The following is a 54725-nucleotide window of genomic DNA, read 5'->3' on the forward strand; positions in this document are numbered from 1 at the left end:
TTTCACCCACACGGTCGGGCCCAGGATCATCAGGGTCACTGCGCTCACCAGCCCCAGCCAGCCACCATAGACGGCGCCACGGGTGGTCAGGCGTGACCAGAACATGGAGAGGAACAGCACCGGGAAGTTGCAGCTGGCGGCGATGGAGAAGGCCAGACCGACCATGAAGGCGATGTTCTGCTTCTCGAACAGGATCCCCAGACCAATGGCAACCACACCCAGCACCAGAGTCGTCATCTTGGAGACACGCAGTTCATCGCTCTCGTTGGCCTTGCCCTTCTTCAGCACACTGGCATAGAGGTCATGGGAGACCGCAGAGGCTCCGGCCAGGGTCAATCCGGCAACTACCGCCAGAATGGTGGCAAATGCCACGGCGGAGATGAAGCCGAGGAACAGGCTGCCACCGACCGCATTGGCCAGATGGACTGCCGCCATGTTGGTGCCGCCCAGCAGGGCGCCGGTGGCGTCCTTGAAGGCCGGGTTGGTGCTCACCAGCAAGATGGCGCCAAAGCCGATGATAAAAGTGAGGATGTAGAAGTAGCCGATAAAGCCGGTGGCGTAGAACACAGATTTACGCGCTTCCTTGGCATCGCTCACGGTGAAGAAACGCATCAGGATATGTGGCAGACCGGCGGTACCGAACATCAATGCCAGCCCGAGCGAGATGGCGGAGATGGGGTCAGCAACCAGGCCACCCGGGCTCATGATGGCGATCCCTTTCTCGTGCACCTTGACCGCTTCGCTAAACAGGGCACCGATATCGAAGTTGACCGATTTCATGACCATGATGGCCATGAAGCTGGCACCGGAGAGCAGCATCACTGCCTTGATGATCTGCACCCAGGTAGTGGCCAGCATGCCGCCAAACAGCACGTAGAGCACCATCAGGATACCGACCAGCACCACGGCCACATGGTATTGCAGGCCAAACAGCAGCTCGATCAGCTTGCCGGCTCCGACCATCTGGGCGATCAGGTAGAGGGCGACCACCACCAGCGAACCACAGGCTGAGAGGGTACGCACTTCAGTCTGCTTGAGACGATAGGAGGCGACATCGGCAAAGGTATATTTGCCGAGGTTGCGCAGCCGCTCGGCGATCAGGAACAGAATGATGGGCCAGCCCACCAGAAAGCCGATGGAGTAGATGAGGCCGTCATAGCCGGAGGTGTAGACCAGCGCGGAGATCCCGAGGAAGGAGGCGGCGGACATATAGTCACCGGCGATGGCCAGACCGTTCTGGAAGCCGGTGATACGGCCACCGGCCGCATAGTAGTCGGAAGCCGAGCGGTTGCGCTTGGAGGCCCAGTAGGTGATGAACAGGGTCGCGGCCACAAAGACCACGAACATCACGATGGCCGACACATTGAGGGGTTGGCGTTGTACTTCGCCGGTCAGCGCATCCGCTGCCAGCAGGGGGGAGGAGGCCAGTGAGGCCAACAGCAGCCACTTGCCTTTCATGCTTTTTGCGCTCATGACTGCACTCCCTTGAGGATTTTCTGATTCAGCTCGTCAAACTCGCCGTTGGCCCGAAACACATAGATGCCGGTCAACACGAAGGAGGAGAGGATCAGTCCCACCCCGACCGGAATGCCACGGGTGACGGTGGTGCTGTCGCTGAGCGGGGTGCCGAGCCAACCGGGGGCAAAGGCGATGAGCAGAATAAACGCCAGGTAGAGTCCCAGCATCAGAGCCGAGAGGGCCCAGGCAAAACGCTGGCGCTTGGCGACCAGCTCCTGGAAGTTGGGATCTTGCTGGATCCTCAGATAGCTTTGCTGTTCCATTGCAGTTCTCCATGACATGAGTGTCAGCGGTGGATGGGGTAACCCCGACGAGCAGGCAATCTGCTCATGTAAGCAAAATGTGAATTAAATGTTATTTCTCGACAATTAGACTTTGGGATAAGTGAGCGGCGAGCCGCAGGTCAGGCGCAGGTAGATAAGCGCGGCCGTGGTGGCATCGGCAAGGGCATCGTGGGCGGGCAGGGGGGGCAGCGCCAAGTGACGGCAGATGGCACTCAAGTGGAGGTCAATCGCAGCATCGGGGTAGCGGCGATAGAGGTGGTCATGATAAAGCTGGCTCACCTCGATCCCTCGCTGGGGCAGGGTCAATCCCCACAATTTTTGGCAGGCGAGATTGAGAATACGCAGATCGTAGGCGAGGTGATAGCCCACCAGTTCGCGCGGGCCGATATAGTCGAGCAGCAGGCGCAGCGCGGCTTCCAGCTCCATTCCCTGTTGCAGATCCTGATGGCGCAGACCGTGGATCACCACAGATTGGCTGGTCAGGCTGGCCGGTGGCTGTACCTTGATGGCGAGGGCCTCACCGGTCAGCAGCCGGTTGCCCTGAATGCGCACCGCCCCGATGGAGACGATCTCGGCCTGCTCGGGATCGAGACTGGTGGTCTCGAAATCGAGGGCGATCCGTTCATCTTCCGGTGGGGTGGCAAAGAGCGGCGCGAACTCGCCAGTTCGGAACGCACGGCCATACCAGTATCGTCGAGCGCGGCTCAACATGGCTATTGTCTCAGACGAAAGTGCAAGGTGAGCCACTGCTGGAATTTCTTCACCTGATGCAGCGCCTGACGCAACAGATCCCGCTCGCTGTGGCTAAGCTCGCTTGTCTGCACCCGACTATTGCCCCCCTTGAGCTGGCTGCGCAGCCTCAGCCGAATAAAGAGCCGGAACGCCTCCGCCAGATTGCTGCCATAGTCGGCACTGAGCCGCTCGGCGGCCACTAGCGCGTCGATGCGCCCCAGGGTCGAGGTTTCCAGTATGCCCTCCTCAAGGGCCAGCATGCGGATGCCGTGTACCAGTGGAAACAGGCCGCCTCGCTTCAGATCCAGCCCTTCAGGTGGCTGCTCCAGCCTGCCAAACAGGGTGAGGGGGGCATGGAAGGCCACCGCCGGTCGCACCATCTCCGCCAGCAGATTCCGCCTGTCCGCCAACTGCTCGCGCAGCGCTCTGGCAACAGGCAGATGCAGCTGTCGATCCCCCGCGATGGGGTGAGCATCGGCCAGGGTGGCGAGCCAGAGCAGCTCCTCCTCACTGGCCGTGGTGCAGGCGCTGGCAATGGCGCTTTGCCACTCATCGCCTGTTTTTACCCAGGCCGGATTGTTCACCATTACCTGCCCGGGGCACAGCGGGTAGCCGAGTCGCTCCAGCAGGCCGCTGAATTCGGCCAGATCGGCTGTCTGGGTGGGCCATGTCAGCCCCTCTGGCAGGATCAGGGCGTTGTCCTGATCGGTTTTGAGGATCTGCTCGCCGCGCCCCTCCGAGCCCAGCATCAGCAGGCAGACCTTATCCTGCACCTCGGGGGGGATCACCAGCGCAAAGGCTTTGGCGATCAGCTGTTCATTGATGGTGGCGATCAGTTTCATCAAAAAGGCGGTGTGGATCCCTTGGGCAAACAGCGAGCGGGTCAATTGTTGCTGCTCGCGGGCGACCGCCTCCAGCGCCGGCAGGCTGTCGGCGCGGGCAATGCGCAGGGTCAGCACGTGGGAGTGGGTAGAGAAGAGCCCCAGCACCTGGGTCAGTTGCAGGATCCCCGCCACTTCGTTGCCGCGCCACACCACCAGTCGCTTGATGCGATGGCGGGTCATCAGCAGCAGGGCATCAAACAGATAGCTCTCCAGCGGCAGACCGATGAGCGGCGTGGGGGTCAGCACCGAGAGGGGGGCCGTCAGCGGCAATCCCTTGAGGGTCAGGGCATGGAGCAAGGTCTTGCGGGTTGCCAGCGTGAGGGAGCCGTCGTGGGCTGGGTAGAGCAGGCAATCGGTCCCCTTGCTCACCATGGCTTCGGTCGCCGCCAGCAGTGACAACTTGCTGTCGACGATAAGCGGTGCCTGCAGGTGGCCCGGTTCGATGCGTGTCAGGATAAACTCCGCCAGATTCTTCTGCCCCAGTTGTTCGCGTTGTTCCTGCTGGCGTTGGCGCTCGGCCAGATTGGCGGTGAAGTAGCTGGCAAACTGCGGATCCTGCTCACAGAGCGTCAGAAATGTGTGGCGAGGAATGAGTTGGCAGAGGCTATCTTCCAGCGCGGTGAAGCGGTGGCGGCAGCGGCCGTCAAACTGGGCGCGCACATCGAACAGGTCATCGACCCCGTAATCACCAAACTGGTGGTGAGGGGCCGACTCTTCCACCGCCCCCTTGATAATGAGATAGAGGCCGGGAGGCTCGTCCCCCTCCTTGAGCAGCAGATCCCCGGCCCGAAAATAGCAGAGCGAGAGGTGGCGGGAGAGCCGCTCGCGCGCCTCCTCATCCAGTCGGTCGAACGGTGGTCTGGCAAAATTGAACAGGGTTGACATGACAGCGTCCTCTGCTGGCTTGCGGCACTCATGCAGCTCCCAGTGTGACAAAGGGAGGGGGAGGCGACCAGCCGACTTTAGTCTCAGCTGTACCGCCTGTTCACACTCTGATAACGTGGTGGTATGACCAGTGAGTCAGTTTCAGGGATCAAGGGGAGGACAAGGGAGATGGAAAAACCAAGGATCAAGTGCGAGATCCACGACGGGATTGCCGAAGTGATGCTGACGCGGGGGGACAAACTCAATGCGCTGGACCGCGCCATGTTCAGCGCCATCGATGAGACATTGACGCAGCTCGCCCGGCACAAGGGGCTGCGGGCGGTGATCCTGCATGGCGAGGGGCGAGCCTTCTGCGCCGGGCTGGATGTGAAATCCATGCTGAGACAGCCGGTAGCGGCGCTCGATATTCTCAAGCGTGAAGCAGACGAGGCGACCAATCTGGCCCAGCGGGTTGCCTATGGCTGGCACCAGCTGCCGGTGCCGGTGATTGCGGTGACCCAGGGAGTCTGTTTTGGCGGTGGCTTGCAGATTGCGCTCGGCGCCGATTTTCGCTTCAGCACCCCCGATTGCCGCTTCTCGGTGATGGAGATCAAGTGGGGCATCATTCCCGATATGAGCGGTAGCGTCACCATGCGCAACCTGATGGGAGTGGATACCGCCATGGAGCTGGCCATGAGCGGGCGCGAGCTGGATGCCATCGAGGCCAAATCCCTCGGGCTGGTGAGTCGGGTCTGCGCCGATCCGCTGGTGGAGGCGCGGGAGTTTGCCCGCACTCTTATCACCAAGTCGCCGGATGCACTGGCGGGGATCAAGCAGCTCTACAGTCAGGCCTGGGCCCGCAGCGATGAGGCGATGCTGAAGGAAGAGACCCGCTTGCAAAAGCAGATCCTGGGGCGACCCAATCAGTGGCGGGCCACCCTTAACAGCCTGTTTCGCTGGCGCCTGCCCTTCGGGCCGCGCCGCAATCCGCTCTGAGATGAGGTGACAGGAAAAAGAAATGGCAGCCGAGGCTGCCATTTATGCATTTATAATGCATTGTTTTATAAATATTTTAATTTTATCGCGTCCACAAATTGCCCACAGCTAAGACAAACTGACCACGCTTAGAGGGCCAATCACATCTCACAGGCTGCAATTTTCCGTGAGATAAGCCAACAAGTACATCTGGGTCACATTCCCCTTCAAAATTTCAGTTCTCAAAGAACTACTTCTTGCATCTAACCATCTGAAAAAAAAAGACTTCGCGCTGTTTCCCTACAGCAAACCGGATCCTTTTCTATAGGTCCGATCCGCACGAAAAATACGACCACCCTAATTTATTCAATTACTTACGCTTTCATTGGGGCAATCCACACCGCCCTCAAACTGTAAAACCCTGCAAAAAAGATCCTTCTTTGCAGATCCTCAAAGTTCTGCGGATCCTTTATCTGGCGCGGTCTGGGCATATGGTTTTGCGGTAATTCACTTTTGCAAAAAATTTTCCTGGTGAAGCCCGCAGGCGGGAGCGGATGAGCGCGGATTCCGTGGCGCAGACGCCGCCGTGGGCTTCTCCGTTGCGCTCTGGCTGCTGTGCTTGGCTCTGAGCCTCGCGTATGATGTGTGCCTGCCTGATGGTGCTCATACATGCGGCGCCTTTCCCTGGCCATGCTTTGGTGCCGTCAGTCAGATAGAAGAAAGCCCCATTTGATGGGGCTTTCTTCATTTTCTTGTGTACTAGTTCTCTGCGGCTATCTTCCTGCATTGTTCAGTGGTCACCGCATAGGTTTTGCTTGTAAATCTAGAGGTTACCTTGCTCAAGGTATCACATTGCACATAATCGTTTATTCGATGTAATGTTAATTCTTTCAAAGAAAATGAAATTAGTGGTGAGATGAGCAAGCAACTTATTATTATTCCATTTTTTAGAAATACTGATAGAGATTTCCCAGTGACAATTTCCACAGAGCAATACAATATTATTATTAGGCTAGATGCCATACAGGAAAAAATAGCCCAGTAATTTAATATTCCAGCTATGACGTAGACGTCATGCTGTTCACCAAAAGCTTTCTGGAGTACGTCCCAACCGAAAAAGGTACTCCCGAACGCGATTGCCCCAAAGAAAAGTATTCTAACGTAATTCACTCAAGTACCTCCTTGATTTGTTTTTGAATGCTTTTCAGTGTGGTTTTACAGCCTAAAAAAGCCAGCATTACGCTGGCTTTGTTCATTTTGCGTTCATTTTTTTATTTATTAATTGGCATTCATTATCTGATATGGCATAAATTTGATAAGAATTCCAACGAGAAACCCGTTTTAGCTCCTGGCACTCCACGTAATTTTCAGACTTTATACTTAATATAATCTTGGTTCCAAAGGTTAAGATTGGTGAAATTACGAAGATGACAATTAGAGCTCCTCGTTGAAAAAATTTGTCTGAATTACCATTTCTTGCCAATGACATTAACACATGAACAATCAATACAATACCAATTAATGGCGCGCAGTAAGACGCCCAAATGTTGGCAATGCCACTAACTCTAAATGACAGAGCACCATTGGATAACGTTGCGTACAAATCCTCTGATACTTGTTCAAGTCCGAACCAGATAAATGCAACCGCAATAATGGCTCTAATGATATGAATCATTCAACCAACCTTTTAAGCGAGTTGCCGATCTCATCTGAGAATCCATAACGCTCATCTAATGCATCAAGCTCACGTCCCATAAAGAAGGAACCGAATGCAAAGAGTGCACCAGTTACTAAAATCCCTGATACTGGTAATGTCGCAACGACTAGAGACATGGTAACAAGTGTCGTCATGCCTTTGATTATGTCGCTAGAGCTGTTACCAATGAACTCAGCTAAAGTTGCTTCATCACGTAAGACGTAATCAGCAGCATTGACCCCGACAGCAAAGGCAATTTCCACCCCTGCATTTATTTTGATCCATCGAGCGGCACCTTTTACATCATTCAAGCCGATACCGATTTGAACAACTCGTGGATTACTTGCTTTCCATTTGTTCCCTTTCATTAAGGTTTGGGCATGGCGTCGATAGTTCTTGATTATTACATAATCAATGCCCTTGATGTTCTTGGTATAAGATATTACGCCAAATCCACCTAATCCTTTGGCTGTCTGCGCGGCAGTCTTAACACCATCGATTAAGTCATGATAACTTTTTGTTGTACCAACAGTGTCCTTACCACCGGATTCAGAATAAAGCGTTTGAAGAAGTTCTTTGGCCTCTTCAAAGGAGAGTACTGCAATATCAGTTGGTGCTGTTGTGTACACAACCTCTAGAGTTTTACCTTGAGCGAAGTCATATGGAGGCCAATAAGCATTCTGTGCTTGGATCTCTACCGGTTGTACCGGTTGCTGCACTGGGGCCGCTCTTGCAGAACGTGCAGCAGGTGCTTGGTCTCCGATGACGACGGTGCCTGAGCCAATGATCACCCCACCACAGTCAACTGCTCCGCCAGTGAGTGCGGCAGGCATTCCATTTATAAAAACAGTGGAAGAACCTGACGCGATCTTCCTGGGATGGGGTGGGTTATTTGGCTTGTCATGGGGAGCCAGCGGATCACCAACACGTGCAGCGGGAATTCCATCTATGAATACATCAGGAGAGCCAGCAGTAATGGCTGTTGGATGGAAGCCGTCATGATCTGTTCCAATATCCCCAACTTTTGCAGCGTTTTTTGCCATCTGAATTCCTCATCGACACGAATAAAATCCATTCAACATAACATGGCTGCAAATGCCTCCCTAGACCGATGTGTCTGATTTTTGTCAGAATGTGACATCTATCGTCGCTGATAAGTCTACCGGTAATAGGTTTGATTCAGTCTTGGTTAAAGGGCTGTGTTTTTAGACTGCAAGCGATTAAGGCGAAGTTCGAATGACGGTAAAGGTTTCATGGCAAATGCGGGCCAGTGGTTTGGTTGTGTTCCTCTTTGGGTGTGCAAGTCTCTGGATGGCCATGGTATTTGGTGCTGAATTCACTGCGCTGTTAGCACAGACACCAGATGACCCATTCAGAATGAATGATTGGCGAGGATGGTTTGCAATCTTCATTGGCTTGCTTGCCGCTCCCTTCATGCTGTATGCGGGGGGAAAGCTGATGTTATCTAAGAGTATCCCCGAGCCCAATCTCTCCTCTAAAGCTGGCAAGCAGCGACTGGTGATTGTCATGTCGCTAGTCGTTCTCGCTGGTTTTTTCGGCTATCTGACACAGAAAGTCAGTATGTCGAGCATTGAGCGGTTAGGTTGGGAGCAGTGCTATGTCAAACAGACTAGCTGGCGTTTTGGAAAAGAACTCTATTCACAAAATTGTGCGGCCCATGGCCTCATGAAACTGGATCAGGCTCTGGACAAACTGTCTTTTGAGGAGCTGAAAGATAAGCTAAACAGTGAAATGTTTGAGCAAAAGAAAGGGCCTTAATGGCCCTTTCTTTTTATTCGATCATAGGTGATAGGACATCAGCCAACTGGCCGGCTTGCTTGCTCTGGCCATTGAACGTCTCGGCATTGGTGGGGGCTGGCCCGCCGTGTGTATGGCTCGCGGTGGTTGCGGCCAGTTGCTCCACCAGGTTCATCAGCTGGAGCAGCAGCCCGAAGATGTTTACCTCCTCGCTGCCCATCCACGAACGTGGCGCCTCAAAGTGCTGCAGCTCTCCGGCCACACTGCGGCGCAGTTGCCCGATCACCTCCACCAGGTCCCCCGCTGCGGTCTGGTTCATGTTACCCAGGCACCCCGCCACCAAGTCATCACCGGCCAGCAGCTCGATGGCCCCGAGCGCCTCGATGCGCTTCATCGCCCCTATCTGCTCCACGCTGTGCTGCATGGTTGTTAGCCGGTGTTGGCCGAACTCGCCCTGGTAGTCGTCCGCCTCGCGGTGCATCCGCATCGCCTTGTCATGTTGGCGGCGGTTGGTGTGGCGACTCTGGTTGCCCACGGTATCGGTGCGGCTGAACACCTCGGCCCGCAGCTGCCGGAGCTGTTCGCCCGGGGCAATGTCCGGCAGCGGCCAGCCCGAGCCCAGCACGGTGCGAATAAATGGCCGGTCAGCTCGCCCGAAGGCAAACCCCAGCTCGACGATGGTTCCCTCAATGGGGAATTGCAGCAGCCCCTGCTCGGGCCCGCCGAACATCACCGGCAGCGGCACGGCGCGATAGAGTGGGGCGGCCTTGTCCGGCTGGCCATCTTCCCCCAACAGTTGCACGTCCACCGCATAGCGTGGGCGAAACGGATCATTGAGCTGGCCAGCGGTCGCGCTGTCGCTGATGGCCTCGACCCGTCCGAACTTGGGAAGGTGCATCTGGTCGGCCAGCTCCGGGAACTCGCCCTCCATCTTGCGCCGCTCCGGAGACTTCACCGGTTTGCCGGGGGTTGCCGTGGTGAGGGTCATCTCATCACCCTTGAGGCGTACCCGCACCACCCGTTTGCCGTTGACGATAGCGCCCGGGCGCATGGCCGGGATCGGCGCCGTGGTGAGGGTGTTGCCCGCCTGGCGGCCGGAGAAGGCCGGATCCAGTTCTACCGCCCGTTCAGCCCAGCGGCTGTGGGCGTGACTGCCCACAAAGATGGCGCCATCCGGTTGTTGATGCCAGATGAAGTCCGGAACTGCAAAGGCGCGGCCGGCGTTGTTCAGCAGCTGATAGCCGGTACCGGCACTGGTGAAGTTTGGGATAGGCCGATCGGTATAGTCGGTCCCGTCAGGCAGCAAAAAGGTGAGCTGGGTCTGATCGCTTAACCAGGCCAGTAGGCCGCGCAGGGTTGCGTGCTGAAGGCTGACCGGAAATGCACTCCCCAGTATCCCAGCCAGTTCTCGGCACAGAAGCTTGCTGGCGTCATTGCTGGCGGGTTGCACGTCATAGACGTATCCGGTAAACCAGCGGCGCAGCTCGCTGTTGTAGCCCAGATCCACGGTCAGGGTTTGTCCCTTCTCCGCGTTCCCCTCGATGATGAGGGCGGCGCGGCCGCCTGCGCAGAGATCCAGCACGATATCGTGGTCGATGAGGTTGGCCGGTTGCCCGCCCAGGGTGAGGTTGGTCGAGAGTTTCATGCCATCAGGTCTCCCAGTTTGTTATCCAGCCCCTTGATTGCCTGTTCCCACGAGCTCAGCTGTTCCTGTTCGGAGGCGGGCGCTCCCTCTGACGGCTTGGCCGGTTTGGTGTTGGTGTTGCCCTGGCCCACGGTGGCGGGCGCCTTGGGCATCCGCTGTTCCCGCTTCTCGGGTACCGAGTTGTGTTCGCGCAGGGTGAACTGCACTTGCCACGCCAGCAGTCCCTCCTGCTCGCTGGCGGTGATGCGCCCGGCAAACTTGGCCTGGCGTACCTTTACCGACTTGGCCAGCAACGACCCGACCCGGTAGATATGGCGTTTGCCGCCATCCCCTTTGGCATCGGCCAGCTCAAACAAGCGGCTCAGGGTCTGCTCATCCTTGAAGGGGACGAGGCCCGAGATATCGAGCTCCTTGGCTTTGGCTCCTTGCTCAGAGCTGCTGGTCGAGCTGGTCTGGCCGCTGTTGTCCTTGTCCTGAAACTGCATCGATGCGGTGATCCGCATCGACTTCATCACAATCGGCTCACCGTCCAGGGTGAGCATGGCCGTTTTGCTCATCGGGTTAACTCCTGCCAGAAGGTGAGCGGGGAGGAGGAGAGCAGCAGGGCGCCGACCGTCATGCTATGGCTATGATCTGGCGGGCTGCTCTGGCCCAGTTGGGAGGCCAGGCTTGCCGCATCGCCTTGTCCCTGCCAGTGCCACAACTGACCACTGATGTCCGCCAGCTTGGCCAGAGCCTGTTCGAGCTCGGTCAGTCTGGCAGAGCGGCGTTCTGCCAGGGTGGCTAGCTGGGCGATCGGGGTGGTGGCCCCCTGTGCCAGGCTCTCCAGTTGGGCTAGCTCAGTTCCGAGCAGTGAACGAGCCGAGCGCAGCGGATCCCATATCAACGGTTCATCTGTTTTCCAGCGTGGCACCTTGGCGGCGGTGGGCTTGCTCATGGCATCGTTGTTGGCTGTGAGGCGGCGCAGGGTGGCGCACCACTCCGGCAGCGGCAGGATGGCGCAAAGCGGCGTCAAGGCATCGGCCAGCGCGGTCTCGCTGTTCCCGGTGACCAGCCAGGCGATGGCGTGCAACTGGCCAGTCGGTAGCAGGGGATCGGCCCCGTCCTGCAGCTTGGCCACTAGGGTCGCCACCGCGTTGGGGGCGGCGAGGCTGTACTGGTTGCCCGGGTGTTGGCCTACCCCATGCTGATAGGGCGTCACGGCCAAGCAGCGGCCGGTGGCTAATAGCCGGTCGAGCTCACCGCGCAGACCTGCCAGCGCGGCAGCGGCCTGGCTGATGGGCGTGGGGCGGTATTGTGCCATGGGCGCCAGTGCTTGCAAGCGGGCCACGGCGCCAGCCTGGTTTTCTGGGAGTTGGCCAAGTACCCCGCTGGCGCGGGTATGTATCGTCCCGGTGCTGGCTGGCCAGTGCAGTCCCCCTTGCATCCAGCTCAATGCGGTTTCTCCGGCCACGCTATTGGGGTTTCAGTCAAGTCGAGGCGGGTCAGCTCTACCCTATATCGGCGCCACGCAGTATATGCAGCCTGTTCATCATCGGTTGCCATACCTAACTCAATAGCATCTCCCAATACATCTATTTTTTGTGATGCTTCTGCTATTAATATTCCATATTTTTCCTTCGCCCTTACATCACATCCAACTCTTATAAATTTGCCATTTTCATACACATCACCTATCAATACAGATTTAGATGCTTCAACCCATACAATTGACTCGTGAAATCTTCCATTAGGAGATACATCTATTAACTCCTCAACTACACCTTTATCATTTAATCTTGCCCACATCATATTCACCACTCAATAATAACCGCACCATCAGAACCACCGCTACTAGGCACTACCTGATTGCCCGAAGTTGTTGCTGCTCCTTCTCCCCCAGCTCCATATCCATAACCCCCCATTATGGATTCCCCTCCGTGTCCGGCCCCCACTGTAGCGCCAATAATCGTTGGCATATTCGCCATCCCGGCGACACCACTACCACCTCTTCCATTTATATCACCACCAACTCCCATGCCTCCCAAATTACCTTGTCCTGTTCCTGATGTTGTTGTAGCGGCAATTGCCGGGTTGCCACATGTTCCACCAGTTGCACTACAAATTGTTCCAAACGAGCTAGACTCCCCATTTTTACCCGCTACGCTTCCATTTGGACTTTTCGAACCTCCGGCGCCAACTGTTATTGCAAATGATTCACCTGAAATTACTCTTATTTTCTTTTTTGAGTATCCTCCTGCACCACCACCTCCTCCAGCTGCATTATAATTTTGTGAGGCAGTTGCCCCACCTCCTGCGCCGCCTCCTCCAATCACCAATACATTTATACGGCTTACGTTTTCAGGTACAGTCCAATTATAAATTCCCGCCTTATCAAACACCTTAAAGCCATGAGTCAACATTATGTTTTTAATGTGGTGAATAAGTGAGTGTTCTATTACCTCCCTATTATCCACCACTTTATTGTCGCTCATCACTGTTGCCAATTTTGTTACATGATGGAAATATCCATTTTCGTCAACATAGTCCGTTAGTTCTCCTGAGCTAACCTGAATATCAACATGGTTATCCCAGCGGCTCAGGATGGTTCCGGCGTGATGCACATCCACCCACACTCCGACCGGCTTTGCCCCAACAGTGATAGCCTGTTCTGCGTCCAGCTGAATACGCAGGCCGCCGACCATAGCCACCCCAGGCTGCACCTTGTAGGCGCCTGCCTTGTTGATCAACTTGAAGGCGTCGCCAAAGAAGGCCGATGGCCCGAAGCAGGCAAGTGCCTGCAGGCGCAGTTGTTCGTCCATGCCGAGCAGGCGGGCGGAGTAGTCAATCTGCCAAGTGCCTGCCTCGACGGTGGTCACGGTGGCGGTGGCCGCTTGGTCGTACTCCATCAACATGGATTTCACCAGGCTGTTGCCAGTGGTACCTGTCGCCTGGTCAGTCTTGGTTTTGGTCTCCCGCCCCTTGTAAACAATCATCCCGACCATGCCGCTGGCCTTGTTGATGAGGTACATGGCATTGAATGAGAAGTTGCCCACAGTGGTATCCATTACGATGGAGTACGCCACGGCGTTGTTGTTGATGCGTCCGCGCTGATCCACCGGATGGCGATGGACAATCTGCGCCTGCGGTGGCAGGCCGGTATTCGGGTCGATGGGGGCGGTGATATCCAGATTAGGAATATCCGCCAGCACGACCTCATCGAGCACCACCGGCACCTGGTCAGTGAGGCAACCTTGCCAATAGGTCTCGAATGCGTTGGTGATGACTTGGCTCATCGGGTCTCCTTGGTTTTCAGTGTTGCGCCATAGACGTGCTGGATCATCTGGATGTGTCCAGGTACCAGCCGATATCTGGCTTTGTGCGGGGTGAGACGGGCGGCAAAGACCTCCTGACTCATATCAAACTGGCCATAGCCGATATAACCGGCGATCGGATAAACCACCTGGAAGCGATAGCGGCGGCAGGTGCGGCCATAGTGCTGGATCAGCGTCTCCATCAGCGTCTGGTTGTTGGCGATACTGCTATCGGTCACCTCGATGGTGATGACGTCCCAGGGCGCACCGGCTTGCCGTTCGTGGATGTCGCACCAGCCGATGCCCAGGCGCTCGAATATGCGCTTGAATCCGGCGACTTCTCCCGCGTCACGGGCATTCACAAAGGCGAACTTGACCCGCTTGCGAAACAGCTCCAGTGGCTCAGATTCAAAGCGGGCAATGTCCCGCTCCCATGCCAGCAGGTTGAGCAGTGAGAGAGAGCAGGTCAGCGGGTCTTGCTCTGCCAGCGGTGCCAGCAACCAGCGCCGTATTAACTGCCAGAATGCCATGATGCCGCGCGCCAAAAAGGCAGGCTCTTTCACGCCATCGGTGATGGTTTGGCCATCTTCCCACCAAGGGGCAGATGCCTTTGGCATGGCCGGTGCGTTGGCGCTGTGATCAATGCGGGGTGAATCAGTCATGCAGGGTGACCTCCAGCGAGCTCAGGCGCGGGATGGCCAGGCCCGAGACGATGTCATCCTGCGCAAATTTGAGGCTTTGCAGCTGCGGGAACTGGCTGTGCAGCTCGCGGGCCAGCTGCGAGAGGGAAAAACGTGAGCGCGGCCAGGTGCGAGTGACACTCGGAAAATCCCCCGACTGACGAAACGCCGCTTTGACCAGCGATTCAGCGCCCTGTTTGAGGGCAGCCTTCTGCTCGTCGGTGAGGTTGGCCACTGGCCACAGCTCCAGCGTGAGGCTGTGCTGAGTCTCTGGCATCGCCATCACGAACAGGTCGTCGCCGTGGCCATGGTTGCCCTGGCGGCCCACGTAGTCGTTAAGCTGGGCAATCAGGCTGGCCGGGGTAGCGCCCACCTCCAGCAGGATGTAAGCGTTGGCGGTGCCCGGGCCCCGCGGCGCTTCATGCTCGAAGAAGATGTGATCGGCGCGAATGCCGGCGATGCTCGCCAGCATGGAGCGGTAAATGGCATCAATGTGATAGCGACCCACCGCCGAGAACTGGTTCTGAATACGCAGGCCCAGGGCATCGTTACTCTCGGCATCGGCGCCCTGGGTGGTGATCCACTCCTTGTCATCGTTGCGGGCCGACAAGATGCCGGTGACCGGTTCGCTCAGCAGGTTGTAGTAGCCCGGGGCCAGATTCCAGGCCGCGCCCGCGAACTCGGCCTCGCACACCACGCGAGCCACCGCTTCACCGGCCGGGCTCACCACCGCCTGCAACGGCTTGACCCGGTAGATGGTGCCGTTGATGCGCTCGGTGCTGACCCAGATATCGGCCGGGATGGTGACCGCTTCGCTCGGGTTGGCCTTGACGAAGTTGATCACCCCGCGGGTCTTCTGGGCGCCCTTGCGGGTCAAGTCCACATCCCATGCCTTGAGGTCGAGATAGGCATCGGTGGCGGTGGCGGCAAAGGTGTTGGGCAGCACATGGCCGGCCAAGAGGGTGCGGATAAGCCAGAGCGCCGGGGTGATCACCACGCCGCGTACCAGCCGCCAGAAGGGGCTCACATCGCTGTCGTTGGTGATAAGGGATCCGGCGGCCTCGACCTCTTTTTTAAGCTCGGCTTCCATGGCCTGCTCGGTGGTCGGTACGCCGGTCTCGGCCAGCAGGGCCATAAAATCCACGTTGGGGCGCAGGTTCACAGGGTTACCTCCAGATCGCCAAATTCATAGGTGCGGGCGGTGACCAGCACCCGCTCGGGGGCCTCTTCGCGGATCACGATGGTGCCGGGCACCAGTCGCTCGTCGTTCTCAACCAGCAGCTCGATCTCGGTCATCACATCGGCGCGCAAGGTCGGACTGCGCTCGCCAATCAGCTTGCGGGCCAGCCCCGACTCCATGATCCGGTGCTTGATGTCCTGGCCGATGCTGTGGCGGTCCCGGGTGTAACGGGGCTGGCCGCCGGCATCGAGTAGCCAGGCCCCGTTTACCACCAAAATGTCGATGTACTTGGCGTCGCTCATCACGGGGTCTCCAGCCAGGCGTTTTCGGCCATCTGCTCAGGGGTCATCGGGTTCTGGTTGTGCATGTGCACTTCCCCGATGCTCAGGTACTTGGGCGGCTTCTGGTTGGCGGTGGTCGCGGCCGCGTTGGCCTGGATCAACTGCTGGCCCAGCCCGCCCGCCGGTACGCGGCTTTGGCTACCCTGGCTAAAGCGGGCGAGGGGAGCGTTGATGTTCTCCTGATTGGGCAGGTTGAGATCCGGCATGCTGCCCATCTCGATATTGACGCCCGGGATCATGTTCAGCTTCTCGACCAGCCAATCCACTGCCTGCCCGAGCAGCTTGAACACGCTCCAGTCGGCCATGCTCTTTTTCAGGTCGTCCCAGTAGTAGATGGCCGCCGCCACGGCACCGATCAGCAGCACGATGCCCGCCACGATCAGGCCTACAGGGTTGGCATACATGGCGATGTTGACCGCCAGCAGGATGGCGCGAAAGGTCGCCATCACGGCATTGAGCAAGGCAAGCGGGGCGGTGATGATGGACCAGGCGATGCCGAGCCCCAGGGTGGCCAGCTTGGCCAAGCCGGCGATCAGCATCCAGGTACCGGTGACCATGCTCAACCCCACGATGGCGAGCAGGGCATAGCTGATGACCTTGGTCAGGTTAGGGAAGAGGTGCGTCCAGCGCAGCACCTCGTTGGCGCCATCTGCAAAGACGCTCATCACGGCGTTGATAGCGGGCAGTACCACCCCGAACGCGGCGGCGCGGATGGCAAACCAGGCTTGCTCGACCCGCTGCCACTGGTCAGTCATGGCGGCGGCCATCTGCTCGGCCTTGCCCATGCCGTGGGTGTTGGCCAGCGCATTGATGTTGGTGGCAAGCCCCTTGGTGTTGGTCATCAGGAGCTTGATCATGCTGACCGCCTCATCCGAACCGAATGCCTTCTTGAGCTCGTCCCCCTCGGCAACGCTCAGGGTGTCGCCATAGCGGGCCTTGAGCTTGTCCAGCATGGTGAGCACCGGCAGCATGTTGCCCGCGGCATCGGTGAACTGGATGCCGAGCGCCTTCTGGGCATTGCCGACGCCTGCCAGAAACGCCTTGAACTTGGTACCGGCCTCGCCGCCGCTCATGGTGGCTTGCAGCTGACCGAGCACCGCGAACTGCTCATCCATCGCAATGCCGGCGGCGGTGGCGTTGGCACCGATTGCCCCGAAAGCATCGGCCATGCCCTGGCCGGTGGTCTTGAACAGCTGCACTGCGAGCGCCGTCTTGCCGGCCACATCCTCGACCCAGTTGGCCTTGCCCATCTGCTTGGCCTGCTGCTCGAAGATGCCGTACATGGTGCCCATGTAGTTGGTGATGGTGGCGGTGTCGGCCTTGGTCGCCTTGGCCAGGGTGGTCGATGCGCGGGTAAAGGCGGGCAGCTCGTTACCTTCGAGCCCCGCGATCGCCGACTGGATATCGTAGGAGGAGCGGACAATCTCGGTGGCCGATTCCCCGTACTGGATAGAGAGCTTCAACGCCTCGCGGCCGAGCGCCCCGAGCACCTCTTTTTGCACATCGAGTGAGGCCACCTCGGCCAACGCCCGATCCATTTCAATGGCTGGGCCGAGGGCAGACTGGATCGCCATGCCACCGGCGGCCACTGTGGTGGCCCCCATTGCCATGCTGCTCCAGCCCTGACGGCCAGCCTTGCTGACCTTGTCCATCTGGGCATTGATGCCAGCAAGGGGTTTGGTGACCTGATCCACCAAAGCCACCTGCATCATCAATTTTTCCATCCAGGCCATAGGTCGTTATCCGTTAAATGCGTTGGCGATGCCCTCGGCCACTGCAGCGGCGTAGGACTCCCGGGCGTGTCGGTCTAACCAGAGGGCACGGGCCAGGCTGTCGATGTCGTCATCGTCATGGGGCAGGTAGTGGCGCCGCAGCGCCAGCGCCTGCTCCAGGTGATTGCGCTCGATGGCCTCGGCGCGCGCCGTCAGTTTTTTACGGTGATCTCCAGATCGGGGGCGAACTGCTGGTTAATGGCACCCGCCAACTGCAGTGCCGCGCCCGGGCGTTTGAGCAGCTCATCAAGTGCCTCTTTGCTCTCCTGACAGACGATCTTTTTCAGGTAGTTGTGGGCCGGCGCTACCTTGTCGCTTGGCATCATGTCGTTGATAAAGCCGTTGTAGGCCACCATGGTGGGGGCGAATTTCAGCTCTTTGCCGGCGACGTCCAGGGTGATGATGGGTGTGGTCATGGGGTGGTTTCCTCTTGTTCAATCCAATGGTTCAGGGTGTTGATTTGGGTTTGGCAGCGGCGCAGTGCCATCTGCAGGGTGGGGATAAACCGCACGGCGTCGCCGTAGGTGCGCCCCGTGAAATCAGGCTCCGGGCAGTGGGGCACCAGCCCCGGCGGTGGAAGCCGCTTTACCACCTGCGTTTGCACCACGGTCTGGGGCTGGCTGGAGCAGGCGCAAAGCAGCGTCAGGCAGAGGCTCGCGAGCACAGTCCGGGCGGCCTGCCGGCGGCGTGGCCAACGCTTGTTGCAGTTCATCGGCGGTTTTCCTCTGTTGTTGGTCGAGCTCGGCCAGGGCGGCGTTCTGGGTGCCCAGCAACTTGCGCAGCCCCGCGGCGTCGCGCTGCAGTGTCGCCAGCTGGCTGGCTTGCTGCTCGTTGGTCTGCTGCAGGGTATTGATGGTCTCGTTGGCGGTGGCAAGCGCTTTGCCACGGCTCTCCAGCATCCGGTTGCCAAGAAACAGGGCTGCGCCCATTACCAGCACCAAGACCAACAGCACATTGGAGAGCAGTGCCTTGAAGGTGCTCATGCCAGCACCCCGCCGAACTCGGTGAATTTGGCCAGCAGGCCAGCCAGCTGGTGCTCGCGCTGGCCGTAACCGGCCCCCGGCAGGCTGGCCCAGATGTTGGCGCATTTGGCCACCGCCTCGCGGATGCGACCTTTAAGCACATCGTCCAGCGCCTTGCGCTCGCGAATAAGCTGGATTGCCCAGCTGTCTTGCGACGCGGGGCCAAAGTCAGGCAGAGCGAGCTGGTCGCGGTAGTGGGCCCAGTGCTTTGACAGGAACTGATAGCGGCCAGCCGCGGTGCTGCTCAGGGTCTTGTTGACCTGCACCAGCACGTTCGGGTGGGTGGCGTAGCTCTCAAAGAACCCCGCCGGATTGACCAGCTTGTTGTAGCCGTCATCGCCCCGGCCCTTGGTGCCTTCGGCATAGGCAATCATGTCGAGAAATGCGGCCACCTGCGGGTGGCAGTGACTACGCGGCATCGTTGTTCCCCCTTTTGCTCAGCACGGTCTTGGCCTTTTCGCGGATGATGTCCACCCCGAGCAGTCCCACCACGCCCCCGATAAAGGGGGCGGCCTCATAGGGAACGCCGAGCAGGGTGGTGCCCGACGCCGCGGCCAGAGTGATGAGGCCGCACAGGGTGGATTCGATCAGACGGCGGCGCCCGCTGCCGCCGTCATAGGTGATGCGCATGAAGGAGATGCTCAGCGCCAGCAATGCCCCGGACACGGCGGGCCAGTTGTCCATCAGCCAGGCCATCAGGGCGGCCCAGAGGGTGGGGTCTTTGTTCGGCATAGAGTTCATATCCCGTTCTCGTTATTGCCCGCGTCGCTCGGCGCGGCTCTGGCAGGGGACGCACAGCCGCACCCCCGGCACATGTTGACGGCGTGCTGCCGGGATGGGGTCGTCGCACTCTTCGCAGTGGTGCAGGCTCTCCCCCTGGTAGCGCCCTTTGCCCACCTGGTTGGCCAGATGCACGGCCAGCATTCGGGCGGCGTGGCTGTTTGCGCGGTCGATATCGTCCACCTGGCCTCCTTACCCTTTGAGATGGCGGGTGTCGTCATCCGAGAGGTACGGCACGCCATTGATGTGAACGAAGTCGGGGGAGGTGACGATGCCCTTGAGCTTGTGCACCCCCTTGCTGCCTCCCTTGGGGTCGATGTCGAGCAGGTCGGCGATCTGCAACTTCACCCCGAAGGCCTCGACCTTCATGGTTTCGTCGCCGGTGTCGGCGTAGAACAGCACATCGTCCGGTTTCAGCCCGCGCCAGCTGCCGGCCCGTTTGGCGGCATCGCTTAGCAGCTTGAAGTTCTTGGCATCGAGCTCGAACTCGCACTCGGCCGATACCTCGCCATCCACATAGCCGTCAGGGATGCCGCGGGTTTGCGCCACGGCGCTGTTGTCGGTGATGGTGAGGCTGGCCTTCTCGACGTGCACCATGGTGCCCAGCAGTTCAATGTCGAAGCTCTGCCCTGAAATGCGTCTGGTCATGGGTTAGCCCTCCCCATTGGTGAGGCTCAGATCGAGCATGATGTTGATGGTGATCCCCTTGGGGCAGTCCACGGTGCGGATCACCACGTAGATGGAGACGTGGTTTTTGTCGGTCCACTGGATAGCGATATCGCCATCCCGGGGGGAGGTGATCTCGCCCGGGAATGGCTGGCCGTTGATGGTGGTGGTCCTGGCCATCTCGCGCAGGTCTTTGCCAAAGTAGAGGATGGCGGCGGCGGTGCTGCCCGGGGTGGAGTTGAACGAGCGATCGCCGATGCGGGCAATGGCGCGCACCCGCATCCGGCGGGCCACCTTGTAGGCCACCCGCAGGTTTTCGATCACCTGGTAGTCACCGCCCTCGGTGTCCAGGGTGCGGCCATCGGCCCAATAGATGCCGTCATAGTCCGGGTACCACATCGGCACCGAGTAGCGGTTCTGCTCCAGGGTCTGTAGGGTCGCGAGCGGCAGCTCGACCGCGTCCTTGTCCTTGGGCTTGTTGCCAAGGCCGACCAGGGCGCCGGTTTTGACCCGGCACGGGGTATCGGCAATGCTCACCGCCCGGTTGCACAGGCGTCCGGCATAGGCGCCAGCGAGGTTGGGCCACAGCTGCGGCAGCAGGGTAACGGACTCGGCCTTGATACCATCTTGCAGGGTGACCAGGGCGGCCTCGTAGTCGCTCCAGCTCTGCCCATTCTTCTCGGCGGCATTGATCCCGGCGACCGCCAGCAGCATGAACTGCCAGCGACCCCACTTGGCGATCAGCTCCTGGCTCAGCGCGTGGGCGGCGTTGATCTTCGCCTCGTCCCACTCTTGCCCCAGCACCACCACCCCTTCAAAGGATTGGGTCTTCTGGGCCTCACGGACGGCATCTTTCCAGTCCATGTCGGTGGGCAGCACGAAGGCTGCCGCCGTCCAGTTCTGGCCGGCGTTGGCCATGGCTGCCTGCAGGTTGGTCTTGAGCGCGCTGGCGGGCTCGCCCAGCAGCTTGTCAAAGTCGCTCTGGGTATTGAGGGAGAGCAGCTTGCCGGTATTGCTTGGCGCCGAGCCGACAAACAGCAGGTGGCGCTCGACTTCCGTCACGGGCCCCTGCATCTGGTTCAAGTTGTTGATCTGTACATAAGGCCACATGGCGTTATTTCCCCTTCATCTCTTGCTTGTTGACGTCCCAGCCGTAGTCGATACTCTGCAGGGCGCGGGCAAAGGCTTGCTCCCGTTGCTTGGCGTTGGCGCCGAGGAACGGGCGGGCAGGGAGCTCAATCTCCCATCGTGCTTTTACCGGTTCATCCTTGAGCTTCCTGATGAGCAACCCCGCCTGGGCGTAGTTGAGATTGCCGGTGATCCAGCCAAGCGACGCCGAGCGGTATGACCCTTTGCGTGCGCCCGGGCGCTTGAAGCTGAGCTCGCGCAGCTTGCGGGCCTGCGCCTTGGTCGCGGGCTTGAGCTTGCTGCCCTCGCTGCTGGCAATGCGGCGCCGGCTGGCCGCGGTCACCTGATAGGTGTGTCCCTTCTGGTGGGTGTTGGCGATAACCCCGGCGTGGGCGTTCATCGTCCCCCGTTTGAACCCGAGCTCGGCCACGTCCTGGCTCGGGGCGTGGATCTCCAAGAGCTTGGGCAGGCCGCGCAGCATCTTGCGTTTACCCCGCTTGCGCGGTGTCCAGGGCTGGCCGTTGGGGTCTTGTTGCTGGCGTACATGACGGGCCGCCAGCTTTTTGAGCTCGGCCGCGGCGCGCCACACCAGGCGCTTGCGCTTCTGGGGCGGCAGGGCCAGCAGGTTGAGCTGGTCCTGGCTGCGGCGAGCGTCCAGGGTGATGGTGATCATGCCGGGCCACCTACCTGGTGATGGCCGGTGTCACCGACGTTCATGTCGATGTGGTCGGCCACCCAGATCTCATAGGGGGCCACCTGCCAGCGCTTGCCGAGCCAGTTGATGGGGCCGCTCGGGTGCTCGATAAGGCGCAGCGGTTCGGTAAAGGCGAGCTGGATCTCGAGGTCGGCACTCTTCTCATCGTTCGGGGTCACCGCGTATTCCGGGTCGGCCAGCTCAAACTGTTCGCGGAAGGTGTCGTGCTCCTGCACCCAGGCGGCGACCGCCGCCAGTAGGATGGCCGGATCCAGCTCACGAAAGGGCAGTTGCTCAACGATGAACACCGCCTGATAGGTGAGCCAGGCCACGTCCACGCCGGTGGGGCCCATGTTGCGAGATTCGAGGCGGATCGTTCCGTTCTCCATCCAGCTATCGAGAGACTTGCGGCACTTGGCGGGCAGCACCCGGTTGAGCTCGGCGTGGAGGGCGTGCAGGAAATAGCCCTGGGCCTGCTGTTCACTCATCTCTTTACTCATATCAACGAGACCCCCGCCCGGTGTTTGCCCTTGATGCTGCGCACCAGTTGCTGACTCTCGGCCAGTAGTTGGGCCCGTTGCTCCGGCGCCCGCTCGGCCAGGTTGTTGGCGGCCGGCCGTTCGGTGACGCTGGCGAACTCCGGCAAGAGGGCCGCCTTGGCGCGGGCAAACACCGCGGCCAGATACTGCTCGGTCAGGGCATTACTGCCGGCGTTAGAGCTACCTTGCAGGCTTGGCCCCGGTACCTCGGCGGCACAGGCATAGCCCTCGGCCATCAGCGCAGCCTGGCGCATCGCCAGCTGCAGGTTGATTTCCGAGATGGCCGCCAGCAGGGCGGCGCCAGTGGTTTGCGGGTCAAGATCGGCAGGCAGGGCCCGACGGCGCTCAAAATCAGCCACGGCCACATCTGGCCAGAACCCGTCATTGCGGATGGTGGTGGTGCTGTAGTCGATATCCTTGCCTGCAAACATCACTGACCTCGTCTGAAAAAAGGGCTCCCCTGTAGCCACGGATCGCAGGATTCGGCGCGGGCCTTGCGGCTGGCCTATCCTCCCCGCCGGGGAGCAACGGCGCGGAGAGGCGGTTTGTTATTCGGGATTGAGCACCCGCAGGCGCATGGCTATCTTCTGGCGCAGGGTGCCGACGCCTACCTTGCTGTGCAGCTTCTCTGCCTGGGCCAGCCAGTGGTCAGCTTGCTCCAGCGTGGCGCAGTCCCCCACTGCGCTCGGCCGCGGCTGGCCGTCCTGGTCACGTAGCAGCAGGCAGCCCGCCGCCTTGAACCACTTGGCGGTCAGCCGCTCGTTGAGGCGCCAGTCACCCCGCACCTTGTCGAACACCCGGGAGAACCAGGGCTCGACCGCATGGCCTTCAGCGGCCTGCTTCTCGGCCCACTCCAGTACGGTGTCGGCCACGAAGTGGGCCCAGTCCCGCTTGATGTTGCTCGGGGTGCGCTGGCCTTGAGCGATGGCAAGTTCGGCCCAGGCGATGCCAGTGTCGAAATCCCCGACATCGAAGGCCCAGACGGTGAGCAGCTGAAACAGCTCGTTCTGATAGGGCTGGCCGGACTCGGCCACGCTGGCCAGATAGCGCTCCACATAGGGGCGGTATTTGGGCATCAGCTCGCTGCGCTTCATGTTCACCCGATCGCCAATCCGGGCCAGCTTGCGCAGGCGGACGATGTCCTGTTCCAGGGCAATCATCTGCAGGTGCAAGCTGTCCGCCACCGCGCCGGTGGCCATGCCCGTGCAGGCGGCCTGCGCGACTCCCTGCATGGCTTGCACCCGTTGCTTGTGACGTTGACCCGGTGAGCTCATGGCTTACTCGCTCGGCGCAGTGGGGGCGGCACCGATCTCGATGTCGGCCTCTTCAAAGCCGCCATAGGCTAGGTATTCGCCGATGGCGTAGCCTTCCATCCGCCAGTACTGGTTATCGAAGCACTTCTTGTCCTGGTTATCGTCGGCCTTGCGCTTGCGGGTACCGCGCTGGGTGTAGATGTGCAGGTTGTCGAGGGTGGTCACCACCATCCGTTTGCCCGGGAAGAAGGGCGGGATGTAGGCTTTGCGCCCGGCGATGGATTCGGCCAGCTTCTGGGCTGCGATCTGCTCGGTCGGCTTGGTGGCTTCGCTGTAGAGCTTGGCCTGAGCCGAGGCCACCAGGTCGGTGCCGACCAGCACGACCAGACGCGGGTCCTGGCGGAACAGTGGATCGATGGTGGTGTTGATAAGGTCGGAGGCCATCTCGTCCAGGGTTTTGTAATCACCCTTGCCGTCCGGGTCGAAGTGGATCTTCTTGCCGGCCTCGGCCTTGATGATCTGGCTGCCTTCGTTCCACTCGCGGGCCAGCTGGTGCCAGCCTTTGTTGACGTCTTCGCCCAGCGGATGGGCTTTCGGGTCGGTGTCGTCGGCCGCTTCCACGCCGTTCCAGCCGACGCGCAGCATGTCCAGAGCAAACGCCTTGTTGATGAAATCGCCCACCAGGCGCAGGAACTCGCCCTCGCTGCCGGCGTTGGCCCAGACGCACAGGGTGGCCCAGTCGAGCGAGGCACACGAATCGGTCTCGGTCAGCTCGTAGGTGTTGCCGGCGACGCCGATCTTGCCGTTAAAGCGGCCATCCTTCTTACGGCCGGTGAACAGCTTGCCGATGCCCACTTGCACCACCTGGCCCTTGATCTGGTCTACGTCGAGGCAAGTGATAAGGCCCAGGAACTCGACGGAGGCGAGCAGCGCGGCGCGAAGGCCGGTTTCCACCGGACCGGTGACGCTGAACTGCTTGGCCAGCGCGTTAACGGGGATGCCGTAGGCCTTGGCCAGGGCATTGCTGTATTGCTCCAGGCGCTGCATGGCCTGGACGGTAAGGGTCTGGCTCACGGTCGCTCCTTAATAGACTGCAGGGGTATCGTCACCGCCGAGGGCGTCCGGGCGCTGGCCCGGCTTCTCGACAGAGAACTGGTCGATCTTGCTGTTCAGCTCGCCGAACTTGTCGGTCAGGCTGGCCAGGGTCTGCTCCAGCTTGCTGAACTGCTCGGTGGTGATGCCGGGTTGCGCGTCCACCTTGGCGGGCTCGGTGACCGGTTGGGTGGTGTCGTCGGTGGCCGGTTTGGCGTCCAGCTTGGCGCTGAAGGCATCGATCTTGGTGCCAAGGCCGTTAAGGGCCCCCAGCATCTGATCGAACTGTTCTGGTTTCATTTCCTCATCCTCGGGTTGGCTGGGGGGAGTCGTGGGCGCTTGCTCGCCATGGCTGGCCAGGAAGCTGAAAAACTTGGCGATCAGGCCATCGGCCTTCTCGTGCTTGGGTAGCTTGAACATGGAGAGGTCCAGCGGCTCGCTGGTGCCAACGGCCTGTCCCTTGTTGCTGTTGCTGAACTTGAGATGGGTGGTGCCGGTGCTGGCGGGCTCGTCGGTGACACCAAGGCCCAGCAGGTAGGTACGCCCCAGATCGGCGAAGTTCTCGAAGGGTTCGATGGAGCAGAACTGGTACTGGCCGTTCTGGTTGTAATAGATGAGATCGCGATTCGGGCAGAGGATGGCGAACAGCTTGAGCTTGCCGTCCACCTCTTCAGTTTTGAGCGCCTGCACCGTGCCATAGCTGGACCAGCGATCGTGCTCCGGCCAGATGACGGCGGTGTAATAGGTCGGATCGTAGGTCTCGGCCATGTCGGTAAGCCAGTCGCGGGTAATGTCCCGCCCATCCACCGCTTTGCCTTCGGTGGCGATACAGACCCAGCCAGTTCTCAAGGTTGATTCGTTCATGCCTGCTCCCAATAAATGCGGGGTCAGGCTATCGGGTCGGCAAGGGGGTTTCATCCAGTTGTGTTCGTGGCGATTCGGATCCAGCGGGATATCCGAATTGCTTGGAACATCAGTGAGATAAGCAAGGGGAGGGGCTGGCTATGATGGCGCCATCATTCACCTGATGGAGGCGCCGTGGCATATCCCGAAGAGATCCGCAATGCCGCGCGGGGACTCTACCTTAAACGATGGACACCCCAGGAGATCAAGGACGAACTGGGGCTTAACTCCTGCCGTGTGGTCTACTTCTGGGCCGAGAAGTACGGCTGGCGCGACCTGCTGACCGAAGAGGCGGTGGAGGATGCCATTGCCCGCCGGGTGCAGTCGCTGCTCGGGCGGGAGAAGAAAACCAGCGCTGAGCTGGACGAACTGGACCGACTTATCGGCCACCATGTCAGCCTCAAAGAGAAGGCCATCAAGTGGGCCGAGCGCCAGCAGGCCATCAAGGCGCAACGTGAGGGTGGAGAGGAACCCGCCTCACCGCGAACCCCACGCGGACGCGGTGGCCAAGATGGTGGCCGCAAGGGGAAGGGCGGCAAGAAGGGCAAGAACGAGGTTAGCCACCTGACGGAGACAGACTTTGCCGAGTGGCTGGGCACCCTGTTTGGCTATCAGCTGCGCTGCCGCGAGGCCAAGAACGATCCGGCACTGCCGCGTACCCGCAACATCCTTAAATCCCGCCAGATCGGCATGACCTACTACTTCGCCGGCGAGGCGCTGGAAGATGCGGTACTGACCGGCGGCAACCAGATATTCCTCTCCGCCACCCGCGCCCAGGCGGAGGTGTTTCGCTCCTACATCTGCAAGATTGCCCAGACCTTCCTCGGCGTCACCTTGACCGGCAACCCGATTGTCCTGTCGAACGGGGCCGAGCTGCATTTTTGCTCCACCAACTCCAACAGCGCCCAGTCCCGCTCTGGCAACGTCTATATCGACGAGTATTTCTGGATCCCCAACTTCGAGAAGCTCTCGGACGTCGCCAGCGCCATGGCGACCCAATCGCGCTGGCGCAAGACCTACTTCTCGACCCCGTCGAGCAAGGTGCACGAAGCGTACCGGTTCTGGACCGGGGATCGCTGGAAGGGCCAGCGCCCGAGCCGGGTGGCCATCGACTTCCCGGGCGAAAATGACCTGCGCGATGGCGGCCGCGTCTGCCCGGATCGGCAGTGGCGTTACGTTATCACCATCGAAGATGCCATCCGCCTTGGTTGCAACCTCATCGACATTGAGGAGCTTAAAGACGAGTACCCGGAGGAGGTGTTCGATCGCCTCTACATGTGCCGCTTTATCGACGATGCGTTATCGGTGTTCAAGTTCCAGGACATGGAGCGGGCAGGGGTAGACCCCAGCCGGTGGGAAGACTACAAGCCCGGGCGGCCTGATCCGTTTGGCCGGCGTGAGGTATGGATGGGCTACGACCCGAGCCGCACCCGCGATAACGCCACCCTGGTGGTGGTTGCTCCGCCCATGGTCGCAGGTGAGCGCTTTCGGGTGCTGGAGAAGCACTACTGGCGCGGGCTCAACTTCCAGTATCAGGCGCAGGAGATCGAGCGCATCGCCAAGAAATTTCGGGTCACCTATCTCGGGGTCGATGTCTCCGGTATCGGCGCCGGGGTCTATGACCTCTTGAAGCCCACCTTCAAAGGCATATGCCACCCCATCAACTACAGCATCGAGAGTAAATCACGGCTGGTCCTCAAGATGATCGACGTGGTCGAGGCCAACCGCATCGAGTGGGACAGCGCAGATCGGGATATACCGCTCGCGTTCCTTGCCATCAAGCGCAGCACCACCGGCGGCGGCCAGATGACGTTTCGGGCCGCCCGCGACAACGTGACCGGCCACGCCGACGTCTTTTTTGCCATCGCCCACGCCGTGGCCAACGAGCCGCTCGATACCACCCGCAAACGTAAATCCACCTGGGCAACCAGCCAGGAGAGAAAGGCAGCATGACCAAGCGACACAAATCCCAACCGGCCCGGGTGGCCACTCCAGCAAAGAACGCAGTGGCGTTCAGCATGCCGGAGGCCATCGACCCCACGGCCTGGATGACCGATTACACCGGGGTGTTCTACAACCCCTATGGCGAGTATTACCAGCCGCCCATCGAGCGCAAGGGGCTGGCCAAGGTGGTGCGGGCCAATGCCCACCATGGGGCCATCCTTATGGCGCGCCGCAACATGGTGGCAGGGCGCTTCACCAACCAGCGCGCAGCCATCACCGCGTTCGTGCACAACTATCTGCAGTTCGGGGATGCGGGCCTGCTTAAACTGCGCAACGGTTTTGGCCAGGTGGTGGGGCTGTACCCGCTCTCGAGCGTCTATCTGCGCCGGCGCGAGGATGGCTGTTTTGTCTACCTGCAGCAGGGCAAGCCGAGTCTGATATATCAGACTGAGGATGTGGTCTGGCTCGCCCAGTACGACCCCGAGCAGCAGATCTACGGCATGCCTGATTACCTGGGCGGCCTGCAGTCGGCCCTGCTTAACCAGGATGCCACCCTGTTTCGGCGCAAATACTTCCTCAACGGCGCCCACATGGGCTTCATCTTCTACGCCACCGACCCGAACATGGATGACGACACCGAGGAGGAGATGAAGGAGATGATTGCGAGCAGCAAAGGGGTGGGGAACTTTCGCTCCATGTTTGTGAACATCCCGGACGGCAAGCCCGATGGCATCAAGCTTATTCCGGTGGGGGATATCGCCACCAAGGACGAGTTCGCGGCCATCAAAGGGATCACCGCTCAGGATGTATTGACCAGCCACCGCTTTCCGGCGGCGCTGGCCGGCATCATTCCGACTAATGGCGGGGGAGGGCTTGGAGACCCCGAGAAGTACGATGCGACCTATGCCCGCAACGAGGTGCTGCCGCTGTGCGAGCTTATCCAGGATGCCATCAACAGCGCGGGACTCCCTCGCTCCCTTTGGGTCGATTTTCGGGAGAATATCGGTTCAACTGTATAAACAAACAGTGTTCGCTGTGGCAAGATAGGCTGTTGATTTGGATAGAAAAGGGGGCGTAATGCGGGTTTATTGCAAAGTGTGTGGCCAGCGGGGCCGCATTACCAAGACCAACCGACTGAGCGACGATGTCTCGGATCTCTACTGCCAGTGTACCGATGCAGAGTGCGGCCACAGCTGGGTGGCCACTCTGTCGTTCGCTCACACCCTAAGCCCCTCGGCCAAGACTACCAACCAGCTGGTGTTGAGCTTGATGGGGTCACTGACGCCAGAGGGGCGGCAGTTGGTATTGAAAGGACTGGGTGGTAATAGCGACGATCCTGCACGTTTCATGTGTGGTACCCCATGATTCTGCGCGATTGGAGGGAGGTATATTCACCCGCCAACATAGGCCGAATAGAGCGAAAGCGATCTTTTATTGTTCCTTCAAACCCTTCAAACCCTTCAAACCCTTCAAACCCTTCAAACCCTTCAAACCCTTGAAGCCACTGGCTTGATCTACTGAGTGATGAGTATGTCAAAGCTGAGATGGAGGATCACGAAAGATTCAAATTACTGAGGAAAATTAACATTAAAAAAATCCCCATGTGATACATGGGGATTTATCTTAAGGGACAAATTTGATGTTTGCGACAGACTAACCCTTGAGTCTGTTGCGGACGCGTTTACCGTAACCATTATCAGCAGCGGAGTTCAGCACGTACTGAATGAACATCGAGGCTTTTGAACTCGCCACAATGATATTGCTCCCTTCTTCCTCCGCGATAATCTTTGCCAGAGTCATGACAACTTGTTCTGCGCCATAATCCTGAATGGCGCAAAGAATTTGATAGCCGTCGTTGCTAACCCGCAAGGTGTCACGGGCGATTTTCATCTTGTTATAGAAGCCTTCCAACAGATCTTCCAAATAGGTATCCGCGAATGTTGACATAAAACCTCCTGTTGATTTTCAAAACAACCTTACCTGAAAACAAAATCAGATTTCAATGAGAAAAAACAAGAAAAATCAATGCCTTAAAAGTGGATTTGAAAATGAAAAAAAAATAAAAATATCCAAATCAATAAAATTTATTATTTTTGGATATGGCCATTCATTTTTATGTATTCATTTGTGGCGATTGTGGTTATTTTGCAATATCATGGGTGTATTGTTGTATGTGTAGATGTCTTAAGCGGCATTCACTACTTGTCAGAACCGGCCAGAGGATATGTTTTTGATCACTCAAGAATACATGTTGATCGCTGAAAAATTAGCCACTGATACTCGATTACCTGCCACAAATGACTTCACTGATTGCGCTCAGGCGTGTTTATCGGAATGGTTGCAATTGTTGATGGTCATTGAGCGCATTAAGGCGAACAAGAATGGCGCAGCGATACATCTCACCGCGTTGGTTGAGCTTGCTGAAGCAGTTTATAGAGATCCGTTGGTCATTGACTACGCACTGAAGGACATAAGAGGTTATGGTCTAAGAGAGAACCAGTACTGGAATCCTCAGCCTTCCATAGACAGGCGTCGCCTAGATGTGCTCCACACATTTTTTACTGCAATGGATGGAGGTCAGTCTCAGAGCGTGTACTTGACCCAGCTTGGTAAAAACCTCCGTGTAAGCAAGCGTGATTTCAATGGTTCACAAAAGCGTTATGAAAAGATCGTGTGTGAAATAATCCCAGGTCTAATAGATTGCATAAATTTCCCCTGGAAAAACCTCAATAATTGGCGCATGCACTACCCTCATGAAGCTATAATTCGAGCAATGATCTTTCATTCCGAACTAATTGACTCAATGTTTGATCTGCGGAAATGGATTGAAACACCTTTCCAAGAATTGAAGACGCAGGCGTTATTTACACTGTTGCAACGAGGTGAAATAGACAGCCCTGCTGGCGATAAGAAACTCTGTGCAGCTCAGATCAGTGTAATTCGCGAGAAAATGAATGAGTTAATTGCCATCGATGTGGTTAACAGAATCAATACTGTCTCTGCCTCTATTGGTTTTAGCCTCGCTCACCCATTACAGAATCCAGACTTTCCGCTCGTCGCAATGACAGACCGAGAAACTATAGCTTTTCCCGGCGACCCTAAGCCCGAGCACGAGCAGGAAGTTATTACGCTGAAATTCAGCGTCAAAGACCTGCAGAGCTGTGTTAGACGAGATCAAGTCGCGGTGTTCTATCTAGCTTTGGAGAGGGCTATTGAGTCCGCCATGCCCAGTGATAACACTATGAATTTTAGCTCCGAGATGCGTTTGTCTCTCCCTATATGGGATGCGTTGCAAAATACGTTGCGCTGGACGCACGATGATTTTTTTATGCTGAATTTTCCTTGTAAAGCACGTGTTAATGCGACAGTGATGTTAATTGGAGTGGAATTCAGCCAATGGCTTTGGAAAGAACGACGTTGTGGTAAACTCACAACATTCATGGCAGCAAAAAAATACTCCTCACGCCGCTCAGATATAACTACAACGAACTCTACGGTCAAACAGTACTATGAGCGCATGCGTTCATGGTGTAAAACAGAGTTAGCATCAACAGTTAAAGGTCAACTTTCTAGCCGGGCTGAAAATCTCACACAAATTCAGAGTGGTCTTCTTTGGCCCATAAATATAGATTTAATCAGACGTTATAAAGAGTTTGTTACAATTTTAAGTAACTTCACCGGGTGTGATATTGCCGGTAATTTTGATGTAGATAGAATTATTTCTATCGCAGCTATGCTGAGGGAAATTCTATCTAACTCTCCTGAAATTGGCGAGAATGAATTAAAGAAATATCTCTGTGAAAAGTTTAATATTCCAACCCCAAAGGATAGTTCATTTTTACGTATCGACCATGCTAATTCATTCGGTAGACTAGAAAAATTGGTTGAGCTGAATATTGACATAGGTTGGGGAGAGGAGGAGGGGTAAGTATGATTTTTTGGGGTGTGGGCAAAGATCATTTTTGGCTATTTGAAGGTGTTTCTGGCATGATTTAAGCTGGTAGCGCATTTGTTCCTACAGAGCACAGCCTCTTGCTATGAAGTAAGGCCACTTTCGTAGCCGTAGTATTTTTATTTAGCTCCTGATAAATGTTAGGAGCTCTACAGTTTTCATTGGGAGATGTTGTATTAACTAATTTATTGGCAGGTCTAGTCAGTTCCTTTTCCCTATCTATTAATCTACAAATACCTTGTTTAACTATGCCTAAAAGCTACCGTTCAGAGTATTTTGTTGCATTCCCGAAAGAGTCCTCTATCGGGTATTTTTTTTCATTTATAAGGAGTTTCTTATTTGCTGCATCAAAGAGATCAACATGCACAACATCCGATATCCTCAAGAGATATAGGAATATATCTGCTAGCTCCTCTTCTACTTTTATATGTTGTTTTTCACTTAGGTTTTCACTTTCCTTTTCCGTCAGCCATTGGAAAATTTCTACTAACTCACTAGCTTCCACTGATAAAGCCATAGATAAATTTTTAGCATTATGAAATTTATTCCAGTCTCTTTTTTTTGCAAACTGCCTTAACTGCTCTTTCAGAAACTCATGATTTCGTTCGCTGTGATTATTAGTTTTTGACATAAAATCCTACCAGTTCATCAAGAGTAATGTTTATTCCTCTTCCTATTAAACAGTCTTTGCGCTGATTGAAGAAATATTCGAGGAGTTTTCTTACATCGACCGTATGTGAATGATGAAACATACTGTGACAGTTTGGACATAAGGATAATATGTTTTCAGGGACATCAAGACTAAATTCTATTTTATCTTGCATCTCCATAGGTATCAGATGGTGTGCTTCGACAAAATTTTTATTGGTTACTCTCGAGGTGAACGTTTTGTGTGTTTGATCTACTTCACAATCGAAATTCGCTGATTCAAGTGCAATTTTTGCAATGGAGCCTTTTCTGTTCCATTTCCCATTCTCACTTGCATTGCTATTCAGTTTTTGGGGAACGTCTATGGGGCCAGGTTTGAGAGACACTGCAGGCAGTTTTTCTACAAGACTTTGATACTCATCTTCATCTGGAGTGCTAGGTTCAATCTCATTTAATAATGATATGAGTGACTCTTCTTCAATGTCAGTAACTGTTGATTGCTCCAAACGTTTACTACGCAGAGCCTTAATTATGTTCGAATGAAACTCAATGTTGGTCTGAGTAGAGGCTAACAGCACATCTGATGCTTGGTGAGTCAGCGTCCATTTAAAACGGTTAGCATAATAGTTTTCTTTGGTTATCTCTTGCCCTGTCTTTTTATCATTTCTCTTCGTTACTCTTGGTGGCCAAACCTCAGAGTTATCAATAAAGAAATTTGTATTTATATCCCCATAAAGAACTGAGTCAACCTTAAATTTAAATTCTTCAATGAACTCTCTTGATAATAATTCATTTTTATAGTTTGGGAAAATGTTGTTCGGATCGGCATAGAGAGGGTTGTCACGCATATCATCAATATTGTTTATAGATACGCCAATCAGAAAAATAACAGCGTCTCCTGCCTTTATGTTCTTGTGTTCTCCTGCATTCATCATACCCCATATGGAATGTTCTAATGCAATTTCAATGTTTTCAGCAGTTCTCTCATCATTTCGTAGACCAACAGTCCAAATTTTCCTTGCCATTATATAAGCACACCTGATTCTGAGGGAGAATAGTCTTCGCAAATGTTATCTAAGGAGCTTACCATTTTCTATAGCATCGGACTATTGATACCCTCTACGAACACCTGTTCGATGCAGTTGTGTTGTTCCTTCCTCCACTCCGGCGTATCCATTCCCTCCAGCACTCGCCACATCTCTGACTGATAGGGCTGCGGCAGCATCTCGATCCAGCGGTGCGCCCCGGTATGCCCCTGCGCTTGGTAAACCTTGCCGCACAGCTCAACCAGCATCGGCCAGTCCTTATCCCCCTCTGGTACCGCGTATTCATCAGGTTGGTCCTGTTCGGCAGGCTGTAGTCCCTCCAGCTGCCAATCCAGCTCGCTCGGTAGCGCTCGGCTCGACTGTACCTGTCCATTCTCCAGCCACAGTGTGAAACCATCCTCCCTTACGCTGGCACCTGACCGTAACCGGTCGATGGAGAAGGGCGATAACCCCCATTGTTCCTTCATGATCTGGTCTGCGAAGGCATCAGGATCTGGCTGCGTACAGTTATTGTCAGAGCTCCAAGGTGCCGGGCTGTCGCCCGTCTTAACCCCAACCCCCCTCGCTGCAGCCTCGGCGGATTTCCTGGCTTCATGGGTACCGGCAGGCACAATCTCCCACCCTTGCAGGCGGGTCTTGATGCCAAGGCGAGCGGAGGTAATGCCCATCAGGCGCTTGATGTCTTCGCCATAGCTGTTGGCCTGCTCCTCAATGAGGTGGGCCAGCTTGATCGGGTGTTCGGCGCGGGTGGCCAGTGCGCCGCCCATGGCGTGCAGGTAGCAGCGAAAGATGCCGTTATCTGCGGCAAAGCGTGCGGCCTCAAAGCGTGGGTCTTGCAGCACGGGCTTGGGTGGGCCAACCAGATCGGCATGCTTCTTGGCGTTGCTGATGCGGCGCAGCTCGCGCCATACCCCGACCGGGGCGCCTCCGATCTGCTGGAAGGTGCGTATGCCCCACCAACTGGCCCAGGCCACGGCATGCAGGGCGCCCTCATCGGCTGCGGTGCCAGCCTCTTCGTCGTCGTCCAGGTAGGCGCCGTCGATGTTCTTGGCAATGTATTTGGCGATATAGCCCGCGGCATCGCCCTTGGCCGGGTCTATCTCTTTCCAGTCGAAGCGGGGAGTAAAGTCGGTAAAGGGTGGGGCGCCCTTGATATCCCGTACCAGCTCTTCGTGGTCATCGGTCAGGGCATAGCGTTGCAGGATGCCGATCACCCGGTTGCGATCTTCCGGGCGCATAAATAGCAGCAGGTGCCAGTGCGGGGTGCCGTCGTGGTGAGCCTCGCACACGCGAAATCCATAAACGGGGGCGTTCCACCGTTTGAGGGCGGCTCTGGCGCGGCTCCATAGCTTGGCCAGATAGGCGCAGGTCTCCCGCGGTGTGCCCCCTTGATAGCGTTTGTTCTCTACCGCTTTGCCGTTGTGCTTTTGTGTCCAGGCATGAAAGCGGCTCGGCGCTGTCCAGGTGAAGAAGACCCCCACATGACCCTGCTCCTCGGCATAGTCATTGAACCCCCGCGCACGCACCATCATTTCGTTGCGGCGGTTCACCGGGTTGGCGTTGCTGGCCTCCCAGCAATCCTTCATCGACACGACCAGGTCATACTGCTCGTTGATCACTTCCGACTCGGCCAGCCAGCGCATCATGGCCCGCTTGCGTTCGCGCACCACCTTCATGGTGGCGTTCGATACATAAGCCGACACGCCCTTACGTACCTTGCCGAGCAGAATGTTGATCTGCTCCTGCAGCCGATCCCAGCAGCGGTTGATGCGCTTCTCCCACCACTTGGCAGAAAGCAGGCGCACCATCACGCTCAGGATCCAGTTATCCCGCACCTCGTCGGATTTGAACTTGGGCATCTTGCCGATAAAGCCCCACTGGTCGGCAGGCTGGCGCATCAGCTCCCAGGTCTGCAGCAGATCCGGTTCGGCTCCGTCTTTAATGCCCTGCTCGATGTTCTTGTAAATGGCTGCGGTCTGGTTGGCGAACTGGTGGGCCACCTTCTTGCGGCCCTCTTCATCGCGCATCTCCCTTGGGTTGACCGGGATGGAGTGGAGCAGCTGGTGCACCCAGCGTGTGCGCTCACGCAGCCAGATATTGGCCGCTCGGCAATGGGTGAAACTGCAATCCTTGCGGCGCCGTGCATACTGCTTGAACAGGTCGCGGGTTAACTCGGGGGAGAGGCCATCAAGCAGCTGGATGGCCCACAGCAGATCGTATTGACCGCGTGGGCCGCCAAAAACGGCGTCAAAGTTGACGCCGGGCAGAGAGTTGCAAAGGGTGTTGACGCGCTGCAGCTGTGCTTTTCTCGACAGCGGCAGCCGGGTGGTGAGCTTGGTCATGCGTTAAGCGGATAACGTCTTGATGCGAAACAGGCATCCACTGATGCGCTGCTGGGCATGGTTTTTCATTCGCCGAGCGGCCGCGCACTGACGCAGCAACAGCTTGATGCTGACGTGGGGGCGGGCAGGTAGCTGGCGCGCATGGGCCAGCTCCCGTTGATAAAGACGCAGCCGCGCTGCGTCTTCCCGATAGGCCTCTTGCCAGCGATACATCAGGCTGGTCAGTTCCTGCTGCAGGTGATGGGTCACTTGATCACCTCACCTTGCCCATGCAGTGGCGCGCACTCCTGCCACCACTCGCCGATCTCTTTGGCCAGCGCTGTCGCGCCCTGACCCAGTGCCAGCCAATAGACAGAGCGCACCGCACCGAGCGCCAGCAGCTCCCGGGGGATATCCCGATCGCCTCTGGCCTCACCGCCGGCAGCGATAAACTCAGCGCGAGCTGCCAGCCAGTGGGTGGTCAGCGGGTTGTGTGCGGGGAGTGGTGCGGATTCTTCATCGTCCTCGTCGCCGTCATCATCGAGCAGATCAGCCGGGTTGCTGGTCGCAACCAGCTGCAGCTGGATGTACTGCTGGCCGGAGTAAACCCCGCCCAGGGCGATGCGGTTATCTTCGGCATTGGCGGCGAACATATCGGCCAGCAGCCCCTCGACCACCTTGGGCGCCTGGCGGGCAATCTTGATGATGTCGCTCATTGGCAGGCCCTCCGGTTAATGCTGAGAAACAGCTGATGCCAGCGCAGGGCACGCTTTGCCTGGGCTAACAAGGTTTTACCCTCAGTTCCTCTTAGGCATGAGGAGTTGCGGGCTTTGGCGGTGAGCCGCTGGCGCAGGCGTGGCAACTCGGCCAGCGCCTCCTGCTCGGATATGGGATGGAAGATCTTGCTCATGCCTGCACCTCCGGCGTGGCGATACCGGTCAGCAGCCAATCGACATGGCGCTTCAGCTCCGGGTGGTTGGCGATCAGCAGGAACAGGCCACCACCGATCTCGCGGTATCCCAGCTCGTAGTTCTTGAGCGTGGTGGGCGGAATGCCGAGCAGGGCGGCAAACTTGGGACGGCTTAGCCTCAACTGTTCCCGCAACTGGCGCAGACGCTTGGCGGCATGGTGGTTGAGCAGGTTGATTTGGGTTGGTTGTGCGTTCATGGTCAGGCTCCTTGTTGAGTGGTGCAGGGGTTGATGCGGCTGAACAGAGAAGCCCAAGCCAGTGCGGTTGACCGCTCCATAAGCGCAACCCCGTCCGGGTGTTGGCTAAGACGGGCGCCATAACGGCCCGTCAGCTTGCGTTGTTGGATGCGAAGGTTGCGCAGTGCGCAGGGGATCGCTAAAGTTGCCATGTCGACTTCCTCATACGTTGTTGATAGAGGCCCGCTTGGAGTTGCAGCTCCGTAATGCGGGCTTTTTTATTGCCCAATAGGACGTGGGCCTTGCCCGGTCATCTGGCTTGCTGCCAGCACCGCGCGTTTCATGCGCAGCTTTGCTGCTCTCTCTTTCTTCTCCCTCTCGATATCCCTGATGGATCTGGTGACCGGTGCCGGGTGCCACACCTTGGTGTCACAGCCGCCGCGAAATTCGCTTTGGTACTCCAGTGCAATCACCGCAAGGCGGATCGCCTCGCGCTGCGCATGCGGCAATGCCGACAGCGTGGCGCTCATCAGTTCGCCCCGAGGCTGGCGGGCGATGGCACAGATGGCCGCTTTCTTGGCCTGGCCCAGTGCCAGCCAGTCGGTGTCGAGGCTCGAGCGCTTCTTGCCGAACATCTCGCGCAGCAACATGCAGCCGGCGGTGTTCATGGCCACCTGTTCTTCTGGCGTCAGGCCAGCCAGATTGCGTTGTTGATGGTCAATGCGTTGGGTTTGCATGGGTTCCCTCCTTACATGGTCATGGTTTGCATCAGGATGTCTGACGCACAGGCCAGGGTCGGCACCGCCTGAAAGCGGGCCTCAATGTCGTGGATCAGGATGGCGAGTGACCCCATGGCCGAGGTGGCCACGCTCACCAGGGTATTGCGCTCAGAGCGGGTGATCCGGCCGCGGTCAGTCAGCTCCAGCGCCCGCTGGCCAATGCTGGCGATCTTTGCGTTCAGGTCGATGGCCTGGTGGGGCAGGGAAGGCGCTCGATCAGCCTGTGGGATGGCCACGGCCGTCAAACCACAGCCAAACAGGGCTCCATCGAACAGGGTTTCATCCCCCTCACTCGCCTGGGTAATGGCAATCAACTCGGCCACCGTCAGCTCATGAGGTTGGTCGGGGTTTAACTTGTTGCGCAGGAGCTGCGGATTCATGCCAACTCGCTGGGCGATCTCGGCCATGTTGTGACTGGCCGCAAAGCGTTGGCAGGCGCTGATCCAGTGCGGATGTTTGCTGGCGTATTCGGTAAACATGCGAGGTTCTCCTTGACCCGTTATGGTGTTTGCAGGTTCACGCGAGCGTCATGGTGACGTAGCGCTCAGCCTGATAACGGGCTTTCAGGAACAGGGCGTAAAGATTGACCTCGCGAGGTGCGCCCGGGCCGTCTTGCAAAATGGGCAACTGGCCGCGGTCGGCACGTTTTTTGACCGCTTCCAGGCTAATACCTTGGCGGTCGGCGTACTCCTTCAGGCTTTCGCTGACGCGATTACCAAAGGGGTAATCAAGCGGTAGTTGGCTTACATCACTAGGGATGCGGATAGGTTTGATTCGAGTTGTCATGATGAATCCTTCTTAGGGGGTTCAAACACAAGGAGTGGGTTGTTGCGGGGTGCTGCGCGAATCGGCCTTTAACTTGCCGCCAGTGAGTACCTCGATCTGGTAGGCGCGGCCTTTGGGAACAAAGTCACTCCATTGAGAAATGGCTTGAGGCTTACAGCCCAGTGCTTGTGCCAATTTGTTAGTGCCACCGAAGTGGTCAATTGCGTCTTTTTTCTTCATCACACTCCACCTTGTAAGGTTTACTTTCGAAAGCAAATGTAAAGCTAGGTGAATCATGATTGCAAGGAAAAACTTACAAAAAAGACAAGAAATTCTACGAAAGCAACTTGTAAGATTGCTTACATGAAAATAAATGAACGCATCAAGCAGACACGTAAGAGACTCGGGTATAGCCAGGAGATTCTTGGCTCACGGGTAGGTGTATCACGCGTTTCCATTAGTCAATGGGAGCGGGGAGAAAACACGCCTAATGGTCGCTATCTCAATGAGTTAGCTGCTGCGCTAGGAGTCACGGTAGATTGGCTTTTGACAGGTGAAGGGGACGCCCCAAGTTCGTCTGTGGAGCAACGGATACCTGGTTATCACAATGTTGAACCAGCAGTGATTTATCAGGGTAAGCGGATCCCGATTCTGAGCTACGTGCAGGCGGGCAACTGGCGCGAGATGTGCGAGCAAGCCACTGCCTTCGATGGCAATGTCGAATATGTATCGGCAGGTGGCGAGATCGGCCCATACGGCTTTGGCCTGTGGTTACGTGGTGACTCCATGGTGCCACTATTCAAGGAAGGGGATCTCATCATCGTTGATCCTGATGAGTCACCCCAACCAGGGGATTATGTCGTGGCCAAGAACGGCAGCAACGAGGCTACGTTCAAAAAATACCGACCCCGCGGTATCGACGAGAACGGCCAAGAGGTGTTTGAACTGGTCCCCCTCAATGACGATTATCCCACCATGCACTCTGACCGGCAGCACATCCAGATCATCGGCGTGATGGTAGAACACAGGTCATATAGAAAAAGACAAACAGGGCGCTAATGCGCCCTGTTTAGATTATTAATTCTCGGAGGCGTGATCGATAACAACGTCAGTGACGCTGTTAATGAGTAAATCAAATCTAATTAATAATCTATCATCCCACATGCTCAGTGCGACTGATGAAACGAAGGCGAGATAGAGCTCTCCATCAGCATGGAGTTACACTAATTCTTGACATCACGCAGAGGTGTTAGGCGTGGAGATGTCGTTATGCGACGCTGAATAGCTTGTTGTATAGGCGTCTTTTTACTACTTAGCTGTTGATTTGGTTCGATTATAAAAATAGACATTGGTATACCCAACAGTTCAGATAGCTCTATAATTTAAAATGCAATGCAATAGTGCGCTATAAAATAGGGAAAATATATATGACTGTTTCGAAAAAAAAGGTGCCCTCAACACAGCAGGCTGCTACTGAACAAGTTGATGGTGTTGTAGAGCAGCAACCACAAGCTCAACAAGTGACATGTGGTCTAATTATGCCGATATCTACAAATGAGAGTGGTTCTGCAGAACATTGGCGCCAAGTGAGGGAGATTATTTGTGCTGCACTAATAGAGACAGATCTCAACGTTAAAATGGTTAGTGAGTCTGATGAGGTAAATGTAATACACAACAATATTGTAACTAATGTATATGCCAATGATATCGTCATTTGTGATGTTAGTTCTAGAAATCCAAATGTAATGTTTGAACTTGGTATGAGACTTGCCTTTGATAAACCAGTTGTAATTATAAAAGATCGAGAAACGCCATATACTTTTGATGTTGGAAACATATATCATATCGAATACCCAAGGTCATTGAATTACATTGAAATTCTAGAGTTTCAAAAAGAACTAAAAGAAAAAACACTAATGACTCTTGATGCTTCTCAGCAACCTAATTATTCTCCATTTTTGAGCAATTATAAGATAAAGAAACTCGTAGGAATAGAAGTTGAGTTTGTTGGAAAGGAAGAGTTTATGATGTCCTCATTAAAGGAAATTATGGGAGAGCTCAAGAAGCTGAGTCGAAACAATTCAGTTATTAATGATGTGGATTCGATATCCGAACGTAAAACGTATAAAAATGATGAACCATCAGCTGGTCTGATCAATCTGGTTTTGGAAGATCTCTATTCCTCATTGTATTTTGGCGGAACTAATGTAAATCTTAAAGATAAGAGCTCTATATCTACGCATTGTTTCGATGAGTTAAATAAACGCCACCCTAATATGTCTGACAAATTGAAAGTGGATATAGTTAATAGAATTATACGTAGACTTGAAGTCTAATCATAAAGGCAAGCTATGGGGAAGAAATAGCTTGCCTTTTTCAATAAGTTAGCTCAATGAGATGTTGCTCCAATTATAATATCTGTCAGATGGTCCCTCAGACTTATTTTTATGATATTCAGTCGGGAAGTTATCCAAAGCATATTTGATTTTTTTTAATTCAAAAGGCACTGAGACATAATATGAGTTTTTCAGGATTGGTGGGGTTTTACCTGTAGAACCATTTGCTTTGTCTATATTGACTGCAATTATTGGTAAGTCAAGCTTTTGGGCTATTTCTATTTCCCATCGAACATACTTATGTAGGTTTTTAGTTTTCTCACCAACAAGAACTATTACTTGCTTTGTATTTGACATCCGTTCTCTTAACTTTCTTTTAATTTGTTCTTCAGATGCTAGAGGAGTTAGATTATTAAATAAATGTGCGTTATGAAAATCAAAGTCAACTTTCTCATTTTCTTTCCACGCAGTCATTAATCGATAATAATGCATATCCGTGTCAGCATCAAAAATTATATATGTCTTATTGCGATAGCTCATCTTGTTTCCTCTTTAAAGTGATTGGGAATTGAATTGCTTATGATTATTGTTAGAAATATGAATGTGTTGACAGCCTGACTAATTAAAATAAATCTACCTCTGTTATTGATGGCATCAAAACCATCATGAGAAAAAGTTAACGCATTAGATACACTCAAATACAAAGCATTAATATGGCTGACTATGTTGTTTGGCCATGAAAAATATGCTGCAAAGTGGACTTCATAAAGATAGGCATAAGCAGTAATATAATATGCAATCGCAAGGATAGTATTCATGAATCGCCTGTTCATGGTAACCCTTGTTAGTAGCTGTAAATGTGGACTACCCCAAACATGATAATAAAAGTATGTAAATAAGTTAGTTACTATTAAATACCATGCAAAATATGAGGTATCAATTTTGAATGATATTGTATGTAATTCTATTTCGACATACTCATCAATATAGAACCATAGCCAAAATAATGTTGCCCACTTAAATATCTGATAAAAATCAATTGCGAAATTACAATATTTTTTTATCTCATTTGAGGTTGGGGAACCTGTCTCCCTATAATTATATAGGCATATTGATGTCGCTACTTTTTTAAAGTACTCAACAAGGTTTAAATACTTTAAAATCTTTATCACATTGTTAACGAGTGGATAAATAAAACCGTCATTCATTTTTAATACTCAAAGTTTTTGTCTATAGTGCGATAACTCAGTGTTGGGTGTCAAATGATGATGAGTGAGCACTATATATTTCCTTTCATTTATGTGAGCAAAAATCATTTTGAAAGGTTATTACGGGTTAGTGGTTGGTTGCTCACAGGAAGGAGGACTCGTAGCCAGTGAGGCTATGGAGAGTTACAGTCCTAGTAACCCTCATCTTCAACTCTTCCATGTATGAAGTTTCAACAGGTAAACATTGTTCATAACCATTGATAACTGTATAAAAACACAGTTCTTCAATGGAAGTGGAATACGTGTGAGAGAGCAGTGGTTGGGGACGGTGTCGATGTGTGGACCGCAAGTAGCGGTGAGCGCCTTCCAGTATAAGGATGGACGATGAGCATCAAATCTACACCTGAGGGTTACTTGGTCGATATCCGCCCGCAGGGGAGGGACGGTAAGCGGATCCGCAAGCGCTTCAAGACCAAGTCCGAGGCTCAGCAGTTCGAGCGCTGGGTGATCGCCACTGAACACAACAAAGAGTGGATTGAGCGCCCGGCAGATAACCGGACGCTCTCCGAGCTCATCGAACTCTGGTGGCGCTACCACGGCCAGACGCTGAAGTCGGGAGTAAATGCCATTACCCGACTGCGCAAACTGGATGCCGCGTTGGGCTATCCCCAGGCCCGGCAAATAAACCGCCTGTTGTTTGCTGAGTATCGGGCGCAACGTCTGCAAGCGGGGTGCCAGCCCAGTACGCTCAACTGGGAGCAGGATAGGCTCAGCGGCGTCTTTTCGGTGTTGATCGCATTGGGGCACTACCACAACGAGCACCCGCTTAAAGGGTTGAAAAAGGTCAAACAGGTAGACCGAGCTATGGGGTATCTCACCCATGAGGAGATTGGTCGCCTGCTGACAGCATTGACTGGTGACAACCTGAAAGTGGTCAAGTTGTGTTTGGCCACCGGTGCCCGCTGGAGCGAGGCGACAGGACTGCGGCGGGATGATGTGATTGCCAGCCGGGTTACCTACATCAACACCAAGAACGGCAAGAATCGGACCGTGCCCATCTCGGCCGCACTGGCGAAGGAGATCACCCAGGGTATTCACCGTGGCCTGTTATTCAAAGACGTTGACTATCTGCTGGTGCGTGACGTGATCAAGCAAGTTGCCCCAGATCTGCCAGCAGGACAGGCGGTGCATGTGCTGCGCCATACGTTCGCTTCTCACTTCATGATGGCGGGTGGCAATATCCTGGCCCTACAAAAAATTCTTGGGCATCAGAACATTCATCAGACGATGACCTATGCCCACTTTGCACCGGATTATCTCAATGACGCGGTCCGCTTTAACCCGCTGGAAAACCATCTTCAACCAGCTTGATCTTCCCCGAGAATGGGCCGAAAAAAGTGTCCACATTTTGCCAATTTTGGTGTCTTTTCACGTCCCAAAGTGTCCCCTTATGTGGCACCTAACTCCTTGATATTAATATAACTCGTTGAAATTAAAGAAATAAAGATGGCAGCCGAGGCTGCCATTTTTATCGAACGGTTATTTCGTGTCGGTTTAGGAGATCTTGCGATCCTGATCCGGCTCGAACTGATGGCCCGATTTCTCCCGCTCCAAGTTCTCTTCGGAGCGTTTGCCCACCCAGTAATCGGCGTTCTTGATGCCGAGCTTCTCCGGGTGGAATACGGGGTCAATACCTTGTGCCTGCTGCGCTTCATAATCCTTCAGACAGGTGAAGGCGGTCTTTTGCAGCAGCAGAATGGCTATGATGTTGAGCCATGCCATCAGGCCGACTCCGATATCACCCATGCCCCACGCCAGATCTGCCGTCTTGACGGTGCCGTAGACAGTGGCAGCCATCAGCGCAATCTTCAGCAAGAAGGTGAGCCAGGGGCGATTTATCTTGCGGTTGATGTAGGCGATGTTGGTTTCGGCGATGTAGTAGTAGGCAACGATGGTGGTGAACGCGAAGAAGAACAGCGCGATAGCCACGAAAATGCTGCCAAAGCCCGGCATCATGCTCTCCATAGCGGTCTGCACATAGCCCGGGCCTGCTGCGATACCGGCAATACCCGTGTAGATGGCGGCGCCGTCCGGCCCTTGTACGTTATAGAGACCGGTGATCAGCAGCATAAAGCCGGTGGCGGAGCAGACGAACAGGGTGTCGATATAGACGGAGAACGCCTGCACCAGACCCTGCTTGGCCGGGTGACTCACTGCCGCAGCAGAGGAGGCGTGCGGCCCGGTACCCTGACCCGCTTCGTTGGAGTAGACCCCGCGCTTCACGCCCCACATGATGGCCAGACCCAGAATGGCACCGAAACCGGCATCCAGACCGAAGGCGCTCTTCCAGATCAGCAGGATCACGCCCGGCAGCTGGCCGATATTGAGGGCGATGATGACGCAAGCCACGATGATGTAGCCCAGCGCCATAAAGGGCACCACGGTACTGGCGAAGCTGGCGATACGCTTGACGCCGCCGAAGATAATAAAGCCGAGCAGCAGCGCCAGACCGGCGGCTGTGACGTTCGGATCGATATTAAAGGCGGTCTGCAGGCTTGAACCGATGGAGTTGGCCTGCACCCCCGGCAGCAGCACGCCGCAGGCGAAGACGGTAGCGATGGCGAAGGTCCAGGCGTACCACTTCATGCCAAGTCCTTTCTCGATGTAGAAGGCCGGGCCGCCGCGGTATTCACCGTTGATCTTCTCTTTGTAAACCTGACCCAGGGTGGACTCCACGAAAGCAGAGCTGGCGCCGAGGAAGGCAACCATCCACATCCAGAACAGGGCGCCCGGGCCACCGAAGGTGATGGCGGTGGCCACACCGGCGATGTTACCGGTACCCACACGACCGGCCAGGGTCATGGCCAGCGCCTGGAAGGAGGAGACACCGGCATCGGTGCTCTTGCCATCAAACATCAGGCGCACCATCTCTTTGATATGACGCAGTTGCAAAAAACGGGTGCGCAGGGAGAAGTAAAGACCGACCCCCAGACACAGGTAGATGAGCGCAGGGCTCCAGATTACACCATTGATGGCATTGACGATTTCATTCATGTACAACAACTCCTTTGTTGTGTTTGTGGCGCTGTCTTGGCGAGATCTTGGCCTCGCTCTCTGTCACAGTTAGGGGCTCATTTGTTAACAGTCTGAGGTAAGCAAACGAGGGTGGCTCCGAGTGGTTTGGCAGGGCGCAAACCCGCGCCATGCATGGGAGGTAACATATCGAGTTGCATCCATTCTTCCCAGCTAAAAATGTTGTCTTGTTGCAAATTTGTGAATTGACAAGGGTGGGGGGATAATGGCAGGCAGCGTTTTCTATGAGTAAAGATGAGATCCTCCTTGTTGATCTGCGCCAGACAATGTGACGGGCGTAACACAATGGAAAGCAAACATGAGGCCAACAATGAAAAATGATCCTGAGACGTTGACGATCCGTCCCCCTGAGGCCGACGACGGGAGCGCCATCGCCCACCTGTTCAGCCAATTGGGGTATCCTGCCGAAGGCGCTGACGTGACGGCGCGCCTGTTGGCGCCGGATCCCGCGAGCGTTGTGCTGCTCGCCTCCCTGGCCGACAGAGTGGTCGGTGTGCTGGTGTGGCACAAACTGGCACCGCTGCATGTTGCACCAGCTTGGGGCCTGATCTCGGCGCTGGTTGTCGATGAAGGGGCAAGAGGGGCGGGAGTGGGCGCAGCCCTGCTCAAGGGCGCCGAAGCGATAGCGCGGGCCGCAGGTTGCGCCCAGCTGGAGCTATCCAGTAGCCTCAAGCGCGAGGCGGCCCACCGTTTCTATCTGGCGCAGGATTATCAGGAGCGGCCGAAACGGTTCGTCAAACTGTTGTAACCTGTTTTTTGCATCAAAAGAAGGAGTAGGCGTGCTGGGATGGTTCAAATGGCTGGGTGGTCGCCCGCAAACGCCCATGAGTGAGGATGAGTTGGCGCTGTGGCGTCAGGCGCTGGCGGCTGTGCCCATCTTGCAAGGGCTCAGCGACACCGAGCAGACAATGCTTATCGGCTTGGGGCAACAGCTGCTCAAGCGCAAGACCCTGAGCCTGATCGGGGTCGAGCTCAGCCGCCGTCAACAGGCGGTGCTGGCGCTGCAGGCGGCGTTGCCTATTCTGCACCTCGGCCTTGACTGGTATCGCGGCTTTCACGAAATCATCATCATTCCCGAGCCCGTGACCCGGCGTCAGGAAGTACAGGATGAGTTCGGGCTGGTGAGCGAGTTTGAAGAGGAGAACGCTGGCGAATCCTGGCCGCAAGGGCCGCTGGTGCTGGCCTGGAGCGAACTGCAGCAGGATGGCGACTGGGACGGCTTTAATCTGGTGATCCACGAGCTGGCCCACAAACTCGATATGCTGGGTGGTGAGGCGGACGGTGCGCCGCCGTTGCCGGGGCAGATGAGCAGCCTGCTGTGGCAACAGGCCTTTCAGAGCGCCTTCGATGCGCTCTGCCAGCAGCTTGATCGGGACGAGGTAACCGCTATCGATCCCTATGCGGCCGAACATCCTGCCGAATTTTTTGCCGTCAGTTGCGAGTGTTTCTTTACCGATCCGCTGCGGCTGCAGCAGGTCTATCCCGCGGTATACTGGCAACTGAGCCAGTTCTTTAGCCAGGATCCCGCACTGCGTTTCCCCGCGACCCGCTTGCTGGCGGGGGAGGTGGACGCCAAGTCACTTGGCTGATAACCGATCTGTTGAACGGTTATTCGAGATAGCAAAAAGGCACCCAAGGGTGCCTTTTTCACAATCTGAATGGCTTGCCTATCAGGCAGCGGCTTTCAGCTGTATGGCGGCGGCTTTCTTGTGATCGCCGATCGGCATCACGGTACGGCCGAACTGCTCGTTGATCACGGTGGCCATGGCCAGGTAGATGGCGCTGGCGCCACAGATGATGCCTTCGAAACCGGCGATGGTGCCGATCAGGGTGCTGCCGGTGAAGTCACGGGCGGCCAGCAGGAAGAACAGTACGGTCAGGGAGGCGAACACGAACTGCTTGGCGCGCGGGTAGTTGATGGTGCCAACCAGCATGAACAGGGTGAACATGCCCCACATCAGCAGATACCAACCCATGTAGGCGTGCGGAGTAGCTTCGGCCAGACCCATGGTCGGCATGATCAGCAGAAACACCAAGCTCAGCCAGAACAGGCCGTAGGAGGTGAACGCGGTCACACCGAAGGTGTTGCCACGCTTGTACTCCATGATGCCAGCGATGATCTGGGCGATGCCGCCGTAGCACAGGCCCATGGCCAGGATCATGGCGCTGATGGGGAAGAAACCTGCGTTATGGATGTTCAGCAGGATGGTGGTCATACCGAAACCCATCAGACCCAGAGGGGCAGGGTTGGCCAATTTTTCGCTCACGTGGCGTTCTCCAAAAATAGAGGTGGGGGTTAACAAAAGACGCGCGATTTTAGGCAGGCTGTGGCGCGCCCGCAAGGGGGCAAGGGGGATAAATCGTAAAAAAACTACGTGATTATTTGCATCAGAGGCCAAATGCTCACCAAGACAGGCTGTTTGGTGAGCAAAAGGTGTCAAAATAGTTGAGGGGTTGTATTTTTATTACGCATTTGCGCAGTGCGGCGGCCTTACTGGTCCAGTGTCAGGATCACTTTGGCTTCCTTGTCCTCTTCCTTGACCTGGCTGTCGAGCACGAACAGCCGCTCCGGGGCGATCCCCTGGCTGTCGACCAGAAACTCCTTGGTATTTTGCGCCCGGCGCATGGCGAGATTGCGCAGGGATTTGGCGGTGATGAGCTGCTGATCCCGCAGCAGGATCACCGCCTGGGCCCGCAGTGCCGCGCTCTCTTCATCCAGATGGAGTCGATCGGCCAGATCATCCAGATCTTCGCCAAAGCGCTCTTCATAGGCTTGGGCCAGCGCCTCTTGCAGGGCGGGGTCCTGTTCCAGCAGGTCGAGATCCGCCTGATTGCCGGTGAGCTTGGCCAGTACCCGTTCCAGCTTTTGCCGTTGCAGGATGGGGCGCTCCTCGTTGAAGTTGACCTTGCCGCGAATGTTCATGCTGAGCTTGGGTCTATCCTTGAGGGCCTGCGCCAGCTTGACCAGTTTCTCCTGCTGGGTGGGGGTGAGATCGGGATCCCCCGGCAGGAAGGGCAGCTCGTCGAGATCTTCGGTGCCATCGGCCAGTGAGGCGAGCAGGGAGAAGGGGGAGGTGATCGCCTTGCTCAGGGTGTTGCCCAGCACATCCCAGAAGATATTGCCGATGCTGAAGTCCGGTTGATCGAGATCCCCCTTCACCTTGAGGTTCATCTGTATCACCCCGTTGGCATCGCTCAACAGGGCGATGGCCAGCCCCAGCGGCAGATCCTTGGCCTGATCGCTCTTGATCTTCTCGCCCAGTTGCAGCTTCTTGATGGTGATGTCGTTATCCCCCTCCAGCCGGTTGCCCTCCAGCTTGTAGTGCAGCTTCATGGAGAGCTGCCCCTTGTCGATGGCATAACCGGCATAGGTGCCCGAATAGGGGGTAAAGGTGGTGAGCTCCAGATTGTGGAAAGCGACCGCGATGTCGAGGATCGGGTTGGCGACCAGCAGGTTGGTACCGCCGCGAATGGTCACCGGTGCATAGCGATCCACCTTGCCGTTGAAGGCGAGATCGGAGCGTTGCCCCGGAATATTGCTGATATGGCGACTTTGGCCGCCCAGCGAGGCGATATCGGCCACAAAATCCTGACTCAGACTGCGATCAGCAAAGCGCAGGTTGCCCTGCTCGGTGCGCAGCTGATCGATGGTGAAACGAAAGTCGGGAGCCTTGCTGCCTGCCGCCGCTTGAGTGCTGTTGGCTGCCGCCGGTTGCGGTAACAGCAGCTGTTGCAAGTTGGTGGTGCCATCCTCGTTGATCTCGATGCGGGCGAAGGGCTTGTTCAGGGCAATGTCCTTGATCCGCATCTGCTGGCTGATGCCGTCGTACGTCAGACCGGTGAGAGCCAGGGTGTTGAACTCCAGCAGCCGCTGATTGTCTGCCCGATCGACCACCTTGAGCCCGTTGATATCGAGCCCCCCTTGCAGGGTCAGCTTGCTAAGATCTCCCTGGGCGGTGGTGGCGAGATCAAGGCGGGTCTTGCTGCTCAGCAGCCCGTTTTGCACCTTGATGCGTACCAGATCGGCCAGATAGGGTTGCGCCAGCGTGAGGGGCAGCCCCTGCTGGTTGATGTCGCCGCTTAAGGTGAAAGGAGTCAGGGTCAGTTGGCCATCAAAGGCGAGGGGGCTGCTCTGGTTGAAGTGGGTGGCCAGAGTTAGTTTGCTCGGTTGCTCCCCCTTGCTCCCCAGTGGCCCCAGCGCCAGCTTGAGGCCGGAGAGCTGGCGTGCCTGCGGTTTGCCGCTGCTCGATTCGGTGAGAGTGAGATCGCCCTTGTCGATAAGGATCTGCTTGATCTGCCACTGCCAGGGTTTGTCTGGCGCATGTTTCTTGCCGTTACCGGCTGTCTTTGCTTGTTGTGCCGACTTGGGCGCCGCATTGTTGGCCACCTCGTTTGTGACGTGGGCCCCTTTGACGGGCTTGGCGGGGGCCTGTTCAATCAGCAAGTCAGCCAGATCCAGCTCCTGCTGTGGGTTGAGGGTGGCCTTGATCAGGGGTTGTTGCATGGTGATCTTGCCGATCTGGAGCGACTGTTTCTGGCCATCGACAGCCAGATCGCTAAGAGCCAGCTGGCCGAAGCGGGCAAACTCGTCGCCCTTGAGTTTTTTAAGCTGCCAGTTGTCCAGGGTCAGCTTGCCTTTGGACAATTGCCACTGCACCCCTTGCTTGCCCTCTTTGAGCTGGTACTCCACCTCCGCATTAGCGTGGCCCTTGGCCAGATCCAGCTTGAGATAGGGTGCCCAGAGCGGGGCGAAGGGTTTCAGCTCGACCAGCTTGAGGCTCACCTTGCCCTGACCCATGCCGCTCATCACATCGAGCTTGCCGTGAGCGGCGAGGCTGCTTTTGCCGTTGATGGCGGCACTCAGCTGATAGGCAGTCGGATGGTTTGCCTTGGTGCGCAGGTTATCGAGCTTGATGGTCACTTTTTCCATATAGAGAGGCGGCAACCAGCCGGGTTCGCTCTCCTTGCGTTGATCCTGATAGCGCACATGCCCATCAGTGACAGCGATGCTGGCGATGTCGACCAGTAGCGGGGCGCTGGCTGTCTCGGGCTCGGGGGAGGGGGCAGAAGTGAGCACGGTCGCCAGCGCATCGGTCAGATTGAGTCGAACATCCCCCTTTTTGTCTGCCAGCCGTTGCAGCAGCACTACGGGTTTGATCAGGGTGACGGCGGAAAGCACGACCCCTTTCTGCTGCCAGCTGGCTTGTAGGTCGGGGGTGATAAAGAGCTGCTCAAAACGGATGATAGGTTGCTGTTTGGCATCGAGCAGGGCAGTCGCGCCGAGGGTAAGAGAAGGGGTGCGCAGTCCAACATCAATCTCCCCCAGCGTCAGTTGCAGGCCGTAGTGCTCGGCCAGCCAGCCTGGCAGATAGCGTTGGATCAGACGGGGGGTCTGCCACAGCAGCAGTGTGATCAGGATAAGAAGCAGCAGGAAAGCGTAGGCAAGGTAGCGCAGAAAGCGGGGTTTGTGGGACGCTGGCTCGGTAGTGTTCATTTGGTGCACTCCCATTTGGTTCCCACCATGGTACAGAAAAGCTGGATAGTAATCATGGGGTTGCGTACTGTTGTACGCCGTACTTTGTCCAAAGGCGATCCAGTTCACCCTTTTGTTGCAGGGCTGCCAGCCATTGTTCCAGCTGGGCAGGAGTAATGGGTGCCGCAGGGTGAAGAATGGCGCGGTGTTGATACTGTTGATCCCATTTTTTCGAGATCAGCAGCTGGTTGGCTGTGTCGGGATGGGCCAGCAGATACTGGTTAAGGTAGGAAACGTTGAGAATGGCTACCTCGCCACGCCCTTTGAGCAGGGCTTGCAGGGCGCTGATGTTGTCCTTGACCAGGGTGATATTGAGCTTGCGCTGCAGGTAGAGAGGATCGGCATTGAACTGGCCGACGCCGTAGTGGTAGCCGGTCACCCCGATAAGATGATGCCGAGAGGGGTCATCGAAAAAGCGCTGATCTCGGCCCGTTTTGTTCAGGGCCACATAGACCTCACCACCACCGAGAAAGGGGGCTGTCATTTTGAATTTATCTGTGTCCCAGCCCCACTTGGTGTCTTCAAAAAGCATCAGCGAGAAACGGCCCAGATCGAGCGCCTTGTAACGGTTGGCGGCCGAGGTGGGAACAAACACGAATCTTACCTCTTGCTGGATCTCGTTTAGCTTGGCGATGAGGTCCAGCGTCAGCCCTTCATAGCGGGAATCGGGGAGTTTGACCACAAAGGGGGCATAGGGGTATCCACCAACCTTGATGAGGGGATGGCTCCAGCCAGAGAGGCTGAACAAGAGCAAAAACCAGCACCAATATCTCATGGGATCCCCAGGGCAATAGCTTGCTCCCAGATTCGGTTAATCTGCGCCAGTTTTCAAGCTGTTAAGGGAATTAACACAGCGCTGTTCGGCGGCTTCCAGCTCGGCCATCACCATCTGGATATCCTCCAGTTGTTGGCGCAGTGCGTCGCGCTTTTCATAGATCAGCTGGATCATGGAGTGGAGCTGGGTTTTGCTCGATTTGTCGGTGTCGTACATATCGAACAGCTCGCGGATCTCGGCCAGGCTAAACCCCAGCCGTTTGCCGCGCAGGGTCAATTTGAGCCGGATCTTGTCCCGGTGGCTGTAGATGCGGGTTTGCCCCTCCCGCAGCGGGGTGAGCAGCCCCTCATCCTCGTAGTAGCGGATGGTGCGCGGCGTGACATCGAATTCGTGGGCCAGCTCCGAAATGCTGTAGGTGATCTCCTTGCCGGGCAGGGAACGGGACATGGTTATGACTCCTGTTGCTGGGAGTGTGGCTGGCAGAGGCGGGCACGCAGCCGCTCAGCATTGGCGTGCAGGGCCTGACCGACCCGAGAGCCGTTGGGGCGACCGAGCTGCTCGCTGACCCACTGGCCGGTGGCCGCCAGTGTGTCGAGATCCACCCCGGTTGTCATGCCAAGGCCGTGCAGCAGGTAGACCACCTCTTCTGACGCCACATTGCCGGAGGCACCCGGGGCATAGGGGCAGCCGCCAAGGCCTGCCACCGAGCAGTCGATGGTGCGAATACCGCGCTCCAGCGCGGGCAGCAGGTTTGCCAACCCCTGACCGTAGGTGTCGTGAAAATGGACCGCGAGTCGACCCGCCGGGATCTCGTGCAGCACCGCATCCAGCATGGGCGCCACCGTGCCCGGGGTGCCGACGCCGATGGTGTCCCCCAGCGAAATTTCGTGGCAACCGAGATCCAGCAACTGCTCGGCCATGGCGGCGACCCGTTTCGGGCGGGTCGGGCCATCGAACGGGCAGGCGATGACGGTGGATAGATAGCCGCGCACCTTGATGCCGAGACGGCGCGCCTCCTGCACCAGCGGGGAGAAGCGCACCAGCGACTCCTCCACGCTGATGCCGATATTGGCTTGGGTAAAGCCGTCGGAGCAGGCGGTAAATAGGCCAATCTCGTCGGCGTGGGCGGCAATGGCAGCCTGTAAGCCTTGCAGATTGGGTACCAGAGCGCCGTAACGGGTTGAGCCCTTGCGCGGCAGTGCCTCGAACAGCGCTGCGGAGTCTGCCATCTGCGGCACTTTTTTGGGCGATACAAAGGCGCCAACCTCGATGCGCTGCAGACCGCTGTCGGCCAGTCGCTGGATCAGCTCCAGCCGCTGGATCAGTGTCAGCGGGTTGGTTTCATTTTGCAGGCCATCGCGCGGCCCCATCTCCACCAGACTGACCCTGTCGTCACGGACGTCCTGTGATCGGTTCATGGGTGTTCCTCCTGTGAAGCAGTCTCTTCGGCAAAGCACACCAGCACGGTCCCCTGGCTTACCTGCTCGCCCTGCTTGCACTGCAGGGTTTCAATTACCCCATCCCGCTCTGCACGCAACTGGTGTTCCATCTTCATCGCCTCCAGCACCAGCAGGGGTTGTCCCTTGCTGACTGTTTGGCCGGGTTCGACCAACACGGCTACCACGATGCCGTGCATGGGGGCGATGGCGCCCTGCACCTTCTCGTTTGCCTGATCATGGTAGTGACTGTGCAGCTGATCATCGGCCGCGAAGCGGATGCGCTGGCCCCCCAGGATCATGATGAAGGTTGCCTCCGAGCCTGCGACCGTCTGAATGGGGATCTGCTGCCAGCAGCCCCCCTGTTGCAGCCGGATATGGTCGTCGCCTCTCTGGTGGCAATAGAGCTCCCCTTGCCACCTAAACTGACAGCCATGATCGTGAATGGTCAATACCCTGCGCTCATCGCCAATGCGCACCGTCGCTGTCCAGCAGCGATCTGGCCCAAGGCGAAATCCGCAGGCTTGCTGCCATGGGGAGGTGCCGGCAGGGCGGCTCGCCAACCAGAGTGTGGCCAGCGGCCAGGCAAGGTCAGGAATGGGCTGCGCTGTGGTGGGGATAGGCCACTGGGTGTGGTGGCGCATCGCCAAGACGTCAGGCTCTTCACACAGGCGCAGCAGCAGCGGGCCGTTGTGTACCAGCGGGCCGAGATCCAGCGCCGCCAGCGCATCGGCCAGTTGGACGAACGCCTCGGCGCGGCTCTGACCGTGGGCGATCAGCTTGGCGATCATGGGATCGTAATAGGGGCTGACCTCATCGCCTGCGGTGACGCCGGTGTCGATGCGCACGCCAACGGGCCAGTGCAGCCAGTGGATGGGGCCGCTTGCGGGCAGAAAACCGGCCGCCACATCCTCGGCGTAGAGGCGCGCCTCCACCGCATGGCCGCGCAGCACCACTTCATCTTGAGTGAGTGGCAGCGGCTTGCCCTCGGCCACGGCCAGTTGCCAGGCCACCAGATCCTGTCCGGTCACCGCTTCGGTGACGGGATGCTCTACCTGCAGCCGGGTGTTCATCTCCATAAAGAAGAACTCATCCTTGCAGAGCAGAAATTCGATGGTGCCAGCCCCCTGATAGTGGATGGCCTTGGCAGCGGCCACGGCTGCATCCCCCATGGCGCGGCGCAGAGCCGGAGGAATATCGGGGGCGGGCGCCTCTTCGATCACCTTCTGATGGCGTCGCTGCAATGAGCAGTCCCTGTCCCCTAGATAGATGGCGTTGCCGAGGCTATCGGCAAAGATCTGTACTTCCACATGGCGAGCTTGGGGCAGATAGCGCTCCAGCAGCACCAGATCGTCACCAAAGGCGGCCTTGGCTTCCCGTTTGACTGCCGCCAGCGACTCATCAAAGTCGGCCAGCTGATCGACCCGGCGCATCCCCTTGCCACCGCCGCCACTGGCCGCTTTGATAAGTAGCGGGAAGCCAATCTGGCTCGCCTGATCGCGCAAGAAGTCCGGTCGCTGATCTGTGCCGTGATAGCCGGGCAGCACAGGTACGCCGGCGGCCTGCATCAGCGCCTTGGCCCCCGATTTGTCGCCCATGGCGAGAATGGCGGCGCCGCTTGGGCCGACAAAGCGCAGGCCGCGCTGTTCGCAGGCGGTGGCAAAATCGCTGTTTTCCGACAGAAAACCGTAACCGGGATGGATGGCATCGGCGTGCGCCTCTTTGGCAATCTTCAGCACCTTGCCGGTGTCGAGATAGCTCTCTCTGGCCGGTGCGGGCCCCAGATGCCAGGCCTCATCGGCCAGACGGGTGTGCATGGCAAGGGCGTCGGCATCGGAGTAGAGGGCGATGGTGTGAATGCCGAGGCGTTTCGCCGTCTTGATGATGCGCACGGCGATTTCGCCGCGATTGGCAATTAGCAGGCGTTTAATCTGAATGTGATGGGTCATGTCTCATCCTTGAAACGGGGACGCCAGGCGGGAGGACGTTTGTCGAAGAAGGCTTGCATCCCCTCCTGGGCTTCGAGCCCCACCCGAACCCGGGC

At 56.7% G+C, this 54725-nt stretch carries 64 protein-coding genes (2 of these 64 cut by a window edge); 11 read left to right on the forward strand and 53 right to left on the reverse strand.

Features of this window, described 5'->3' with window-relative positions:
* From G5533_RS01695 to G5533_RS01710, 4 genes are all read right to left on the reverse strand, one after another.
* Positions 1-1458, reverse strand: partial view of a cation acetate symporter gene (locus G5533_RS01695; RefSeq protein ID WP_441254427.1) — the 5' portion only. It extends 195 nt beyond the left edge of the window; the window shows 1458 of its 1653 coding nt (coding positions 1-1458); the start codon lies at positions 1456-1458; the stop codon falls past the left edge of the window.
* An 11-nt stretch (positions 1459-1469) separates the two neighbouring features.
* Positions 1470-1781, reverse strand: coding sequence for a DUF485 domain-containing protein (locus G5533_RS01700; RefSeq protein ID WP_005336970.1), 312 nt, complete (start codon positions 1779-1781; stop codon positions 1470-1472).
* A gap of 105 nt (positions 1782-1886) precedes the next feature.
* A complete protein-coding gene (locus tag G5533_RS01705) occupies positions 1887-2513 on the reverse strand; it encodes a 3'-5' exonuclease (protein WP_421352233.1) in 627 nt (208 codons plus the stop codon).
* A 2-nt stretch (positions 2514-2515) separates the two neighbouring features.
* On the reverse strand, positions 2516-4303 hold the full coding sequence (locus G5533_RS01710) for a putative nucleotidyltransferase substrate binding domain-containing protein (RefSeq protein ID WP_421352234.1): 1788 nt from the start codon (positions 4301-4303) through the stop codon (positions 2516-2518).
* A gap of 168 nt (positions 4304-4471) precedes the next feature.
* On the opposite strand from G5533_RS01710, the gene G5533_RS01715 reads away from it, so the two are divergent.
* Positions 4472-5278 carry a crotonase/enoyl-CoA hydratase family protein gene (locus G5533_RS01715; RefSeq protein ID WP_216953774.1) on the forward strand — a complete coding sequence of 269 codons (807 nt, stop codon included), beginning with the start codon at positions 4472-4474 and terminating at the stop codon, positions 5276-5278.
* Positions 5279-6509: 1231 nt separating this feature from the next.
* Here the strand turns inward: G5533_RS01715 and G5533_RS01720 are convergent.
* Together G5533_RS01720 and G5533_RS01725 are read right to left on the reverse strand one after the other, a co-directional pair.
* On the reverse strand, positions 6510-6932 hold the full coding sequence (locus tag G5533_RS01720; protein ID WP_441254334.1) for a DUF1420 family protein: 423 nt from the start codon (positions 6930-6932) through the stop codon (positions 6510-6512).
* Positions 6929-7996 (reverse strand): type VI secretion system PAAR protein, encoded by a 1068-nt coding sequence (locus tag G5533_RS01725; RefSeq protein WP_441254335.1) that lies wholly within the window; start codon positions 7994-7996, stop codon positions 6929-6931. The genes G5533_RS01720 and G5533_RS01725 overlap by 4 nt, the downstream gene beginning before the upstream one ends.
* Positions 7997-8189: 193 nt before the next feature.
* On the opposite strand from G5533_RS01725, the gene G5533_RS01730 reads away from it, so the two are divergent.
* Positions 8190-8732: a hypothetical protein gene (locus tag G5533_RS01730; protein ID WP_323905942.1), complete on the forward strand. Its 543-nt coding sequence runs from the start codon at positions 8190-8192 to the stop codon at positions 8730-8732.
* A 13-nt stretch (positions 8733-8745) separates the two neighbouring features.
* Here G5533_RS01730 and G5533_RS01735 read toward each other — a convergent pair whose 3' ends face one another.
* From G5533_RS01735 to G5533_RS01850, 24 genes are all read right to left on the reverse strand, one after another.
* Positions 8746-10356, reverse strand: a complete 1611-nt coding sequence (locus G5533_RS01735) for a hypothetical protein (RefSeq protein ID WP_441254336.1) — start codon at positions 10354-10356, stop codon at positions 8746-8748.
* Positions 10353-10913, reverse strand: a complete 561-nt coding sequence (locus G5533_RS01740; RefSeq protein ID WP_441254337.1) for a hypothetical protein — start codon at positions 10911-10913, stop codon at positions 10353-10355. The genes G5533_RS01735 and G5533_RS01740 overlap by 4 nt, the downstream gene beginning before the upstream one ends.
* Complete coding sequence (locus G5533_RS01745) at positions 10910-11782, reverse strand: hypothetical protein (RefSeq protein WP_441254429.1); 873 nt, start codon at positions 11780-11782, stop codon at positions 10910-10912. The genes G5533_RS01740 and G5533_RS01745 overlap by 4 nt, the downstream gene beginning before the upstream one ends.
* 5 nt (positions 11783-11787) lie before the next feature.
* The gene (locus G5533_RS01750; RefSeq protein ID WP_441254338.1) at positions 11788-12147 is read right to left on the reverse strand and encodes a tail fiber assembly protein; all 360 of its coding nucleotides are present in this window, start codon (positions 12145-12147) and stop codon (positions 11788-11790) included.
* A 2-nt stretch (positions 12148-12149) separates the two neighbouring features.
* Positions 12150-13631: a phage tail-collar fiber domain-containing protein gene (locus tag G5533_RS01755; protein ID WP_441254339.1), complete on the reverse strand. Its 1482-nt coding sequence runs from the start codon at positions 13629-13631 to the stop codon at positions 12150-12152.
* Entirely contained in the window at positions 13628-14311 is a 684-nt protein-coding gene (locus G5533_RS01760; protein ID WP_441254340.1) for a phage tail protein, read from the reverse strand. The genes G5533_RS01755 and G5533_RS01760 overlap by 4 nt, the downstream gene beginning before the upstream one ends.
* Positions 14304-15491 (reverse strand): baseplate J/gp47 family protein, encoded by a 1188-nt coding sequence (locus G5533_RS01765; RefSeq protein ID WP_441254341.1) that lies wholly within the window; start codon positions 15489-15491, stop codon positions 14304-14306. Before G5533_RS01765 ends, G5533_RS01760 begins: the two co-directional genes overlap by 8 nt.
* Positions 15488-15811 (reverse strand): DUF2590 family protein, encoded by a 324-nt coding sequence (locus G5533_RS01770; protein ID WP_139462135.1) that lies wholly within the window; start codon positions 15809-15811, stop codon positions 15488-15490. Before G5533_RS01770 ends, G5533_RS01765 begins: the two co-directional genes overlap by 4 nt.
* Complete coding sequence (locus G5533_RS01775; protein WP_441254342.1) at positions 15811-17583, reverse strand: phage tail tape measure protein; 1773 nt, start codon at positions 17581-17583, stop codon at positions 15811-15813. Before G5533_RS01775 ends, G5533_RS01770 begins: the two co-directional genes overlap by 1 nt.
* A 6-nt stretch (positions 17584-17589) precedes the next feature.
* Positions 17590-17778: a DUF6890 family protein gene (locus G5533_RS01780; protein WP_375123929.1), complete on the reverse strand. Its 189-nt coding sequence runs from the start codon at positions 17776-17778 to the stop codon at positions 17590-17592.
* A complete protein-coding gene (locus tag G5533_RS01785) occupies positions 17775-18038 on the reverse strand; it encodes a putative phage tail assembly chaperone (RefSeq protein WP_029299933.1) in 264 nt (87 codons plus the stop codon). The genes G5533_RS01780 and G5533_RS01785 overlap by 4 nt, the downstream gene beginning before the upstream one ends.
* Positions 18035-18229: an Rz1-like lysis system protein LysC gene (lysC, locus tag G5533_RS01790; RefSeq protein WP_233267166.1), complete on the reverse strand. Its 195-nt coding sequence runs from the start codon at positions 18227-18229 to the stop codon at positions 18035-18037. Before lysC ends, G5533_RS01785 begins: the two co-directional genes overlap by 4 nt.
* Positions 18162-18605 (reverse strand): hypothetical protein, encoded by a 444-nt coding sequence (locus tag G5533_RS01795; protein WP_441254343.1) that lies wholly within the window; start codon positions 18603-18605, stop codon positions 18162-18164. Before G5533_RS01795 ends, lysC begins: the two co-directional genes overlap by 68 nt.
* Positions 18602-19063, reverse strand: coding sequence for a glycoside hydrolase family 24 protein (locus tag G5533_RS01800; RefSeq protein ID WP_441254344.1), 462 nt, complete (start codon positions 19061-19063; stop codon positions 18602-18604). The genes G5533_RS01795 and G5533_RS01800 overlap by 4 nt, the downstream gene beginning before the upstream one ends.
* Positions 19053-19376 (reverse strand): phage holin, lambda family, encoded by a 324-nt coding sequence (locus tag G5533_RS01805; RefSeq protein ID WP_029299936.1) that lies wholly within the window; start codon positions 19374-19376, stop codon positions 19053-19055. Before G5533_RS01805 ends, G5533_RS01800 begins: the two co-directional genes overlap by 11 nt.
* Positions 19377-19397: 21 nt before the next feature.
* A complete protein-coding gene (locus G5533_RS01810) occupies positions 19398-19607 on the reverse strand; it encodes a TraR/DksA family transcriptional regulator (RefSeq protein ID WP_124240861.1) in 210 nt (69 codons plus the stop codon).
* Between the two features lie 9 nt (positions 19608-19616).
* A complete protein-coding gene (locus tag G5533_RS01815) occupies positions 19617-20072 on the reverse strand; it encodes a phage protein (RefSeq protein WP_441254345.1) in 456 nt (151 codons plus the stop codon).
* Between the two features lie 3 nt (positions 20073-20075).
* Positions 20076-21200, reverse strand: a complete 1125-nt coding sequence (locus G5533_RS01820; RefSeq protein WP_441254346.1) for a DUF2586 domain-containing protein — start codon at positions 21198-21200, stop codon at positions 20076-20078.
* A 4-nt stretch (positions 21201-21204) separates the two neighbouring features.
* Positions 21205-21891: a phage virion morphogenesis protein gene (locus G5533_RS01825; RefSeq protein WP_441254348.1), complete on the reverse strand. Its 687-nt coding sequence runs from the start codon at positions 21889-21891 to the stop codon at positions 21205-21207.
* Positions 21888-22400 carry a phage tail protein gene (locus tag G5533_RS01830; RefSeq protein WP_323909984.1) on the reverse strand — a complete coding sequence of 171 codons (513 nt, stop codon included), beginning with the start codon at positions 22398-22400 and terminating at the stop codon, positions 21888-21890. The genes G5533_RS01825 and G5533_RS01830 overlap by 4 nt, the downstream gene beginning before the upstream one ends.
* Before the next feature lie 8 nt (positions 22401-22408).
* Positions 22409-22882 carry a head completion/stabilization protein gene (locus G5533_RS01835; RefSeq protein WP_441254349.1) on the reverse strand — a complete coding sequence of 158 codons (474 nt, stop codon included), beginning with the start codon at positions 22880-22882 and terminating at the stop codon, positions 22409-22411.
* A 117-nt stretch (positions 22883-22999) separates the two neighbouring features.
* On the reverse strand, positions 23000-23725 hold the full coding sequence (locus tag G5533_RS01840; RefSeq protein ID WP_441254350.1) for a terminase endonuclease subunit: 726 nt from the start codon (positions 23723-23725) through the stop codon (positions 23000-23002).
* A gap of 3 nt (positions 23726-23728) precedes the next feature.
* Complete coding sequence (locus tag G5533_RS01845) at positions 23729-24778, reverse strand: phage major capsid protein, P2 family (RefSeq protein ID WP_202004217.1); 1050 nt, start codon at positions 24776-24778, stop codon at positions 23729-23731.
* Between the two features lie 9 nt (positions 24779-24787).
* Entirely contained in the window at positions 24788-25660 is an 873-nt protein-coding gene (locus tag G5533_RS01850) for a GPO family capsid scaffolding protein (RefSeq protein ID WP_441254352.1), read from the reverse strand.
* A 174-nt stretch (positions 25661-25834) separates the two neighbouring features.
* On the opposite strand from G5533_RS01850, the gene G5533_RS01855 reads away from it, so the two are divergent.
* Genes G5533_RS01855 through G5533_RS01865 form a run of 3 tightly spaced genes read left to right on the forward strand, consistent with a single transcriptional unit; the run spans position 25835 to position 29008 of the window.
* On the forward strand, positions 25835-27652 hold the full coding sequence (locus G5533_RS01855; protein WP_441254353.1) for a terminase large subunit domain-containing protein: 1818 nt from the start codon (positions 25835-25837) through the stop codon (positions 27650-27652).
* The gene (locus tag G5533_RS01860) at positions 27649-28662 is read left to right on the forward strand and encodes a phage portal protein (RefSeq protein WP_441254355.1); all 1014 of its coding nucleotides are present in this window, start codon (positions 27649-27651) and stop codon (positions 28660-28662) included. Before G5533_RS01855 ends, G5533_RS01860 begins: the two co-directional genes overlap by 4 nt.
* A gap of 58 nt (positions 28663-28720) precedes the next feature.
* Positions 28721-29008, forward strand: a complete 288-nt coding sequence (locus G5533_RS01865; protein WP_441254356.1) for an ogr/Delta-like zinc finger family protein — start codon at positions 28721-28723, stop codon at positions 29006-29008.
* A 288-nt stretch (positions 29009-29296) separates the two neighbouring features.
* Here G5533_RS01865 and G5533_RS01870 read toward each other — a convergent pair whose 3' ends face one another.
* Positions 29297-29590: a hypothetical protein gene (locus G5533_RS01870; RefSeq protein ID WP_441254357.1), complete on the reverse strand. Its 294-nt coding sequence runs from the start codon at positions 29588-29590 to the stop codon at positions 29297-29299.
* 283 nt (positions 29591-29873) lie between these two features.
* Between G5533_RS01870 and G5533_RS01875 the strand changes: the two genes are divergently transcribed.
* Complete coding sequence (locus G5533_RS01875; RefSeq protein ID WP_441254358.1) at positions 29874-31571, forward strand: hypothetical protein; 1698 nt, start codon at positions 29874-29876, stop codon at positions 31569-31571.
* A gap of 283 nt (positions 31572-31854) precedes the next feature.
* On the opposite strand, the gene G5533_RS01880 is transcribed toward G5533_RS01875, so the two are convergent.
* The 12 genes from G5533_RS01880 to G5533_RS01935 form a co-directional block, all read right to left on the reverse strand.
* The gene (locus G5533_RS01880; RefSeq protein WP_441254359.1) at positions 31855-32226 is read right to left on the reverse strand and encodes a nucleotide pyrophosphohydrolase; all 372 of its coding nucleotides are present in this window, start codon (positions 32224-32226) and stop codon (positions 31855-31857) included.
* On the reverse strand, positions 32213-33268 hold the full coding sequence (locus G5533_RS01885; RefSeq protein WP_441254360.1) for an HNH endonuclease: 1056 nt from the start codon (positions 33266-33268) through the stop codon (positions 32213-32215). The genes G5533_RS01880 and G5533_RS01885 overlap by 14 nt, the downstream gene beginning before the upstream one ends.
* Positions 33269-33336: 68 nt before the next feature.
* The gene (locus G5533_RS01890; protein WP_441254361.1) at positions 33337-35631 is read right to left on the reverse strand and encodes a replication endonuclease; all 2295 of its coding nucleotides are present in this window, start codon (positions 35629-35631) and stop codon (positions 33337-33339) included.
* Between the two features lie 3 nt (positions 35632-35634).
* Positions 35635-35880, reverse strand: coding sequence for a hypothetical protein (locus G5533_RS01895; RefSeq protein ID WP_075115566.1), 246 nt, complete (start codon positions 35878-35880; stop codon positions 35635-35637).
* Positions 35877-36326 carry a hypothetical protein gene (locus G5533_RS01900; protein WP_234799760.1) on the reverse strand — a complete coding sequence of 150 codons (450 nt, stop codon included), beginning with the start codon at positions 36324-36326 and terminating at the stop codon, positions 35877-35879. Before G5533_RS01900 ends, G5533_RS01895 begins: the two co-directional genes overlap by 4 nt.
* On the reverse strand, positions 36323-36520 hold the full coding sequence (locus G5533_RS01905) for a hypothetical protein (protein ID WP_421347552.1): 198 nt from the start codon (positions 36518-36520) through the stop codon (positions 36323-36325). The genes G5533_RS01900 and G5533_RS01905 overlap by 4 nt, the downstream gene beginning before the upstream one ends.
* On the reverse strand, positions 36517-36777 hold the full coding sequence (locus G5533_RS01910; protein ID WP_421248772.1) for a helix-turn-helix domain-containing protein: 261 nt from the start codon (positions 36775-36777) through the stop codon (positions 36517-36519). The genes G5533_RS01905 and G5533_RS01910 overlap by 4 nt, the downstream gene beginning before the upstream one ends.
* 2 nt (positions 36778-36779) lie before the next feature.
* Entirely contained in the window at positions 36780-36968 is a 189-nt protein-coding gene (locus G5533_RS01915) for a hypothetical protein (protein WP_041204794.1), read from the reverse strand.
* 66 nt (positions 36969-37034) lie between these two features.
* On the reverse strand, positions 37035-37493 hold the full coding sequence (locus G5533_RS01920) for a hypothetical protein (protein ID WP_065402397.1): 459 nt from the start codon (positions 37491-37493) through the stop codon (positions 37035-37037).
* A gap of 11 nt (positions 37494-37504) precedes the next feature.
* Positions 37505-38014: a phage regulatory CII family protein gene (locus G5533_RS01925; RefSeq protein ID WP_139390534.1), complete on the reverse strand. Its 510-nt coding sequence runs from the start codon at positions 38012-38014 to the stop codon at positions 37505-37507.
* 37 nt (positions 38015-38051) lie between these two features.
* Positions 38052-38321 carry a DNA-binding protein gene (locus G5533_RS01930; protein ID WP_108570490.1) on the reverse strand — a complete coding sequence of 90 codons (270 nt, stop codon included), beginning with the start codon at positions 38319-38321 and terminating at the stop codon, positions 38052-38054.
* A gap of 21 nt (positions 38322-38342) precedes the next feature.
* Entirely contained in the window at positions 38343-38540 is a 198-nt protein-coding gene (locus G5533_RS01935; protein WP_139390533.1) for a Cro/CI family transcriptional regulator, read from the reverse strand.
* A gap of 123 nt (positions 38541-38663) precedes the next feature.
* Between G5533_RS01935 and G5533_RS01940 the strand changes: the two genes are divergently transcribed.
* Complete coding sequence (locus G5533_RS01940; protein WP_441254362.1) at positions 38664-39359, forward strand: LexA family protein; 696 nt, start codon at positions 38664-38666, stop codon at positions 39357-39359.
* Between the two features lie 368 nt (positions 39360-39727).
* Positions 39728-40636 carry a hypothetical protein gene (locus tag G5533_RS01945; protein WP_441254363.1) on the forward strand — a complete coding sequence of 303 codons (909 nt, stop codon included), beginning with the start codon at positions 39728-39730 and terminating at the stop codon, positions 40634-40636.
* Between the two features lie 48 nt (positions 40637-40684).
* On the opposite strand, the gene G5533_RS01950 is transcribed toward G5533_RS01945, so the two are convergent.
* Complete coding sequence (locus G5533_RS01950; RefSeq protein ID WP_441254364.1) at positions 40685-41176, reverse strand: TIR domain-containing protein; 492 nt, start codon at positions 41174-41176, stop codon at positions 40685-40687.
* Positions 41173-41454, reverse strand: coding sequence for a hypothetical protein (locus G5533_RS01955; RefSeq protein WP_441254365.1), 282 nt, complete (start codon positions 41452-41454; stop codon positions 41173-41175). Before G5533_RS01955 ends, G5533_RS01950 begins: the two co-directional genes overlap by 4 nt.
* Before the next feature lie 774 nt (positions 41455-42228).
* Here G5533_RS01955 and G5533_RS01960 point away from each other — a divergent pair.
* The gene (locus tag G5533_RS01960; protein WP_441254366.1) at positions 42229-43215 is read left to right on the forward strand and encodes a phage integrase; all 987 of its coding nucleotides are present in this window, start codon (positions 42229-42231) and stop codon (positions 43213-43215) included.
* A 183-nt stretch (positions 43216-43398) separates the two neighbouring features.
* On the opposite strand, the gene G5533_RS01965 is transcribed toward G5533_RS01960, so the two are convergent.
* The gene (locus G5533_RS01965; RefSeq protein ID WP_421352235.1) at positions 43399-44898 is read right to left on the reverse strand and encodes an alanine/glycine:cation symporter family protein; all 1500 of its coding nucleotides are present in this window, start codon (positions 44896-44898) and stop codon (positions 43399-43401) included.
* Between the two features lie 349 nt (positions 44899-45247).
* Between G5533_RS01965 and G5533_RS01970 the strand changes: the two genes are divergently transcribed.
* Positions 45248-45685, forward strand: coding sequence for a GNAT family N-acetyltransferase (locus G5533_RS01970; RefSeq protein ID WP_204483368.1), 438 nt, complete (start codon positions 45248-45250; stop codon positions 45683-45685).
* Positions 45686-45761: 76 nt separating this feature from the next.
* Entirely contained in the window at positions 45762-46526 is a 765-nt protein-coding gene (locus G5533_RS01975) for a zinc-dependent peptidase (RefSeq protein WP_441254431.1), read from the forward strand.
* A gap of 81 nt (positions 46527-46607) precedes the next feature.
* Here the strand turns inward: G5533_RS01975 and G5533_RS01980 are convergent, their stop codons facing one another.
* The 7 genes from G5533_RS01980 to G5533_RS02010 all read right to left on the reverse strand — a co-directional run.
* Positions 46608-47204 carry an acetate uptake transporter gene (locus tag G5533_RS01980; RefSeq protein ID WP_441254367.1) on the reverse strand — a complete coding sequence of 199 codons (597 nt, stop codon included), beginning with the start codon at positions 47202-47204 and terminating at the stop codon, positions 46608-46610.
* Between the two features lie 224 nt (positions 47205-47428).
* On the reverse strand, positions 47429-50431 hold the full coding sequence (locus G5533_RS01985) for a DUF748 domain-containing protein (RefSeq protein ID WP_441254368.1): 3003 nt from the start codon (positions 50429-50431) through the stop codon (positions 47429-47431).
* Between the two features lie 52 nt (positions 50432-50483).
* Positions 50484-51245, reverse strand: a complete 762-nt coding sequence (locus G5533_RS01990) for a substrate-binding periplasmic protein (protein ID WP_441254369.1) — start codon at positions 51243-51245, stop codon at positions 50484-50486.
* Positions 51246-51281: 36 nt separating this feature from the next.
* Positions 51282-51692: a MerR family transcriptional regulator gene (locus G5533_RS01995; RefSeq protein WP_421309719.1), complete on the reverse strand. Its 411-nt coding sequence runs from the start codon at positions 51690-51692 to the stop codon at positions 51282-51284.
* Positions 51693-51694: 2 nt separating this feature from the next.
* Positions 51695-52663, reverse strand: a complete 969-nt coding sequence (locus G5533_RS02000) for a hydroxymethylglutaryl-CoA lyase (RefSeq protein ID WP_421309720.1) — start codon at positions 52661-52663, stop codon at positions 51695-51697.
* Positions 52660-54630 carry an acetyl/propionyl/methylcrotonyl-CoA carboxylase subunit alpha gene (locus tag G5533_RS02005; protein ID WP_421309721.1) on the reverse strand — a complete coding sequence of 657 codons (1971 nt, stop codon included), beginning with the start codon at positions 54628-54630 and terminating at the stop codon, positions 52660-52662. The genes G5533_RS02000 and G5533_RS02005 overlap by 4 nt, the downstream gene beginning before the upstream one ends.
* A protein-coding gene (locus G5533_RS02010) for an enoyl-CoA hydratase-related protein (protein ID WP_421309722.1) crosses the window boundary here: on the reverse strand, positions 54627-54725 show its 3' portion. It continues 756 nt past the right edge of the window; 99 of the gene's 855 nt are visible here — the last part of the coding sequence; the start codon falls outside the window, past its right edge; its stop codon occupies positions 54627-54629. The genes G5533_RS02005 and G5533_RS02010 overlap by 4 nt, the downstream gene beginning before the upstream one ends.

Source organism: Aeromonas sp. A600620, from assembly GCF_029479985.1.
GTDB lineage: Bacteria > Pseudomonadota > Gammaproteobacteria > Enterobacterales > Aeromonadaceae > Aeromonas > Aeromonas veronii_A.

Coding starts and splice junctions, on each gene's coding strand:
- G5533_RS01700 (WP_005336970.1), bottom strand. CDS start 1,781: ATGGAACAGCAAAGCTATCTGAGGATCCAGCAAGATCCCAACTTCCAG.
- G5533_RS01705 (WP_421352233.1), bottom strand. CDS start 2,513: ATGTTGAGCCGCGCTCGACGATACTGGTATGGCCGTGCGTTCCGAACT.
- G5533_RS01710 (WP_421352234.1), bottom strand. CDS start 4,303: ATGTCAACCCTGTTCAATTTTGCCAGACCACCGTTCGACCGACTGGAT.
- G5533_RS01715 (WP_216953774.1), top strand. CDS start 4,472: ATGGAAAAACCAAGGATCAAGTGCGAGATCCACGACGGGATTGCCGAA.
- G5533_RS01720 (WP_441254334.1), bottom strand. CDS start 6,932: ATGATTCATATCATTAGAGCCATTATTGCGGTTGCATTTATCTGGTTC.
- G5533_RS01725 (WP_441254335.1), bottom strand. CDS start 7,996: ATGGCAAAAAACGCTGCAAAAGTTGGGGATATTGGAACAGATCATGAC.
- G5533_RS01730 (WP_323905942.1), top strand. CDS start 8,190: ATGACGGTAAAGGTTTCATGGCAAATGCGGGCCAGTGGTTTGGTTGTG.
- G5533_RS01735 (WP_441254336.1), bottom strand. CDS start 10,356: ATGAAACTCTCGACCAACCTCACCCTGGGCGGGCAACCGGCCAACCTC.
- G5533_RS01740 (WP_441254337.1), bottom strand. CDS start 10,913: ATGAGCAAAACGGCCATGCTCACCCTGGACGGTGAGCCGATTGTGATG.
- G5533_RS01745 (WP_441254429.1), bottom strand. CDS start 11,782: ATGCAAGGGGGACTGCACTGGCCAGCCAGCACCGGGACGATACATACC.
- G5533_RS01750 (WP_441254338.1), bottom strand. CDS start 12,147: ATGATGTGGGCAAGATTAAATGATAAAGGTGTAGTTGAGGAGTTAATA.
- G5533_RS01755 (WP_441254339.1), bottom strand. CDS start 13,631: ATGAGCCAAGTCATCACCAACGCATTCGAGACCTATTGGCAAGGTTGC.
- G5533_RS01760 (WP_441254340.1), bottom strand. CDS start 14,311: ATGACTGATTCACCCCGCATTGATCACAGCGCCAACGCACCGGCCATG.
- G5533_RS01770 (WP_139462135.1), bottom strand. CDS start 15,811: ATGAGCGACGCCAAGTACATCGACATTTTGGTGGTAAACGGGGCCTGG.
- G5533_RS01775 (WP_441254342.1), bottom strand. CDS start 17,583: ATGGCCTGGATGGAAAAATTGATGATGCAGGTGGCTTTGGTGGATCAG.
- G5533_RS01785 (WP_029299933.1), bottom strand. CDS start 18,038: ATGACCACACCCATCATCACCCTGGACGTCGCCGGCAAAGAGCTGAAA.
- G5533_RS01795 (WP_441254343.1), bottom strand. CDS start 18,605: ATGAGCACCTTCAAGGCACTGCTCTCCAATGTGCTGTTGGTCTTGGTG.
- G5533_RS01800 (WP_441254344.1), bottom strand. CDS start 19,063: ATGCCGCGTAGTCACTGCCACCCGCAGGTGGCCGCATTTCTCGACATG.
- G5533_RS01805 (WP_029299936.1), bottom strand. CDS start 19,376: ATGCCGAACAAAGACCCCACCCTCTGGGCCGCCCTGATGGCCTGGCTG.
- G5533_RS01815 (WP_441254345.1), bottom strand. CDS start 20,072: ATGACCAGACGCATTTCAGGGCAGAGCTTCGACATTGAACTGCTGGGC.
- G5533_RS01820 (WP_441254346.1), bottom strand. CDS start 21,200: ATGTGGCCTTATGTACAGATCAACAACTTGAACCAGATGCAGGGGCCC.
- G5533_RS01825 (WP_441254348.1), bottom strand. CDS start 21,891: ATGATCACCATCACCCTGGACGCTCGCCGCAGCCAGGACCAGCTCAAC.
- G5533_RS01830 (WP_323909984.1), bottom strand. CDS start 22,400: ATGAGTGAACAGCAGGCCCAGGGCTATTTCCTGCACGCCCTCCACGCC.
- G5533_RS01835 (WP_441254349.1), bottom strand. CDS start 22,882: ATGTTTGCAGGCAAGGATATCGACTACAGCACCACCACCATCCGCAAT.
- G5533_RS01840 (WP_441254350.1), bottom strand. CDS start 23,725: ATGAGCTCACCGGGTCAACGTCACAAGCAACGGGTGCAAGCCATGCAG.
- G5533_RS01850 (WP_441254352.1), bottom strand. CDS start 25,660: ATGAACGAATCAACCTTGAGAACTGGCTGGGTCTGTATCGCCACCGAA.
- G5533_RS01860 (WP_441254355.1), top strand. CDS start 27,649: ATGACCAAGCGACACAAATCCCAACCGGCCCGGGTGGCCACTCCAGCA.
- G5533_RS01865 (WP_441254356.1), top strand. CDS start 28,721: ATGCGGGTTTATTGCAAAGTGTGTGGCCAGCGGGGCCGCATTACCAAG.
- G5533_RS01870 (WP_441254357.1), bottom strand. CDS start 29,590: ATGTCAACATTCGCGGATACCTATTTGGAAGATCTGTTGGAAGGCTTC.
- G5533_RS01880 (WP_441254359.1), bottom strand. CDS start 32,226: ATGTCAAAAACTAATAATCACAGCGAACGAAATCATGAGTTTCTGAAA.
- G5533_RS01885 (WP_441254360.1), bottom strand. CDS start 33,268: ATGGCAAGGAAAATTTGGACTGTTGGTCTACGAAATGATGAGAGAACT.
- G5533_RS01890 (WP_441254361.1), bottom strand. CDS start 35,631: ATGACCAAGCTCACCACCCGGCTGCCGCTGTCGAGAAAAGCACAGCTG.
- G5533_RS01900 (WP_234799760.1), bottom strand. CDS start 36,326: ATGAGCGACATCATCAAGATTGCCCGCCAGGCGCCCAAGGTGGTCGAG.
- G5533_RS01905 (WP_421347552.1), bottom strand. CDS start 36,520: ATGAGCAAGATCTTCCATCCCATATCCGAGCAGGAGGCGCTGGCCGAG.
- G5533_RS01910 (WP_421248772.1), bottom strand. CDS start 36,777: ATGAACGCACAACCAACCCAAATCAACCTGCTCAACCACCATGCCGCC.
- G5533_RS01915 (WP_041204794.1), bottom strand. CDS start 36,968: ATGGCAACTTTAGCGATCCCCTGCGCACTGCGCAACCTTCGCATCCAA.
- G5533_RS01920 (WP_065402397.1), bottom strand. CDS start 37,493: ATGCAAACCCAACGCATTGACCATCAACAACGCAATCTGGCTGGCCTG.
- G5533_RS01925 (WP_139390534.1), bottom strand. CDS start 38,014: ATGTTTACCGAATACGCCAGCAAACATCCGCACTGGATCAGCGCCTGC.
- G5533_RS01930 (WP_108570490.1), bottom strand. CDS start 38,321: ATGACAACTCGAATCAAACCTATCCGCATCCCTAGTGATGTAAGCCAA.
- G5533_RS01935 (WP_139390533.1), bottom strand. CDS start 38,540: ATGAAGAAAAAAGACGCAATTGACCACTTCGGTGGCACTAACAAATTG.
- G5533_RS01940 (WP_441254362.1), top strand. CDS start 38,664: ATGAAAATAAATGAACGCATCAAGCAGACACGTAAGAGACTCGGGTAT.
- G5533_RS01945 (WP_441254363.1), top strand. CDS start 39,728: ATGACTGTTTCGAAAAAAAAGGTGCCCTCAACACAGCAGGCTGCTACT.
- G5533_RS01950 (WP_441254364.1), bottom strand. CDS start 41,176: ATGAGCTATCGCAATAAGACATATATAATTTTTGATGCTGACACGGAT.
- G5533_RS01955 (WP_441254365.1), bottom strand. CDS start 41,454: ATGAATACTATCCTTGCGATTGCATATTATATTACTGCTTATGCCTAT.
- G5533_RS01960 (WP_441254366.1), top strand. CDS start 42,229: ATGAGCATCAAATCTACACCTGAGGGTTACTTGGTCGATATCCGCCCG.
- G5533_RS01965 (WP_421352235.1), bottom strand. CDS start 44,898: ATGAATGAAATCGTCAATGCCATCAATGGTGTAATCTGGAGCCCTGCG.
- G5533_RS01970 (WP_204483368.1), top strand. CDS start 45,248: ATGAAAAATGATCCTGAGACGTTGACGATCCGTCCCCCTGAGGCCGAC.
- G5533_RS01975 (WP_441254431.1), top strand. CDS start 45,762: ATGAGTGAGGATGAGTTGGCGCTGTGGCGTCAGGCGCTGGCGGCTGTG.
- G5533_RS01985 (WP_441254368.1), bottom strand. CDS start 50,431: ATGAACACTACCGAGCCAGCGTCCCACAAACCCCGCTTTCTGCGCTAC.
- G5533_RS01990 (WP_441254369.1), bottom strand. CDS start 51,245: ATGAGATATTGGTGCTGGTTTTTGCTCTTGTTCAGCCTCTCTGGCTGG.
- G5533_RS01995 (WP_421309719.1), bottom strand. CDS start 51,692: ATGTCCCGTTCCCTGCCCGGCAAGGAGATCACCTACAGCATTTCGGAG.
- G5533_RS02000 (WP_421309720.1), bottom strand. CDS start 52,663: ATGAACCGATCACAGGACGTCCGTGACGACAGGGTCAGTCTGGTGGAG.
- G5533_RS02005 (WP_421309721.1), bottom strand. CDS start 54,630: ATGACCCATCACATTCAGATTAAACGCCTGCTAATTGCCAATCGCGGC.